Source organism: Rhizobium sp. NZLR11, from assembly GCF_019685115.1.
Classification (GTDB): domain Bacteria; phylum Pseudomonadota; class Alphaproteobacteria; order Rhizobiales; family Rhizobiaceae; genus Rhizobium.
The window spans coordinates 56518-114188 of sequence record NZ_JABDWD010000016.1; the positions used below are offsets into that span (position 1 = coordinate 56518).

Consider the following 57671-nt stretch of genomic DNA (forward strand, 5'->3'; position numbering starts at 1 on the left):
TTTGGCGGTGGCGTCTCGGGCCTCGGTGACGGCGCGGCTGTAGAACTGGCCGGCTCCGTGCGCCGAGCCGACATAGGCCCCGACGATGCGCTGGAGATGGATCTGCATCGCCTTCTCGCCGAGGCCGTCCGAGAGGCTGTCGGCGGTCTCAATGATCAGGCGCTCATGGAGCTCACGGATGCCGTCACTGTCGACCACCGCCGTTCCAAAACTCTCGGCAATCAGCATTGCCTGGACGGTGTCCGGGCATGTGAGCCTGACCATCTCGAGGGTCGCGCCCTTGCGGAGCGGCACGACGCGGGGGGAGGGTCGATTGGTTGCGGGCTTGGCCATGGGATCTTCCTTTCGTGGTTTCCACCAAAGCGGCTCCGGCCCCTGCCGGTCTGCCCTTCGATGCGATCGACAGGAACCGGCTGAGGACGGGCGCTTTCACAGGTCCGGGACGGCCGGACGAGCGAAACGGGTTTGCGGACAAGCGGGGTAAAGCCCTGCGAAGGACGCGGAGCCGTTTTGCGAGGGAGGCTGCACCGGCCGCTCCGCGGCGCCGCCAGCGACCTTGAAACGACCGGCCGCCGGTTCAGACCGCAGCGAAAACGAAGGGCAGACCGGCGGGGCGGGCTAAGGCTCCGAAACCCCGGAGGAGAGAGCCCCTCGCGACCGACAGCCCGCATCCCTTCCTCCAGCGCGGATCAGCCGCCACGAAAGCCCCCATACGGTCAGACTCACGCCGCCGCATTACCCGCATCATCGCCGAGCATCAGACGCATGGTAGTGATCGCCCGCTCCTGATGTTGGAGTTTGCGAGCTAGGGCAGCGATTTCCGTTCGCCGTTCGAAGCTGAGCCGCTCGACGTGATCCTGAAACAGCTGTTCGTCGGAGCGCGTCCACCGCGACCCGCCCCGGCGGTGCGAGCGGGCTTTCGCCTTCTCGGTGGCCGCTCTGCGTTCGGCCCGGCCCGTGATCTGCCGGTGAATGCGATCGAGATGGTGGCGGGTCTCTCGCCGCGCCGCCTCCATGCGGAACAGAAGAACGCAGGGACTAACCGGTTTCATGGACTGGTCACCCGCGCCTGCCAATTGATGAAAGACGACGGTCCGTCATAGGCAGCGTGGCGCGCCGGATCGATGACGAAGCCAAATCGGCCAACCTCGTACTCGTCTCTTGGCACGAGATAGCGGCGTTCTTCATCGGTTGCCCGCAGCCCGCCGATCGTGGCGATGACTTCGGTTATCCCGGCATGCTGCTCCGAGCGTAGCGCGGAGATGACGATCCAGTCCCGCCGGCATGCTCCCGCTCGAAGGCGCGGCGATCCTTCTCATGGGATTCACCGGGCGCAAGGGGCGACCGAAGATCGCTTCCCAGGCATCGGGCCACGAATCCCGGATGGTCCGATCGGCGCACTTGCGCTCGTATCCGGTAAAGAGATTCGGATAGGCGAGGGCAATCGCGGCCCACGCGGTATCTTCTTCGTACCAGCCGCCTGCGCAACGAAGCATCGGATGAATCTTGACGTTGCACTCGTTGCACAACTTGAACCCGCCATGCCCGGCCGTGGTGTGAGAGACGATACCCTCCGCGTAGACGGTGGCGCCCTGCGAAGGTCCCCACGGGGTGGAGCAGTTCATCCGAACCGTTGGCCGGGCGAGCGCCCGGAGCTCGCGGCTGTGTTCGGCCTGTTCGAACATCCGTGCTTGAAATTCCGCCTCATCCGCAACGGCGCCATGATGCGAATAGAAGTCGTCGCGTTTGAGTTCGGAAAGCGGCCGTGCCACACGCCAGGCGCTCACGAGAAAATGCTGGCCATCGCGTCCCGACACCATGGCGAAAACGAGATCGCCGACACGGGCGACAGGCAGGTCATCGGCGCTGCGGCTGAACTCCGGCCCTGGCAAATCACGGGCGGAAGCTGCTTTGGCTTGGAGAGCAGGCGTGTTCATGCCGCGACCCTCCCCTCGACGTGATCGGCCGCCACTTCATCGGCAGTGACCTCTTCCAGCACGGCATCGGGATAGCCATGCCGGGCCAACCATTCCTCCGCGGCTTGGCGATTAGCGGCGAGGTGGACGAGTTCGGCGTTGTCGCCGGCGCGGTCGAAGACCCTGACGTGGCCGAGCTGCGGGCGCTCGATCACCTTGAATGTCAGGCTGCTGTCGAGCGAGAACGTCCTGTGGATACGGATCGTGATGACGCCATTGCCGCCGAAATCGCCCTCATGCAGCGTGAAATCCGGCGACAGGTTGGCATTGCCGATGCCGCGCTTGCCCTGTTTGCGGATCAGCCTGCCCTTGCTGTTGCGGTTTTCCCAGGCGGCGAGCTTCTTCCTGTGGCGCTCGGGCGGGCGGGGCGTGCCGTCGGACCAGACGACAATCGAGCCGATCGGGGCGAGGTCATAAATCAAAGACGCAGACATCTTCGTTCTCCTATTTTGAGGTGTGGAAACAAAGCAGCCGCCGGTGATGGCCGGCGGCGGTATCGATCAGTATGACGTTGTGGGAGAGGGTTACTCGGCCGCAATTCCGTAAGCGGTATCGGGATCCTCAGTGCTGGTGTCAGCGTCGGCTTCATCCAGTTCTTCGAGCCCGGTGTCGGCTGCGTTGCCGCCGTCCTCGATGCTGCCCATCGGCCCGTCGGCGGGTGCATCGTCGTCCTCGCCCCCTTGCTCCATGTTCTTGGCCAGCCACTCGCCCAGCTTCACGTCATCGGGTGCGAAGAGGCCGGACGGATGCACGAAACGCTCTTCCTTGAAGTGCTCGACAAGGGCAGCCCGGGTGTCCCTGACGCGCGGGCGGGGAGCGACACTCCTACCGCCGCAGGACGCGTCCAGTGCCGGACGCGATAGGCACGCGAGGAATTGCTCCGTGCCCATGTTCGGAAGATAGGTGTCGGCGCCGATGGCATCCCCGGCGATCCGGGCGACAATACCACTGTCCGTGCGGTTGGTCCGCGCCGACAGTGCGTCGATCAGGGTCAACCTCGCCACGACACGAAGCGTGTCCGTGGCGAACTCCAGTTTGCCGCTTTCACCGATCAGCCGGACAGCGTGCCGGGCGAAACGCCTGGAGCCGTAGAGATGGCTGGAGGTTTCGGAGCCGGAGTCGACCGAGACGTTCTGCCCGGCGAATGCGAGGACGAGCAGCGCCATGAGGATATCGTCCTCGATCGGCGCTCGTGCCAATGCCTCGTGCAGAGCGTCTGTGCGGAAATCGCCGATCATGTCGAGGCCGTTTCGGGTCACGTCGGGACGGGTCTTGGCTGCAACATCGATGGCCTCGTTTCCGTCCTCACCGCCGGGCGCGGTCGGATCGGCCTTGCCGTTCGCCTTCTTCGCCTCCGGCATCCGGAAGTGGGCGGACTGCACCTTGCCCTCTCGATCGAGATACATGGCGGTGCAATCGCCCTTGCCGGGCTTGCCGTAGACACGCTCCGCCTTCGGCGGCAACTGCGGCTGGCCCCAATTGTTGAGCTCGACGATGGAACCCTTCTTCGGGAGATTGCTGCTCATCCATTCCTGCTGCGCACCGAGGAACGCTTCGACGTTCGTCGTGAAGCGATTGTCCTCGTCAGCCGGTCCGAACAGGTCTTCCGCCCATTCGATGCCATAGGCCTGGCGAAGATCGTCGCCAAAGCTCGCATCGCGCGCGAACATGCGGGTCTTGGTGAGGCCGGTGGCGATCGCCCACCAGTATGCCGTGTCACCCTTCTTCGGCTTGTGGGCCTTCCAGACTTCCTTCTGCTCGTCGAGCGACGCCGCGGAAATCGTGCGAAGCTGCTGCTCGTTTGGCATGTCGCCCCTGGCCATGTGATCGAGCATCGCCGGCAGCACATTGGCGAGCAGTCGAAGCTTCCGGATCTTTCTGACCGGCAACGCCAGCGCAATCGCGATCGCTTCCTCGGTCCAGCCGAGAGCAACGAGGCGCTCGATGCCGCGCCATTGGTCGACCGGATTGAGCGGTTCGCGCGCGATGTTTTCGATCATCGAACGCATCGCGCCATTGTCGTTGGCCGCCTCGACGACGATAACATCGATTTCCTCCATGCCGGCGGCGATCGCCATGCGGGTGCGCCGGTGACCGGCTTCGATGACATAGCCGTTGCCGCCGGCTTCGGCGAAAATGACGGGTGGCTGGATGATGCCGACGGCCTTGATGGTCGCAAGCAGCAGCGCGTCGGCCTGGGGCGTCGATTTCGACTGGCGGGTATTGTCGGGATTGTCCTTCAGCGCACGCGGATCGACCTTCATGAGTTGCATGGGAGTGTTCCTTTCCGGGGGATGCGGACCTGGCCCTCTGCCGGTCCTTCCAGTCTTCATTTTTTCCTGAAGACATCTTCCGGACCGCAAAGCGGCCCGACCGGCGCAACAGCGGTCGAGCAGCCCTGCCGCGAAGGACAAGCGGGGCTAACAGCCCTGCGAAGGACGAGTGGCCGGGATGCGGAGGCGGCGGTTGAGCGACAGCGGCGGCGGGAGGACCGATCTGCGACCGGTTCTCCTTCCCTTTCCCCTTCTCCCTTTCCCAACTTCTTCTGATAAGCGCTCTGCTACAGAGCTCGCAATCTGGTTGCAAGGGAACAAAAAAATGGGCCGTCGGAAAACCGAGGCCCACGAAGTGTGAAGGTCAAAAACCTCCAGAGGGGAACAGCTGTTGCGGCGGCACTGGGAGGAGACCGCCATGTGCACCAGCTGTGTGCACTATGATCATTTTTTGATCAGATGGAAAACATTTATTGTGCAATGCACCTATGCGCATGCGGCACTGCTTCCAAGATCAGGCTGATTGCCTGGCAGAGGTACCTGCCTCGCGCGCCTCGGCTGCGAGTTCCGCCTCAACGTCCCGGAGCTGGCGACGCTTTTCGCCCAGTTCCCCGGCAAACGCGAATTCGCCACCGTCACGGGTTTGGTATGACGCAAGACGTCTGCGCGCCTCCTCCAGCCGCTGGCGATAGCGTTCCCGCTCCCCGTCGAAGTCGTCGAGCGCGTGCTCAAGGCGGGAGACCGCGCCGAGCGGCGTCACCGTGACAGCGAGATCGATCTCGTAATCCGCGCCCGTGCGCTGAAGCAGGGTCGTGTAGCGATAGCCGTCAGACCTGCCGAACCGCTCGCCATCATAGACGAGATCGAAGCCACCAATGGAGGCGATGACGATCTCACCCTCCTGTTGAAGCTGGACGAGGGTAAGGATTTCCTTCATCAGCGCGCGGCCGGCTTCCTTTCGCTCATCGTATGAAACGCCCGTGACGGTCATCGTGAAGGCATCTCCCGCAGTCGGAACCAGCCGTCGGATATCCCTGCCGATCTCGTCGATACGCCGGGTCGATACCTCGATGTCGCGTTCGGCGTCCCGGACTTGCCGACGCACCGCGAACAGATCATCATCATGGGCGGCGCGTAACCGCTCGAGACGAGCGATATCGGCTTCGAGACCAGCCTTCTGCATCAGGCGCTCGTCGCCCGAGGCAATCGCCTTTGCCATGGCGAACTGGTTGGCCTGGCCTTCGCCGAGATCGTCCAGCCTGCGGATCGATGTATCGCCCGAAAGAGCGGCAGCGATGAAGCGGGCCTTGCGCTCGTTGTTCTGCCACATCGCAGCATCGAGTGACCCTTGCGTAGCATAGGCGAAGATATCGACGACATCGTGCTGATTGCCTTGGCGGACGATTCGACCCTCGCGCTGCTCGATCTGTGACGGCAGCCACGGCACATCGAGGTGATGCAGCGCCTTCAATCTGAGCTGGGCGTTAACGCCGGTGCCCATCATTTCCGAGGAGCCGATCAGGAAGCGAACCTTGCCCGATCGGACGTCACCGAACAGTCGCTGCTTTGCCTCGGTCTTCTTGAAGTCTTGAATACAGGCGATTTCCGATAGCGGGACACCGAGACGGACCAGTTCGTCGCGAATCCAGCGATAGGCGCTGAAGCCGCGCGTCTTCTCGACATTGATGGTGCCGAGATCGGAGAAGATCATCTGCGCGGCGCCCGGCAGTTCATAGGGCTTGCCGTCCGGGCGATGATAGGTGTTTTCGCCCGTTTCCTTCCAGATGTGAAAAGCGTTCTCGATGAGCAGATTGAGCTTGTTGTCCGGCTCGTCGTCGTTTGCCGGAATGACCAGCCGCGGGTCGATCGCCGCGTGGCGGCCGTCGGTGATGACGGATAACAGTATGTCGTCGCCGGGCTGGGCCGGGCCCTCGCGCATCTCGATCGCCTTGATGCGGCTGTCGAGGATCTGCTGATAAAGTTTGAAGGCCGGCGTCGGCCTGGCCGTGAGAATCTGCCGCCGGCCGGTCGAGAGTGCGGGGACCTTCACATATTGTTTCAGGTCCTCCGGCATCACCACGTCGGCGAAGGAGCGGAACATGGCGATCAGCTCGGGCACGTTGACGAAGCTCGCAAACCGGCTGACCGGCTTGTATTTACCGGACGGCTGGATTTCGAGTTCGGTCGTCGTGTCGCCGAAGGTCGAGGCCCAGGCGTCGAATTCGTGAAGCCCGCGTTCGCGGAGCGCCTCGTGGCCGAGCAGGCGCTGGATCGAGAACATCTCACCGAGCGTGTTGGTGATTGGCGTGCCGGAGGCCAGCACGAGCGCGCGGCCGGGATTTTTGGTCTCGATATAGCGGGATTTGACATAGAGGTCCCAGGCCCGCTGCGATCCGTTCGGGTCGATGCCTTTCAGCGTCGACATATTGGTCGCAAAAGAGAGTTTGCGGAATTCCTGCGCCTCGTCAACGATGATCTGATCAACGCCGATTTCCGAGATCGTGAGAAGGTCGTCCTTGCGCGTTGAGAGCGCTTCCAACCGCTCTTGCAAACCTTCCTTCAGGCGCTCGAGCCGCTTTCGCGACACCCGATTCTCGCTGTCCACCTTCGTGAGCAGATCCTCGTAGAGCTCGAGCTCGTCCTGGATCATCTGGCTCTCGAAAGCCGACGGCACGGCGATGAACCTGAAGGCAGAATGGGTAATGATGATTGCATCCCAGGCTGCCGTGGCGGCGCGCGACAGGAAACGTGCTCGTTTGTCCTTGGTGAAGTTTGTCTCGTCGGCGACGAGGATGCGGGCATTCGGATAGAGGGCGAGGAACTCGCGCGCTGCCTGTGCCAGGCAATGGCCAGGCACGACCAGCATCGCCTTGGCGATCAGGCCGAGACGGCGCTGCTCCATGATTGCGGCGGCCATCGTCATCGTCTTGCCGGCGCCGACGGCGTGAGCGAGGTAGGTCGAGCCGGAGGAGATTATCCTCCAGATACCACGCTTCTGGTGCCCATACAGAACAAAGGCGCCGGAGGCGCCGGGCAGTTTCAGATGCGAGCCGTCGAACTTCCGCGGCGCGATATCGTTGAACCGGTCATTGTAGGCTCGCGCCACCCGGTCGGTGCGGTCGGGGTCAGTCCAGACCCAGTTCTGAAAAGCTTCCTTGATCTTTTGTAGCTTGTCGCGGGCTGCTTCGGTATCGACGACGTTCAGAACGCGGCGTTCACCCCCAACATCCCTATACACGTCGAAGATCTGTGGAACCCGGCTGTTCAGCGCATCGGCCAGCAGTTCGCCGGCGTGACGGCGCGCCGTGCCCCATTCGGAGGTTCCCACGGCACTATATCCAAGCTGCCGTGCCTCGACGGTCCATGACCCGAGCTCCGGCATATGGTGGATCCTGATGTCCACATCCATCGTTTCCTTGACGAAGGCGACGACATCGGCAGCCGGAATCCAAGGTGCGCCGAGACGTGCGGTGATATCCGACGGCCGGAGGTCGGCAGGCTGGACGTCCTGCAGCGCTCGGACATTGCGCTCGTATATTGGATCGAGTGCAGCCGCCGCTTCGGCGACGGTGAGCTTCGTGCGGACCGGGCCTGAGAGATAGGCGTCAGAGGTCTGCCAGGAGCCATCGGCGGGATCGCGGAAGATGGCGTCACCGAGTTCGTCGATGACAGCGTTGGGGTCGCGATGCAGCAACTCGGCAATATGCTCGGGATCAACGCGGCCGCGTTCGTTGAGGACGACAGCCAGCGCATCGGCCGCACTGGTGATGACGGGTGGTGCCGGAGGCGAAATGACCCGCTCGGAGAAGATCGGACCGGGCTTTGCCGTGTCTGTTTCGAGGTCGTAGTCCTCGATCGAGGCCACCAGCCAGCAATCCGGGTCGTCCAGGAACGGCTGGAGATTGGACCGGCGATGGGTTTCACGGACTTCACCGCTTTCCTCATCCTCCGAGATCGAGACCGTTGTGTGGTTGATTGGCCCGAAGTCGCGCACGAAACTCGACCAGGCAATACGCAGCCGAACCTGCAGATCTCGCCACGGCTGGTCGCGTTCCTGCGCTTTGAGAACCTCGCGCACTGCGTCGCGGATCGGAATCAGCTTCTTGATGATCCGGACATGCTTTCCAGAAACGCCGTCGCCGGTGCGGCCCTTCCGAACCTGGATCGAGACGGGAGCGCCGTCGATCATTTGCATCAGGCCGTGGCGGTTATCGATGAAGAAGCTGCCCTCGCGGACCTTGTCGTTGCCGGAGCGGAGATCGACGATCTCGCCCAGCTCTTCTTCCAGATCGATGTCGATCTGCGACGGCTCGCCGTCATACCGATTCTCAGGCAGAAGAGCGATCACGGCCTTCAGTGCCGTTTCCAGGTCTTCACCGGCGCGTGGCCGGCACGTATAGGTCTCGCCGAACGGGCCAGACGTTAGGGCGTGCTCGCCGAGCACGAGATCCGGGTGCTCTGCGAACCAGCGGTTCACGCAGATTGCACCGTCGTCGGATGTGGCCGGGCGCACCTCCTCCAGATCGAGCCACGACAGATCGCCCTCCGGCTCGGCGATCCGGCGCTTGCGGAAGAACAGGATGTCCACCACTACGTCCGTGCCGGCATCTGCCTGGAAGCTGCCCTCGGGCAGGCGGACAGCGGCGATCAGATCGGCGGATCTGACGATATGCTCGCGGGCCGTCGCGTCCGCCTTGTCCATCGTGCCGGCGCTGGTCACGAACGCCGCGAGTGCACCAGGCTTCAAGAGATCGATCGACCGGGCGATGAAGTAGTCGTGCAGTTGGAGACCGAGCGGACGGTACTGCCGATCCGAGCGAACCGTTCGATCGGAGAAGGGCGGGTTGCCGATGGCGAGATCATAGATCGCATTGAGATCGGTGCGCGCAAAGTCGGCGTTGATGACGCGCGCCTTCGGCTGAAGCAGCCGGGCGATCCGTGCCGTGACCGGATCGAGTTCGATTCCGGTGACTCGAGCGTTATCCCTGAACGCGGTTGGCATCAGCGCCGGAAACAGGCCCGTGCCGATCCCCGGCTCCAGCACCCGGCCTCCACGCCAGCCGAGACGCTGAAGTCCCGCCCAGATCGCGCGGACGATGTATTCCGGCGTGAAGTGTGCATACTGAGTGCAGCGGGCGAGCGAGGCGTAGTCGGTCTCGGTGACGGCACTTTCGAGCGAACCGCCGAGATCGTCCCAGCCCTTGCGGAATGCAGTTTCGCCGGGCCGGCGAAAAATCCCATTCGCAAGATCCGAGGCGCCAAAACCGGTGAAGCGGATCAGCTTCGCCTGTTCGTCACGGGTGGCGGGTCGATCCTGTTTTTCGATTTCGGTGGCAGTCAGGATGGCCGCAAGATTTGCCTTCGCCCGCTCCTTCCAGGTCGCGGCCAAGCCGCGGTCGTCGCCGTCGTTGAGATAGAAGTTGGTTCGCTCGCCGTGTCTCCGCGTCGCCGGCCGCTTCGTAGCTGGCAGAGGCAATGCCGGCGTGGGGGAGGGCGGCGGTGGATCGGGATCGTCGTCATTGGCGGCGAAACCGCCAAACGCGGTGACACCCAGGCCGAAGCCGGACGACAATGCGCTGCTGCCTGATATATCGAGGGTGAAGGGATCGTGGGACATGAAAGCTCCTTTTCGAGGATGTGCGCCATCGCCCACGGGACAGGTCCCGTGGCTGCGAAGGCGGATGAAAATGAGTTGTGGGAATTGGACCTGGTTCGTCCGGCGGCAGCGATCGCGAGCTACGAGCGCGTGATTACGGAGAGCTGCGTTGTTTCCGTCGCAAACTCCGCCCGCAGATACGTGGCTTCCGGGTTTGTGGAAAGCATGGCTTCCAGGCTCTCAGCGTCGATGAAGACGATGCCGTCGTCTCCCCCGAAATACCGGCGCTTGTAGTGCCAATGGTCCGGATTGGTCTTCGGATCGCACTCGTCGGCATAGACCGCGAGTGCCCTTTGACCCTCTGCCAATTTTCCGTTGGAAAGCACATAGACGCCTTCATCGCCGACGATCCACAGGCCGTGCCGTTCGTCGTTGTCCGGGAGAAGTCCATAGTGAGGATTGCGGAAACCGCCATTGGCTGCCGCGTCGGTGCGTCCGCGCGCGATCACCGCACGGACATCGACCGCGCTAAAAGTGAACATGGCGTCCTCCTCACGCGGCGATCGGGGAGGGAAGGTGGCGAAGATGCACCGGCAGCTTCACAGCGATCTCCCCGTCGGTGAGTTCCTCGAGTAGCTTCAGGAAAGTGCCCTCGTTGCCGCCATAGAGCACGACGGTGCGCTTGCCGCGAGCGGACTGCGGCCACTTGTCTCCGGCATAGCCGCGGTAATCGTCGGCAGTCGTGCTCCAGATATGCTCGAGCCGCTCTTGCCGCGTCATGGCCCGGACCGGACGGCTTTCGCGCTCGATGATGGCGACGCGCATCGTTTCGACGGATGCCTTGTCGGAAAGATCGCAATAGCCATGGAAATACCGGATCGCCTCGTCGATCCTGAGCGCGAAGAACACTGATGTCACCGAGCCTGTCATGTATTCGCGCATCGCAAACATGGACCCTCGGATCCACAATGGCGGTAGGATCTCGAACATGTAATCATGCTCGGTCTCGCCGATCTCGAACCATTCGTCTGCGTAGAATGGCGCGGCATCACCATCCCAACGGTTTGGGCGCTGCGCGTGGCGATCGAACATGCGGAACATCTGCTGGCGGCTTGCGACGCCCTGAAAAACCTTGGCGATTGCGGGAGAGGGGATCATCTGCGGCTCCTTGCGCGTTTTCGGACCGAAGTGCGGCGCCGTCCTCTCGACCTCGCCATCCTCTTCAATCCTTCATGACCCCTTCCGAGCTGCCGGCATCGCGACCGGCCGGGTCAAGGGCCGGCTCCGCCGGGCGAAGCCTCCCTTGATGCGGGCGGTGCGAATGCGGCACGCCTCTTTCCTTTTCCCGTTTTTCCTTTTTCCCAATCTTCAGGGTCTCGTTCCAGTCCTCCTCGGGCGGGCGCAGCCGCGTCCAGTCGCACCCGGTATCCTCGGCGAGCGCCCGTAATCGCTCGGCAAACAGATCGCCTTGTGCATTGGCGTCCGTTGCGGCGACGAGTTGGGCGCCGGGCCGGAAGGTCAGTTCCCACAGCGCGGCTTGCGTGGCCGGCGACCATCCGCCGCCGGTGCTCAGATAGAGCGTGCCGTCGCGCAAACCCTCGATCGCCGCGAGACTCATGGCGTCAATCGCAGCTTCGGTGACGGCCAGGCGCCACGCAGTAGGCGGCCCGAGACGGAAAAGAACCTTGTTCCCTCCAGAGGCGAACCCTCGGTATTGCGGACCTCGCGCCTCCCAGCCAGTCACAACGCCGACACCGTCCGTATGAGCTGCCCACATGCTCCCGTATGGCCCTTCCCGCAGAAGGTCGCCTTTGATCGCCACGCGGAGCAACGGCACCGGCAGGCAACGATCGCCATGGAGATAATGCCATGTCGGTGATCCGTGCCATGGGCGCCGGCGCGCCTGCCAGCGCTCGGGAAGAGAGAGGTTGTATCCTCCTTCACGCCTCGCGGGCTGCCACTCCGGATCTGTGATCCTGACACCGACGAGATCCGCGACCCTTTCGGCGCCTTCGAGAAAACCGACATGGTCGAGATGCTCGACAAGCCCGAATACGTCGCCTTTCGCATCGCTGAGCGGATCGAACCATCCGCGCCCCTCATGCGTGACGATGATGATTTCACCGTCACGGCGAAACTTGATCGCCCGCCGGGTGCTTTCCTTGATGTCGATGGCGAAGCTCGCCCTTTCGAGAACGGCCGCGCAACTGACCCGTTCGCGCAGCGCTTCTATGTCTGTTCTCTTCATTTTATTTCCGATCGCCCGGCGATCGGCCCTCGTTGCCTTCTTTGCCCGTCGTTTCGCGGGCACCCTTCGGCCAGCCGCGAAGAGCAAAGGCGGCAAGGGCGCGGCTGACAAGTGTCGGATCATGCTATGCTCGACCGCGGCGAAGCCTCCCTTGCGGCTTGCAGTTCGCAAGCGGCACGCCAGAGGCAGGGGCAGGTTCAATGAGCCGGCCAGGGAAAGAATTCGTGAACGATCGCAAGATCGTTGTCGGGGTCGATTCCGTCAGAGGGTAGAACGCCGTACTCGCCATCGGCTTCGACGCGGGAGAGCTGGAAGGCGTTGGACCGTGCGAAGGAAAGATCGCGCGACTTTAAGGAGGTTCAATGGGAGCTGGCCAATTCCCGCTCAATGGCTCCTCAAAGGCAGGGGACGGACGCGATCAGCCCGACGCGGAGCGGCAGCGGCCACAACTTCCTAGCGGACCTTCAGCGGGTTGACGGTAGAATCCGGAGCTCGGCCAGGATCTATCACAAACACGCGGATCGGCCTGCTTTCGTGCCACCTCTCAGCGGCGTGCCGCACCGACCTCAGGAGCCAGTGTCTCCGTACTTTCAAAACCGATGGCGCGATCTTGCTGCGGGCTGACGTTGCCAAGACGACGCATTTAAAAGCAGCATGCAAAGCAAGGTGAAAGCGTCCGGCGCCAGCGACCGTGGCGATCAATCTGACCGCGTGATCTTCATTTTCTCGAGCGCCTGTTCCACTGAGTCGGCGTTGAGTGAAATAACCGCACGCTCCACGCACGCCTCAATTTCAGCGGTATCCTTTCCCTCGATCAACGCGATATCAGTCACCGCCCAGCCTCTAGATATCCAATGGAGGCAGGTTCGTTCAAGCGGCGAGAGTATCGCAATCTTCATGGCGTGCTGGTTCCACTCAGCCAAAGCCAGCAGGTTTCCGAGCGGAAAGCATCGACCATGAGATTGGAGAACCTGTGCAAATTTGATCCAAGATCACCATGATCGCTTGTCTCGAAACCCTTTGGCCTACCTGTCCAGCTCGACTTCAACTCAAACTTAGGGTCAACACCAAGAGATCTGCGTCGTCTTCAGGCACAAGCCGACCTTTGTGCTCAGCATGCTCATGGCGTTGGTGGGTCCCGCAAGCGGGAAGCGTATTTGTCAGAGCAAATCCAAGCGGCGACGGCGCGCGTGGCTGCCTTGGGAAGGCGGCCCGCGACCAAGTTGGGCTCGAGACCGTAGTTTGATGCGAGTGACAGCCGAATCGAAGCGACTGCAATTTCGCGCTTAGCTCGATTGAATATTTCAGGGATATGGCGGCGTGGTCGGACAAGCCTCGAGCGACTGTGACGACGAATTCGGAGTCCAGGGCGCGCAAACCGCATCGAAGGCAGCCAAGTCATTCGCTAAGCGACCGAGCAATCTGGCCGCAGCTTCTGAACTTCGTCGATCTCTCGGCGCATGTTCGTTTGCATGGTGGCGTGCATGATAGAATCCTGTCTTGTAAGAAGAGGGGTCAGTTTTCGAGAAAGGTGAGCTCGCTGACGAAACCTTCGGCATTGCCTCGGAAAAGAGAGCGGGTGAATAAGATCGCGCGGCCCGAAGCAAGATAGGCAACGCGTTTTGTCAAAAGCCCAGCCGTTCCGACCGCGACGCCAAGCGTTGTGGCGTCCGGATCTTCGATGTTAAGTGCGAAAGTGCGTTGGATCGCACGAACGGGTCTAAAGTTTGCGTCCGCGAGTGTGTTGCAGATGGAACAGGTAACGGTACGAGCGTCGGGCAGGAACTCGGAGGAAATGCATATGCGTTCAATCGCAATCGGCTGGCCCGCCGAGCTCCGCAAATGGGTGATGCGCACGACGCGACTGTCGCTTGACAGGCCGAGTGTCATCATCTCCTCTGGTGCGGGATGGGACGTGCTGCGCTCGATGCACTCGACTTTCTTGCCCGATCCAAGCCAGGAAATGCCACCTGTCAAAAGATACGCGCGTGACGGAGGCTGATCTGCGCGGACCACCGATCCGGCTACGAAGGTTCCTGAGCCGCGCCGGCGAACCAGAAATCCGTCTTGCACGAGATGGTCGATTGCTTTGCGGACCGTTACACGGCTAACGCGGACATGTTCAGCGAGGTCTCGTTCGGGATAAAGAACGTCGCCCACTTTGAGTTTACCCGACAGGATCGCCTTTTCAAGCGCCAGGCGAAGCCTTTGATAGAGCGGACCGGCGCCGTTGATGTCTGTGCCCCATCCTGGAAGCATAGCCGCAAGCGTGTCGCTCATTCGATCGCTTTCAGATGCCCGAAGCGCGACACAGCCAGGGCCACGGCCCCGCTCAGTGCATCGCCTTCGGGCGTTACCAGTAGACTTTGATGCCGTGCAGCGATCCAGGACGAATACAGCGGCCCCAATCCCCCGAGCAGGCAAATCTTCTGCGTTCCTCGAGCGACTAGACGATCAAGTGCTTCGTCAACTGAAACAGCGGCTTCTTGCAACAGGCGCGCGGCGACAGCATCGCCCTGTTTCATGTGCTCGAATACGCGCGGCGCATAGCGGCCGAAGGCGCCGGGCTTTGCATGCCGCGCAAACTCGACGATATTGCGCGGGTCATTTTTGAATTCCGCAAGGACGGAGGCGGTCATCGCGGACATGTCGTGGATGCCGTCATATGCGAGCAGCGTTTCTTGCAAAAGCGCATGTCCAATACGAGCACCGCTGCCGAGGTCGCCCACAGTAAAGCCCCATCCGCCGACGTAGGTCACCGTTTCGCAGTGGCGGGAAATGTAGATCGTGCCTGTTCCTAAAATGGCGACGGCTCCGTCTTTATCACCAAGCGCGCCTTGTAGCGCGATCAGCCCGTCTGACTCGATGTCCGCCTGGGCGAAGGGTAGCCTGTTTTTCACGTAGTGAACGGCCTCGCCGACATTATTGCCTGCGACCCCAAGTACTGCACGCGCCAAGGCGATGCTACGCGCATTGATGCCAGCTGCGTAGAAAGCCGCGCGGGTCGCACTGGCAATGTTGTCGACGGCCGTATCCGGATCGGAGAGAATGTTAGCTGGCCCGGCTTGAGCCCGCGCAAGGATACTCCCGTTCGCACCGGCGACTGCAGCTCGGCAGCTGGTGCCACCGCCGTCGATTCCGATTAGGTAGACAGTCATCCGCCCATTCCTTCAGGATGTCATCTGACACAACGTCGATCGCGTTCAGGCCGCACCAGCCGCGCGCACCGCCTTAGTACGTTCGTCGCACAAACATACTGGGCCGTCAATTCGAAATCGGCTAGGGAGAGTATGGGCGACCCAGCTGAAGCACCCGTAATGCCTTTCGACCTGAACCCTTTCCCCGTCGCGAGTAACCGTCATACAATTTGGGATATGCTCGTGCGCAAACACGTCGGCAGCTTCGTCGCCCAGGGTTGGAAGATCTTTGCTTCGTCGTTCAAGTTTGAAGGATTCTGCGGGTCGGCCTCGTGTCGAGGCAGGCGCTTCCAAAAACAGCATGGCACGGAAACTTTGATCTGGATCAACTCGCGGTCCCGGCGAAATTGGTAATCATCAAGCCGCGCCGGAGGAAATCGGGATAGCCGAACCCGCAATCGCGACGTAAGCGTCTGAGTATGCCCAGCATGCGCAGCCACATCCGGCACACGCGGATTTTGAAGGGATCAGGACATGGACGTTGCACGCAGTAAGGGTTCCGACGCCGGCACTCCCGTCGCTTGCGCTTCCTGCCAGGCGCGGCACGGCGTCGTCTGCGGCGTACTGTCGAGCGGTCAGTTAAAGGACCTCGGCCGCCACTCGCTGCGCCGCAAGGTCGATGCCGGCAGCGAGATCATCGCTCAAGGGTCGGAAAGCTCTTTCTATTCGAACATAATGCGCGGGGTGGTGAAACTCTGTAAGGTGATGCCGGACGGGCGCCAGCAGATCGTCGACCTGCAATTCGCCCCCGATTTCGTCGGCAGGCCCTTCGTGCGCGAAAGTACGCTGTCGGCTGAGGCTGCGACCGATGTCGAAATCTGCGTCTTCCCCCGCGACCTGCTCGACCGCATGATATCGGAGACGCCGGAACTGCGGCGCAGCCTGCACGATCAGGCGCTGAAGGAGCTGGACGCCGCGCGCGAATGGATGCTGACGCTCGGCCGGCGCACCGCCGAGGAGAAGGTCGCAAGCCTGCTCCACCTCATCGCCACCCACGCCGAACCGCAGACCGCCACGACCACCGCCTTCGACCTGCCGCTTTCCCGCGCCGAGATCGCCGATTTTCTCGGTCTGACCATTGAAACCGTCAGCCGCCAGATAACCAGGCTGCGCAAGAGCGGCGTCATTCGCATCGAGAAGTTTCGACATATCATCGTCCCCAACATGGATGAGCTGGAGCGGATGATCAGCGCATAGAACGGGATCAGCTGCCGAATTCGGGATCAGCGCGTGATTACGACGCGGTTGTTGGCGGGGCCAGCCTGTGGCGCCAGCAGCGCTCCTCATCACATCACCCACCCGGGACCCCGTCCCCATTCAAGCTCGAACGAGGCAGATACATGAACAAGATCAAGGTCGCCAATCCCGTCGCCGATCTCGACGGCGATGAAATGACGCGCATCATCTGGCAGCTCATCAAGGATAAGCTGATCCATCCGTATCTTGACCTCGACATCGACTATTTCGACCTCTCGGTCGAAAACCGCGACGCCACCAACGACCAGGTCACTGTCGACGCCGCCAACGCCATCAAGAAATACGGCGTCGGCATCAAGTGCGCGACGATCACGCCGGATGAAGCCCGCGTCAAGGAATTCAACCTCAAGGAAATGTGGAAGAGCCCGAACGGCACGATCCGCAACATCCTCGGCGGCGTCATCTTCCGCGAGCCGATCATCTGCAAGAACGTGCCGCGCCTCGTTCCCGGCTGGACCAAGCCGATCGTCGTCGGCCGCCACGCCTTCGGCGACCAGTACCGCGCCACCGATTTCAAGTTCCCCGGCAAGGGCAAGCTGACGATCAAGTTCGTCGGCGAAGACGGCACCGTCATCGAGAAGGAAGTCTTCAACGCACCGGGCGCCGGCGTTGCCATGGCGATGTACAACCTCGATGAATCGATCCGCGAATTTGCCCGCGCCTCGATGATGTATGGCCTGATGCGCAAGTGGCCGGTCTACCTGTCGACCAAGAACACCATCCTCAAGGCCTATGACGGCCGCTTCAAGGACATCTTCGAGGAAGTCTACGAGACCGAATTCAAGGATCAGTTCAAGGAAGCAAACATCACCTACGAACACCGTCTGATCGACGACATGGTCGCCTCGGCGCTCAAGTGGTCTGGCGGCTACGTCTGGGCCTGCAAGAACTATGACGGCGACGTCCAGTCCGATACCGTTGCCCAGGGCTTCGGCTCGCTCGGCCTGATGACCTCGGTTTTGCTCACGCCCGACGGCAAGACGGTCGAAGCCGAAGCCGCGCACGGCACGGTCACCCGCCACTACCGTCAGCATCAGAAGGGCCAGGAAACCTCGACGAACTCGATCGCCTCTATCTTCGCCTGGACGCGCGGCCTGGCGCATCGCGCCAAGCTCGACGACAATGCCGAGCTTGCCCGCTTCGCCGCAACGCTCGAAAAGGTCTGCGTCGACACCGTCGAATCCGGTTTCATGACCAAGGACCTGGCGCGGCTGATCGGCCCCGACCAGCCGTGGCTCTCGACCACCGCATTCCTCGACAAGATCGACCAGAACCTGCAGAAGGCCATGGCGTAAGCCGGTCTTTCCAAGATAACATCGAAGCGGCGGGGATTTCCCCGCCGCCAGATTGCTGCGAGTGTTCGACGCCCCGACGCTCAGCCCAGAACCGCCGCGGTTACAACGACAAATCGGTTGCCCGGGACATCTTCGATTACATCGTCGAACAGGCGATCGGCCACGGGCTGGTCGGCACGGTGGCGTTACACGGATTCGACCCATCTGAAGGCCAATGCCAACAAGGGCGAATACGATCTTGCAATGGTCGAGAAGTCGCGCGCCGACTACTTGGCCGATCTGGATGCGGCGATCGAGGCCGAACGCAAGCTGCACGGCCAGAAGCCCTTGAAGGACAAGGAACGCCGGCCGGAGGTGACGACGACTAAGGTTACGCGCAGCGTTCAGACAGCGGCTATATGGTGCGCGACGGCAGGCCGAAGGGCTTCTTCTCTCTCGATCATCGCACGATGGACGGCAAGCTCGCCATCATCACCGATACTTATGTCACGCCAGCCAATGTCCACGACTCGATCGTCTATCTCTCAAGGCTCGACCGGCAGCAGACCCGTTTCGGCTTCGATGTCGGCGCGGACGGGCTGGATGCCGGCTATGCTACGCCGGGCATCGCCAAGGGCCTGGAAGACCGGCAGATCCTTGGCGTCACAGGCTATCGCAATCCCACTCCGCCCAAGCCCGTCATGATGCGCAAGTCGACGTTCGTCTTCGAACCCGAGACCGATGGCTATCGCTGCCCCGAAGGCCATTTGCTGACCCATTCGACGACACCGACGAAGCCGACAGATTCTTTGGTCTAAACTGTCCATCCATCTGGACCGCGGAACGGTTCAAACGTCAACGCTGCTACCTCTGTCACGACGTAGTGAAGAATTGTCGAGGGCAGGCGCATTCGCCATCACTGCTTTTCCTCTCGCGCGCCTCGGCTACCATCTCCTCAAGCCTAACAGCAACACCGTGAGCGCGGCGATAATAGGCGGATTCTGGTATCCCATACCGGTCAATTGGCGTCTCGAAGTTGAGCGGAGTCTGATAAGGAGTTGAGGCGATCGCCGAGGCGATCGTGTGCCAATCTAATCGTCCGTCGAATGGCAAGAGATGGTCATCCACTGCTCCGAAATTGTCGTGAATGTGAGTAGCAATGACGCGATCCGCGAAACGCTCAAGGACGCTGAGCTTGCCTGGCTCGATCAGTTCCCAGTGGCCACAATCGAAGCAGACGCCGATGAACTCCTTGCCGTATCGAGCGAACAGCCGATCATAGAGGTTGAGGAAATTCTGGGCGTTGGCGCAGAGGAGAGTTTCCGCGGCAATCTGGACGCCCTTTTCGACGCAGTAAGGCCTGATTTCGTCGAGAGACTGGAAAAGGGGGTCGAAGAACGCTCGTTCGGCGGCTTCGCTGCCGAAGACGTTGTCGTTGATATCGATGTGCAGAACGATATTGGGGGACTGGAACGCGGCCGCCAGGTCGACACGGTTACGCAACAGCTCGACTCCGCTGCGGCGCTGCCATTCATGCGGCGACAGGAAGTCCTTGCGCGTCTCCATCGCGAAAGGGCCAGGGTTTTTGTAGCCGATCTCGGTGATAGGATTGCGGCCATTGCTGGCATGAACCGAGTGCACTTTCAGCCCAGCATCGGCCACGATCCTGCTTGTAAACTCGATCTCGGCGTCGGCCAGCCAGTACGAACTGCCGGAGTCGGGATTCCAGTTGATGTGTGTGAAGCCAGCTTCCTTAATGAGGGTGAGCGAGTTGCGAATGCCTTCGTCGTACCAACGCTCCTGGTGCGGCCAATGCCAGACGGTGATGCAGGTATCCAATGGATCAGTCTCCTGTTCTACAATGTTGTGGTTTCTGGACCTTTGCCAAGGCCGATCCGCTCGGCCAACAGAATGATCGCCATTGAAAACACCATGATCAGATTGACGTAGACGAGGTTGAGGGCCGCCTGCTCAGGATCGACAGACAGCGAGCTGTCTACGATTGCAATCGGCAGCGGCTTGTTATTGACGTTGTATAGAAAGGCCGACAAGGGGTATTCCGACAGGAGATCGTTGAAGGCCATCCCGGCGACGAGGATTACAGTCGGCGCCACTATCGGCAGAATGATGCGGCGATAGCGATAAAGACCGGTGGCGCCCATCGAGCGGGCGGCCTCGTTATAGGCCGGATCAATTCCTACGAAGGCGGCCCTCAGGAACCTCACCATCAGCGGCAAGGCGACGATGGCGTAGCCAATCGGCAGGAGCCAGTAGCCGCCGAGGAGGACTGCGTTTCCAACGAGCGGGTTTGGCGAGTCAAAGGTGACGATCAGCCCGACAGCGAGCAGAATACTAGGAACTACCCATGGCAGGAAGAAAGTGATGTCCAGAAGGCGCGTCAGCCAACTGCGGCGGCCAAGAATAACCGGGACGGCAAACAGTGTAACGCCGAGCGCCGCCGATACCGCGACAAGGCTCATCACTATGGAGTTGAAAAACGGAAGAAAGGCGCTGCCTTCGGTGAAGACGCGGGTATAGTTCTTCAGTGTCAGGCTGGATGGGATCACTTCGATGCCGATGCTCGCGGCAGGGGCGAAGGAGAAGAGTACGACAAGCGCGATCGGCACCGTATAGATAGCCACGAGAAGATAGGCAAACAAATGTAGCACTGCATTGCCGATGGGGCTGCAAATTTTGCGTAGCTGGATGGGCGCAGTCGCTTTCGCGCCGCCGACATAGGAGCCGCGCGCTTCGAAATATTGAGACAGCAGTATAAGCGCCATGAGACATAGTCCCATCATAAGCGCGAGTAAGGCGGCCATGTCGGGACGGCGCAGGCTGTTCAAGGTCAGCACCATCTGGCTCAGCATGTGGAAATCGCGACCGCCCAGCACCTGAGGGGCGGCGAAAGAGCTGATTGCGGTGTAAAGGGTGAGAAGGGTGACGGCGAGGAACGTCGGCATGATCGCGGGCAGTACCACACGCCACAGGATCGTATATTCCGAGGCACCCATACTGCGCGCAGCTTCGATTGTTGCGTAGTCGACGCGGCGCATCGCAGCGCGCAGAAAAAGATAGTAAAAGTTGGTCATCAGAAAGGTATGCGTGAAGAGCACGCCAAACCAGCCGATGAACCAGGCTTGCGGGAGGCTGGAGACGGCGGCCTTCACCAGATGTGTCACCGCACCGCTGGGACCATAGGTGAAGTTGTAGCCCGCCGCCGCAACGACACCGCCGAAGACCAGGGGCGTTGCATAGGCGATTTTCAAGAGTGCGCGACCGCGTACGTGAAAATATTCAAGGACGACGACCTGGAACATCCCCACAATGGTCACCGTAACCATGGTCGCTGACGTCATCCAAAGCGTGTTCCAAAGGGCAGCGCGCACTCTTCGTGATCTTGAAAGTTCGCTTGCGATCTGGCCGACCACCAGGCTGCCGTCCTTGAAAAAGGCCGCATGAAGTGACGCGACTAGCGGCAGGATCAGGAAGGTGATGACGATCCAGATCAGGGCCGCCACTCCGATCCAATAGACTACGCGCTCGACGGGCGCCGCGCGGTTCATCTGCCCGCTTCCTCGAAGATATGCGCCGAGCCCGGCCGGACCGTCCAGGACACGGTCTCACCGATTTCAGGTAACTCGTGCCCCATCCTGGCGGCCGAAATTAAGTGTCCGCCGGCATCCAGGTCGATGCGGCTGTGGGCGCCAAGAAATTCCACATGGCGGACGGTCGCCGGCAACCCGGCTTCTACCGCTTTCCCGACGAACACATCTTCGTGGCGGACAAAGATGCGCCCCCGAACGTCGCGGCCCAGAATTTGCGCGACAACCGGTGCGAGCAGTTCGTTGGCGGTGCCGATAAACTCGCAGATGAACGGCGTCGCGGGCTTTCGATAAAGAGTACGTCCGTCACCGATCTGTTCAACGCCACCGTTCGCCAGCACGACGATCGTGTCGGACATGGTGAGTGCATCTTCCTGATCATGCGTGACAAAGACCGCCGTGAAGCCAAATTCCTGCTGGAGCCTCTTGATCTCGCGGCGCATCGTCACTCGCACCTTGGCGTCGAGATTGGACAATGGTTCGTCGAACAAAAGCACCTTGGAGCCCGCGACGAGCGCGCGCGCAATCGCGACCCGCTGTTGTTGCCCACCTGACATGGTCGCGGGCTTCTTGTGCAGTTGCTCCGTAATCCCGGATGTTTCGGCGATCTGGGTGACACGCTTGACAATCTCGCCCTGCGGGATCTTCGCCACACGCAAAGCAAAGGCGATATTCTCGAAAGCCGTCATCGTTGGAAACAGCGCATAGTTCTGGAATACCATGCCGACTTTGCGCCGCTCCGGAGGCTCGATGGTAATATCTTTTCCTTCAAGAATAATCCGACCGCTCATGACCGGATGAAAGCCAGCCAGGGTCCTTAGGACGCTGGATTTGCCGCTGCCGGAAGCCCCGAGCAGAGCAACGAACTCGCCTTCTTGAATCTCAAGCGAGAGGTCGCTGATGACAACCTTGTCGCCATAGCCAATATGCAGTTTATCGATGATGAGGATCGGGGTCGGCATAAACATACTCCTGAGAAGCCTGGCGATCTGCGTCGCCCGGCCCTACATCCTCACCGGATTTCTAGCTCGATCTTCTGCAACCAGCCGTCCAGTTTGGGCGCGACGGCATCCCAATCGATCGGCTGCGCCTTGACTAGTTTCGCATTCGCCTGCACCTCTGGCGGTGATTTGGCCAACGCCGCCGGCAGCACCGGAACCTGACCGAATTTCTTGGCGTAGCCGGCCATGACATCGGCAGAGCCGAACCAGTCGACGAATGCCTTTGCCTGCTCCAGCTGATCGGTTCCCGCCATGATCGCCACGCCTTCAGAGATGACGGGCGTGCCACCTTCCGGGTCAATGACCTTGACTTGCATGCCGAGCTCCTTGGCGTCCTTGATTACGCCGCCGAACCAGTTCAGATTGATGATCGCACCGCCCGATTTGAAGGCTTCCTTGCGCGCATCGGCGTCATCGACAACGATCGCGTTCGCATAGAATGCGCCAAGAAAATCCCATCCAGCCTGAGTGACTTCGCCCTTGTCGTCGAGGAACCGGGCCAAGATGCCGGCAAGATAGACCCTTGTCGTCTGCCAGGCGGTGTTGCCGATGACGTATTTGCCTTTGTATTCGCCCCTTGTCAGGTCCAGCCAGCTTTTCGGCGCCCGCTCAGCGGCAAGCTTGTCAGACTCATAGGCGATGACGACCGGTGTGCTCCAGAATTTGTAGACAATGCCTTCCTTGTCCTTGTAGTGCGCAGGCAGGTCCGCCGCCCAGGCTGGTGTGTATGGCTGGAACAGGCCATTCTTTTTGAGCAGAGCCATAGACGCGTCGACCATGCCAAGTACGACGTCGGCCTGGGGGTTGTTCTTCTCGGCGACCAGCCGATCAAAAAGTTCTCCTCCGGGTGCGCGCAGAAACTGCACGTCGTGACCGGCGGCTTTAGCCTGGTCGATTATCCATTGAACGTTCTCTTCCCCCTGAGGTGAATAAACGACGAGACTCTTTGCCAAGGTCGGAGAGGCGATCGCGATCAGCACGGCGGCGAGGCTCAACAATCGTTTGATCTGGTGCATGGTGTTCTCCCATTTCATTTTGGCGGTCATTCCGATTTGGCTTTCTTAAAGGATCCTCATGACAGATTAATTACATTGCGTAATTTAATATATATTGCAATAGCTGTTTGGCTGCTGACAATTTGACACTCTTGGAACCAATGGACCTTTCACGGAACGAACGACGACTGGTCGAACTGATTTTCGTAGGCAAGCAGATTGCGCGGGTCGACCTGGCGGAACGGTCCGGCATGACAGGTGCTTCTGTCACTCGGCTGATAAGTCGCTTAATTGAGATCGGACTTCTGATCGAGGTGGTCGAGCGGACCGGCGCCCAAGGCCAGCCTCGGCGCTTGCTGAGCTTGCGGGCTGACCGATATCTTTCCGCGGGAATAACATTCTCGGTCTCCCGAATGGAGGTAGCAATTGCTGATCTAGCGGGTAAGATTCTTACCTCCCGATCTGTAGACATCGAGACCAGCACAGCTTTGTCTGTGGCAGAGGCGGCGCAGGCTGCTATCGCAGCGATGCTGACCGATCTTGGCACGCCTAAAGATCGCCTTCTCGGGGTCGGCTGCTCGGTGCCCGGCAATTTCGGCACGATGTCGCACATCCTCAAGGCCCACAGCTTCTTCCCGGCTTTCGATGATGGTGAGGCGGACCAAGCTTTTAAAGCGACTTTCGAAGCGCCCTATTACATCGAGAATGATGGAACAGCTGCATCGCTCGGAGAGTATGTGTTCGGCGGACGCATCCCGCAGCCTGATCCGATGTTCTTCATTCACATCGGACACGGTGTCGGGGGAGGGGCGGTTATCGACGGGCGGCCGTACCGCGGTGTCAATGGAAACGCCTGCCTGCCCGGAGTTCTCTACCCGTACGACCAGCCGCGCCCATCCGGCCAAGATCTTTTTGCCACCCTCAACAGTGCCGGCTTCGCCATCCACGACTTCATCGACCTCGATCGGTTGCCAGATAGCGCCGAAGCGGCGTTAGAAATCTGGATTGAACGCGCCGGAAAGCAGCTCAGCGAGACGGTGCGTGTAGCTACGGCGATGTTCGACCCCGCGCTGATTGTCCTTGGGGGACGGCTGCCAGAACTAGTGACAGACAGGCTGGTACGCGCAATTTCCAGTCAGCCAATCCTTGGCCCGTCGCGCGGCTTGGAGGCTGCCGCAGTTGAGGCCTCTCGACTTGGCCCTCGCGCCGGCGCGATCGGGGCGGCCTGCATTCCGTTCTTTGCCTCTCTCTTTTCCGCCGCCGTCGCAGACGATGGCAGTCCTTACCTTAACGGTCGCAAGCCCAAATCCCGACCTTAGAAAATTCGATAGCGCGCCTGAGTCTCTTTAAGAAGCCTACCGGACAGGCCTTGCCCGGCGCGAATCGACACAACAGGTCCGCAAGCCCCTTCGTTGCATATCGGTGTCGCTACAAAGCCTCAAATGACCAGCTTGAGGTGGCTGGATAAAACCAGACCGGCGGCGCCGCGCAGAGCCGTATGGCCTTCGCCGATACCATTCACCGTGATCGATATCTCCTGACCAGGTCTCTTCACCACTAGCTGCTCTACATGCTGCCTGATCAGCTCTGCTGCCTTCATTCCGCCTCCGGCGACGTCTCCATGAAGGACGTAGGAGTTGAGGGAGAGTGTTTGCTGCAGATTGACGATGCCGAAAGCCACGTTCCGTGTGTAACGGACGAGAAGCTCCTCTGCCGCATTCGAGCCTTCGTCTGCTTCCTTGACAAGCCTGGCACAGGTGATGCTCTTGGGATGCGGCAAGCCCATTCGGGCGGCTTCCTTTCGTAACCACGGAAGAGCAGCGATCGTCTCCCAGCAGCCGTGCTTTCCGCAGTTGCAAGGGGCACCATCGATCTGCACCACGGTGTGCCCGAGCTCGCCGCCGGATCCGGCGAGTCCACGATAGACCTTGCCGTCGATGAAGAAGGCGCCGCCGAGAACCTCGCCAGTATAGACTGCTGCGAAATTTTGTTGACCGCGACCGGGTCCGAACCATCTGTCCCCAACAAGCAAGGCACGGGGGTGGTGATCGATGGCAACCCGAAGAGAGAAGCGTTCTTGTAGTATTGCTACGAGGGGAAGTCCCGTTAGAACGGGAGCAAGATTGACGGTGAGAATGGTTCCATTGTCACTGTCGATCATTCCAGCAGAGGCCACGCCAATGCCAAACGGCGCCTGCTGGGCCTGAGACAGTGTGGCAGTAAGCGTCTCCGTCATGACCGCGATGAATGCTTCTGTGTCGCCATGCGTATCAAATTCAACTTTCGCAACGGCCTTGATCTCACCGGTTAACGCCACGAGGCATGTTTGTATCGTGCCGGGCAGAAGGAGGACTGCGCCAAGCATCGGTGCATCGGGGTTAAAATAAAGCGGACGAGCCGGCTTGCCGCCTTTGACGTCGGAAGGCGACGCATCTCCCTCAATAAGAAGCTGGTCTTCGATCATCGGCTGCACAATACCGGTTATCGTGGTCCGGTTGACACCTGCAAGTCGAGCGAGATCTGCCCGGCTTTTGGGTCCGTTGTCATATAAGGCTTGAAGGACGCGACCGCGGTTTATCGCTCCAAGCGCCGATTGGGAGACAAGTGTCACGTTACCGCCGTTCTCGCCGACGGCGACTTCTCTGCTGGCAGGGGTGCGCTGGCCCAACGAATAGGACGGCTGGCTCTCAAACTTCAATTCTCTTCTCCAATCTACCGGATCCTTTTAGCCCGTACATTATCGAACGGCCATACAACATAAGGCCCTTTCCGGTGATGCAAGCAGGACCTCGATGACAACCGCAGTACCGCGCCGGAATTTTCGCCGCGACAACTTCTTGACACTAACATAAGTTTGTGCGAGGTACAAACTAACTGCTTACAAAAAGCACATTAGGGGTAACAATCTCAGTATCGACAAGCGGAAGCCCAGGGGCTGCGCTGAAGGGCCGGGGTTGGGATACGAAGCAACTGAGGAGGCTGTTTATGACAATCGATATCGGAAATATGTCGCGACGTGACCTGCTGAAAAGCGCTTCCGTCGCAGCTCTTGTGGCTGGCGCGGGATCATTGGCCATTCCACGGAGGGGTGCCGCGCAGGATGCGAACACCGTGCGCGTCCTGTCCGTTGAAGACCCATTTTTTTTCTCAATGAAGGCGCTGGTGCCAGAATACGAGAAGGAAACCGGCATCAAAGTCGAACTGGAGAGTCTCTCCTATGACGCCCTTCAATCGCGCCTCGTGTCTGCCTTTGTCGCCAAGACCTCCGACGCCGATGTCATCGTCGTCGACCAGATGTGGCTCGGGCAATATCTCGACAACGGCTGGATCATCTCGCTGAACGATTTTATTGCCAAGGACAGCGAATTCGACCTATCCGACTTCATCCCCGAGGTCCTTTACTCCTCGAATATGTGGCGCGGCCAAGTTGGCACACTGCCGGTTGCCGCCTATGCGCAGGGGGTCATGTATCGCAAGGACGTCTTTGACGAACTCGGCATTACAGCGCCGCCGACCGAGACATCGGAAGACTGGACCTGGACGAAATACATCGACACACTGAAGTCGATGGAAGGCAAATCATTCGCCGGTAAGCCGCTCTTTCCAACCGTCGTTTGCGGTTCCCAGCCGTCGCCGATCGTCCACATGTTTACGCAGGTGTCGGCAAGCCACGGCGCGAATTGGTTCAAATCTTTCCCGGCCGCTCCGTGGGATTTCTCCCCGCAACTGACGAGCCCCGCCTGGATCAAGTCTGTCGAAGTCTATAGGCAGCTCTACAAGTTGTCTCCGCCTGAAGCGATCAACTATGTTTGGTTCGATGCCGGCACCCGTTTCGCCAAGGGCGATATCGGCATGTTCTACTGGTGGACCCCGTACTTCTATCTAATCAAGAACTCGGGCTACATGACCGGCAAAAAGTCGGACATCATGGATAAGTACGTAACGGCGGCCTTGCCGAAGGCCGAGGGCGTGCCTCAGACGGTTAGTCTCGGCGGCTGGAGCCTTGGCATTCCATCGAGTTCCGAAAGGCAAGAAGCAGGCTACGCCTTTATCAAATGGGCGACCTCGAAAGCCACGCAGAAGAAAATGGCCCTTTGGCCGGACCTCAACTACCAGTTCTCCGACTTTGCGCGCATTTCGCTCTATCAAGATGAGGAAGTCAAGGCGATCTATCCTTACCTCGATGTGCAGTATGCGATGATGAAGCAGGGCAACGGCAAGATCACACGCCCGCCTGTCCCTGGTTACACAGCCATCGAAAGCGTGTTGGGTCTCACATTGAACCAGCTTCTGACCGGTAGCGAAGAGCCGAAGACCGGCCTCGAGCGCGCCAACAGCCTGTTCGAGAGCATCCTGAAGGGCAATCTCATGATCCCTTATCAGAAGGATAGCTACACAGATACTCTTGATGGGGCCAAAGCCCTGATCGCCAAGAACTAATTAGAGTTCTCCTCGGGCCGGCGCGAGAGCGATCGCGCCGGCAGCCAAGTGAAGAAGAACTGGATCTGGCAATGCACACGACTACTGTTTGCTCTCCGCGAGCCCTCGGGCCCGCCCGGAAGAGCTTTATCCGACGAAACCTGCCCTACTTGCTGATTGCGCCTTCGGTGGTGATGCTGCTCGCTCTGATCGCCTACCCCTTGCTGTTTGCCCTAAGATCGAGCTTCTATTTCTGGAACCTGCAAATCGGCCCGGAGCCGCTCCAGTTCATTGGGTTCGAGAATTATGTGCAGGCCTTCAACGCTTTCGACTTTCGCGCCGCGCTCACCAATACCCTGATCCTGTCGATCCTTGGCACGGCACTTGAGTTCACGCTTGGCCTGGCGATCGCGCTCATTCTGCTCAAGGCACTGCCTGGCATGAACATCGTGCGGGCCTTGCTGATCCTGCCAACAACGATCGCGCCCATCGTCGTCGGCTTTTTGTTCCGCTACCTCTATGATCCCGGCGGTGGCCTGTTGAGTTGGGTGTTGCAGTCGCTCTGGCTCCCCGTTCCCGCAGAAGGAATTCTTGGCTCGCCATCGACAGCACTCGCGGCGATCCTCTTCGTCGACATCTGGCAGTGGACACCGTTCTTTGCAATCGTTCTCTATGCGAGCCTTTTGGCCGTGCCGGACGAGATTTTGGAGGCCGCACGCCTGGATCGCGCGTCTGCATGGACGATCCTGATGCGGATCAAGCTACCGCTGATCAAACGCACCGCAATCATTATCGTCATGCTGCGCTTCATGCAGATCTTCAACACCTTCGACACGGTGCTTGTGCTCACGCGCGGCGGACCGGGCACGTCTACACGCACCCTTGGATACTCACTCTACGAACAGGGCCTTGTGAACTTCAACATCGGACTGGTCAGTGCCATGACCTGGATCACCGTGCTGATCGTCAACGTCATCGTTGCACTGTACGTCTTCTTCGCGTTCCGAAACGAGGAGTGGTAAAATGTCGCGCCGACACACGAGCTTCAACACGGCACTCACCTACGCCGCCGGCCTCCTCTTCCTGGCAATCTTCGTCGGTCCGATCCTGTGGTTCATCGCCCTTGCGATCCGGCCGGCCGAGACGGCGTTCACCATGCCGCCGCAAATCACATTCGAGCCCAATCTCGACGCATTCCGGCACATCCTCGTCGATCCTGGCACCAACGCGCCGCAACTGGTCAACAGCCTCATCGTCGCGATCGGTGCTGTGCTACTCAATCTGCCTTTTTCGGTTCCCGCAGCCTACGCGTTGTCCCGTTTCAAGCTCCGCGGCAAGAAGAACATCATGTTGTGGTATCTCGGGCTGTTGATGGCCCCGCCGGTCGCGTTTCTGATCCCATATTTCATCCTCATCACGCGCATTGGCCTCCAGGGTTCCTACTTTTCGATGATCCTGGTCCTACAGACGCTGACGATCCCGTTTTCCGTCTGGTTGATGAAGAGCTTTATCGATGAGGTGCCAGTGGAACTGGAGGAAGCTGCCCGGGTGGACGGCGCCCGTTGGTACACGATCATGTTGCGGATCACGCTACCGATCGTTCGTCCTGGGATCATTGTTACCTCGATGTTCGCCTTCGTGTTCGCGTGGAACAACGCCGCTTTTCCGCTGGTGCTGAGCTCACGCTCGACCGCCACCCTTCCGATCGGAACACTTGGGTATTTCGCAACGAGCGGAGTGACCTGGAACTACATCGCCGCCGCCGCAGTGCTCGCGATGATACCTCCGATGATCATCTTCCTTGTTTTCGATCGATACGTCGTACGAGGCCTCACCTTTGGTTCGGTGAAGGGCTGAGCTTTCCTTTATGAATGGAGTAATGAAATGAATAGACTGCGAATGGGCGTCATCGGCGCCGGTCTCTGGGGCGGCAATCATGCCCATACCTTTAATGTCTTGCCGGAGACCGATCTGGTCGGCGTCTGCGATCTTGATGAGGGCCGGGCGCTGAAGATGAAGGAAAGCTACAGCGCAATGCAGGCCTTCACTGACTACCAGAAGCTGATCTCAAGCGATCAGATCGACGCCATCTCGGTCGCAACGCCTGACTTTACCCACACGCCGATCATTCTAGCGGCTCTGAAAGCCGATAAACACGTGTTGAGCGAAAAGCCGCTTGCGACGACGGTGCGTGAAGCCGAGGAAATCGCTGCGGCTGCCGCTAAGTCCAAGGGCAAGCTGATGATTGATTTCCACAACCGTGTGAATCCGATCCTCGCCCAGGTTCGTGACATGATCCAAAACGGTCAGATCGGCTTGGCCAAACACGGGACCGCGCGTCTTTCGAATACGACATTCGTTCCGCTCGAAATGCTGAGCTGGGCTGCAAAGTCTTCGGCACTCTGGTTCCTGGGCAGCCACCTCGTCGATGTCCTACGTTTCATTCTCGCAGACGAAGTCGTGCGTGTTTATTCGGTTTCCCGCTCGGGTACCCTATTTGCCGCCGGCGTGGATACGAAAGACTTCCATGTGTCGGTGCTTGAATTTTCCAAGGGCACGGTCGTGACCATGGAGAACAGCTGGATCCTGTCGCGTGACAATCCTTCGCTTGTTGATTTCAAGATCGAGTTCGTTGGTGAAAAGGGCCAGGTCCAGGCGGACCCCACCCATAATGGCGGCCTGCGCAAGATCGTCGACGGCGGACTGAAATACAATGACTACATCGGCATAACACCAACCGGCGCGACACGGATCGGCGGTTTTGTCTTGGAATCCATTGCCCGCTTTGTCGATAGCATTGTGCGAGACGCTCCGCTGCTGGCAGATGCGCAGGACGGTCTGGCAAACACAAAGATCCTGGCGGCGATCGAAGAATCCGTCGCGACCGGCAAGGCTGTGAACATCGGCTAAAGCCGGAACCAAAGGCGAGGGGCATGTCCGCACAAACGGTGCGGCTTGCCTCGCTTGAAAAATGCGGGAGTACATAAAAATGGCGTCCATGACCTTCGACGGGATCGGCAAGACCTTTCCGGACGGGACCGTTGCCGTTGCGAATGTAAGTTTTTCGGTCGCGGACGGAGAATTCGTCGTGTTGGTCGGCCCGTCGGGTTGTGGCAAGTCGACACTATTGCGGATGGCAGCGGGTCTTGAAGCGCTCAACAGCGGCCGGCTGCTCATGGATGACGCTGACGTGACGGAGACAGAACCCCAGGACCGGGATATTGCGATGGTTTTTCAGAACTACGCGCTTTACCCCCATATGACCGTTTACGACAACATGGCCTTCGGTCTGCAGCAGCGAAAAATGCCCAAGGACAAGATCGACAAGCTGGTTCGCGACGCAGCGGAAATGCTTGATCTTACCCGTTATTTAGAGCGCAAGCCCGGGGCATTGTCCGGCGGTCAGCGCCAACGCGTGGCGATGGGCCGGGCGATCGTTCGCCATCCCATGGCGTTCCTGATGGATGAGCCTCTTTCCAACCTGGATGCAAAACTCCGCGTGCAGATGCGCGGCGAACTGAAGCTCCTTAATCAGCGGCTCGGCGTCACAACCCTTTATGTGACCCACGATCAGGTCGAGGCTATGACCATGGGCGATCGTGTGGCTGTGCTGAAGCCGGTGTTTAATGGACAGGAGAGTAATCTTCAGCAGATCGATACGCCGCAGATGCTTTACGACAAGCCGTCCAATCTGTTCGTCGCGGGGTTCATCGGTTCGCCCGCCATGAATTTTGTTCGGGTCGAGCTGACGGCGGAAGGCGGGTCGCTAAAAGCTGCGGTAACTGGAACGAAAATATCCTTCTCGGTCCCAGCCCAGGGGGCACTGTCGGCCTTCGCCGGGCGACAAGTCATTGTTGGAATTCGCCCAGAGATGTTTAAGGTTTGTCCCGAGGCCGAGGCGTTGTTCAACGAGCAGATCCCGGTTGCCGAAGCGCTTGGAGCCGACACCTTCGTGTTCTTCGACATCGCGTCACCGTCGGTCAATATCAACGATGCTGAAGATACCGAAGACTTTCTCAATAAGGGTAAGAACCGGCTCGTGGCGCGTATACCACCGGCGCTGACGCCTCGACCCAATCAGGTGCTGCCATTGACTGTCGACCTGGAGAAATTGCACTGGTTCGATCCAGTAACCGGGACTGCGATCCGCGAGTGACAGAAAGTGCACTTACCATCGCCATCTGGGGTTTCAACTCTTTTCTCCTGCCCTCCCAGGCAACTTGGCTGTCGTCGATTACGAGGTCGGCGGCAGCCATTTTTTTAAAACCCGAGACATCAAACCATCAGAATCTGAACATCCATCTGCCGTAAGTGATCCCGAGCTTAGAGGAGTGGCCTGTGAAACACGTTTCCATTGTCGGTAAGTTCTTTATCATCATGGCCGTCTTTGGCGTCATGGCACTCAGTCTGACGTTCTATCAGAGCCGGCAAATGTTGAAAGTTAACGACAGCTGAATGACGCACGAGAAAACTTCGTCAGGTTCATGGATATGGCGATTGCCGCAGTTCCTGAGCAGAGCGAACTGCCGAAGTTGAAGGCGGATGGATTCTCCGTCCTGACCGATACGTGTGGTGCAGCCATCGCTGTTGGTCGCGGCGGAACTAGTGAAGCCGAGCTTGCCATGGTGCGCAACTCTATCTCACTCGTTGCCAACCCGCCTTTGCTGCCATCTCACCGAGATTCACATCCGTCACGGAAAAACTCGCTTCCGACGCAGATCAAAAGCGTGCTGGCGTTTCAAACGTTGTCCGTGACACGTCCGTGCTGAGTTTGGGAACAGCTATTGTGGCACTCTTCACTGTCTCGTGTTTCGGCTTTCTCGCAATTCGCGCCTGGTTGGTCAAACCGATCAAACAGATGGTTACGACGATGAAGGTCATAGCCGACGGCGATCTTACTTCGACAGTTGAGGGAACGATTCGCCGCGACGAGATCGGATCGATGGCCCGGGCAGTACAGATCTTCAAGGACAACGAGTTGAGGGCGCGCGATCTCGGAAAGGATGCAGAGACAAGTCGTGGCGCAAACGAGATTGAACGTGCGCGTCTCGCCGAGACCGATCGTCAGCGGGCGCGGGATATGGCGGAGCCAACGACCGGGCTTGCAGAGGGCCTAAGGCATCTCGCCGACGGGAACCTCGTGTTCAGCCTCGACGACAAGTTCGCCGAGGACTTCGAACCGTTGCGGGCGAACTTCAATGCTGCTGTTGCCCAGCTCGCCGAGAGCTTGAGAGCTGTGTCGAACGCAACCGAATCGATAGATGATGGCGCGCAGGAAATCAGTTTGAGCGCGCAGGACTTGTCACGCCGCACAGAGCACCAGGCTGCTTCACTGGAGCAAACCGCCGCCGCGCTGGATCAAATTACCCAGAACGTCGCCAGTTCCTCAAAGCGCACAGCGGAGGCGCGACATGTTGCGATCGAGGCAAACAAGTCGGCGCGCCACTCCGGGGGGTGGTCTCCAGCGCTGTCGCGGCAATGCAACGCATCGAACGGTCATCCTCGCAGATCTCCAGTATTGTCGGGGTCATCGACGAAATCGCGTTTCAGACCAATCTTCTGGCGCTCAACGCAGGCGTCGAGGCGGCACGATCCGGCGAGGCAGGAAAAGGTTTTGCAGTGGTTGCCCAGGAGGTGCGGGAGCTTGCTCAACGCTCTGCGCATGCAGCAAAAGAGATCAAGGATCTTATCCGGTTGATGAGGTCAGCAGTGGCGTCAAGCTGGTCCGCGATACCGGCGAGGCGCTCAAGATCATCGTGGACCAGATAGTGCTGATTAACACTCAGCTTGATGCCGTCACGGCCGCTTCCAACGAGCAGTCCGCAACCCTTTTTGAGGTCAACTGGACAGTCAATCGAATGGATCAGGTTACGCAGCAAAATGCAGCCATGGCCGAGGAATCCACGGCTGCAACCACGGCACTTGCCCTTGAGGCAAAACAGTTGCGCGGGATTGTGGCGGAGTTTCAGATTGAGAATGCACTCTCTGAGAAGCAGACCAGTCAAAGCAACCGTGAAACAGCGTCAATATCTTTGCCAGCACGCCGGATGCTGGCAAAGGTCGCGAACGAACTCGGCAAAGTGAGTGACGGTCGAGTTGCAGATAGATCCCGGCAATGACCGCGGACCTCCCGCAGGAACGTATTGCGGATGTCCTTAGATGACGAAATTCAGCAATTCAGAAAGAAGAAGACTGGCGGCACCGCGTAAAGCCGCCAGGCATTCGCTATCTCCGAAAGCAAGGGCAATTTCATCGCCCGGGCGACGGAATACCAATTCCCGGAAGCTTTCCTGGATTAAATGAAGCATGGGGTTTCCCCCTCGTACGATGTCGCCGTGAATAACGATAAAATTGGGCGCCATGAACTGCTGGAGGTTCGCCAGGCCGACCGAAATATTGAACGCGTAGTCGCGAAGTAATCCTCTTGCGCCTGGGACATTGTCGTTGGCCAGAGTCAACAATCGGCTCACATCCAACGAGCGAGGTTGTGGCAACCGCCTGACCTTGGCCTCGTCCGTTAACCACTTCGAGCTGGCGATTGTTTCCCAGCATCCGCGTCGGCCGCACTGGCATATCCGACCTTTGATGTCTACGGTCGTATGACCGATTTCACCGCCTGCACCTGCGGGTCCCCGATAGAGATGCCCATCAAGGTAGAGCGCCCCACCCAAAGTCTCGCCGATATGGACAGAGGCGAAGTTTCTCCGACCGCGGCCTTGTCCAAACCATCGGTCTCCAACCAGCAAGGCTCTGGTATCCTGATCGACACACACGGTAACTCCGAATCTTTTGTGCAACTCGGCTTCGAGCGGTAAGCCGTCCAGGAATGGCCCGAGACTGACGGTCACGATTGTGCCCGTCTCCGTATTGATCATTCCTGCCACTGCTACACCTATCCCTAAGATCGGGTTGCCGGATGTGATGGTTTCTTCGACACAGGTGCTTATGATACCGAATGCGTCGGAGGGCTGTGTTAGGTTCTTCGGAAAATTGGCGGCGTGCTGAGCATAGACCTCGCCCTCCAAAGAGACCAGACACGCACTCACGCGGTCGTGAAGCAGGAGCACCGCGCATATCGGCCTTGCATCCTTGGAAAACCACAACTTGGTAGCCGGCTTGCCGCCTGTTTCATTGGGAGGTATCACCTCTCCTTCCGCAAGAACGCCCTGATCGATCAGGGGCTGCACAATCCCTCCGATAGTTCCTCGAGTCACACCGGTAAGGCGTGCGAGATCCGCTCTGCTAGATGGTCCAATGTCGTACAAGGCTTGCAACAATCGGCCCCGATTCGCAGGGCCCAAGGTTCCTGTTGGAATCAATCTTTGAGCCAGTACAACACCCTTAGTGCTCTCATCATTATGGTGATCGTCAGGACTGCCCTCGCGTTCACCCAGTCGATGAGCTTCGTGTCTTCTTATCAAGGATTCCATAGCATCCAATCCTGTTGCCGAATTCCATTGCCACCAACGGCCAAGTACTAGCGGAGGGCAACCGTTCCTTCACCATTCGGTGGGCTCGGATTATGAGCTCGGGGCAATGTGCTGTTCGTCCATCGCCTCTTCACTAGGCACCCGGCGTTGCGGGAAACTTTGGCCGGTTCCCGTCCCAAGCCTCATTCAGTGATCCCAGTTGTCCGCCCAGCCGTTAAAAAACTGTTGAAATTTCCAACGTGCTCCGCGCGGAAGCTGACCAAAGTGACGCCCTAGGCGCCTATCCGCCAATATACAACAAATATTCAGAAAATACTTCTTTTAACTCGCTTGCTCCAAATCTACTTTAAAATATACTTTCTGATATACTCTATTTTAGCTATCATACGTGGGAAAGCAGTGCTAGCGTTTGTGTGGGCTGATCAGCATTCTAGTGAGCATGATTGGAGAACGTGATGAACGGATTCGGTGCACTACGACTCATAACTCGCAACACGACAGGTGCTTTCTCAGGCGAGAAGCTCGCCGTTTTCGGTGGGAAGCCTGTGGTCCCTCAGGGACGTGTTACACCTTGGCCCGCCGCGGAGAAGAGGCACTCGGATGCCCTGCGTGGAGTCGTGGATGGTGGAAAATATCACCGCGTTAATCATCCAATTGTGAGCGGTTTGGAGCAAAGCCTTGCAAGGTGGACTGGGAAGTGGCAAGTGCGCGCTGTCGGCAGCGGAACGGCGGCCATTCACATCGAACTCGACTACGTCAAAGAGCGAGGCGAGCAAGTTGTTACCGCGGCACTGAATTGGCCAGGAGCGGTAGGACCAATCAAAATCAGCGGTCTCCAACCCGTCTTCGTTGATGTCGACATGAACTTGGCCGGGATTGATCAGCGCGCGGCCGCTGAAAAGTTCGGCCCTAATGTAGCTGCAGTTTTAGTCACTCACCTTTTCGGAAACAATGTTCTCGTCCCCGACGCGAGGTCTGCAGCGCGAGCTCAAGGCATTGCTGTGATCGACGACATCTGCCAATCGATCGGCGCCGCGAAAGCAATCGTCGGCGGTGCGCATCTTGATGCAGACGCGCTCGCTCTATCCGGAAACGGCGCCAAGCACCTTGGGGCCGGCGAACTGGGATTTGTCATTACTGAGGACGCCAACTTGATTGCACATGTTGATCGCGTATCGCTGTCCAGCTCGTCTCGGAGTGGAGCGCGAATATTCTCGCCCTATTCCCAAGGGTACAACTACAGGCCGAACGTATTCTCGTCATCTATAGCGAACTTGCGAGTCACTGAGATTGATACGCAACTGCAAATCCGAAGAGAAAATAGCAAGCTTTTATGGGAGATGATCAGCGAGCTTGTGGGTATATTTCCTCTATTTAATCCATCTGACTGCGACCATTCGATGCTCAACTTTCCCCTCCGGATCGAACCTGCGGCACTTGGCTTCGCACCAGGCCCGGCTGCAAGGGATTTCGTGGTCAAATCGCTGCAGGCTGAAGGCGTGCCTATCTGTGTTTGGCTCACGAAGCCGGTATTCGAATATCTCCCAGACATTTGCGACAACTGGAAGTCCGCCGATTTTCCAAATACAGTGAAACTCTTGGATACGATGTTTTACGTCTCCGAGATTGCGCCGCCCAACGACGGCGAATTGATGCGGCTTTATGCAGAGGCGTTTCACAAGGTCTGGAATGCTCTTCATAAGCAAGGTCCGAAGATCGCCGCAGGAGCAATTTCCGGCTGAGCACCACGCGTCAATTTCCCAGTGCCGAAATGGTCAACATCCGATCGGATACAATCCTACCCTGCTCAATGCCTGGAAGATTGAAAGCTGGCACTGGGGCAAAACTCAGAGTCGTTCTATAATGAGGACTACTAATGTCTTTTTCAAAAAGTCCGAAACTACTGATCTTCGACTGCGATGGGGTTCTCGTCGATAGCGAGCTAATTGCAACTGCGGTTCACATCGAAGCTTTGGCGAAATGCGGCTACATCATATCGGCTGAAGAGTATAACGATCGCTTCATAGGAATGACTGACCAGCAAAGTTATTCCGTCATAGAATCCGAGGGCGACTTACGCCTACCGGAGGATCATCATGAATGTGTGATGGCCGAACTTGCAAAACGATATCCTCGCGATCTGCGTGCAACCAGCGGCGTTCGGCAAACCTTGGAGACCATTAATTTAAAGAAGTGCGTGGCGTCGAACAGCGATGCTGCAAAGCTTTCCTTGGCGCTTAAAGTCACGGACCTACATGATTACTTTTGGCCCCATGTCTTTAGCGCTTCGCAAGTTGCGCGTGGTAAGCCTGCGCCGGATCTGTTTCTGTTTGCAGCAGAGAATATGAACACACCGGCTAGCAGTTGTCTCGTTATCGAAGACAGCGTTGCTGGAACTCAGGCGGCGGTGGCAGCCGGGATGATGGTGATTGGCTTCGTAGGTGCTTCGCATTGCCTTCCTGGGCACGGAGACAAACTGATGGAGGCAGGTGCCACTAAGCTGTTTAGCCGCATGACCGCCTTGCCACAAATCTTAGCAGGTTTGTGATCACGCTGTTGCGTGCTGGCGACCCGTCTTGAATCGCGGCGTCACCGTGCAGGATATATCGTGAGGTCCGATAGCTGACTAGTGCAGGGGCTTCACCTCAAGTTGACCGATCGTCACTCGATTGCTCGGCCCGCCAAAAAATGGAGACACTATGACCGAGAAAGCAATGGTAGCTGGAACTCCGGTAACGATCGAGTACCTAGAAAGATTTCCGAATTTCATTTCCATTTGCGCAAGTTGGTCTTTCGGACAATGGGGTTGTCAATCAAATGGCTCGTACGAACAAACGCGAGACGAGTTTGAAGCGGCAACAAAAAGCTCGATGCCGCTAACACTAGTCGCCATCGAAAACGCGTTGCCGGTAGGAATGGTCACGTTGGCTGATCGTGATTTCGATGGAAAATCTCATCTATCCCCTTGGCTTAAGTCGCTTTTTGTCCATCCATTTCACCGCAAAAAAGGAATAGCCAGGTTGTTGATCGAGCGGCTCGAGCACGAAGCATCGTGCTTCGGTTGCAAGAGTCTTTATCTGACAACAGAGGACGCGCAACTTCTTTACGAGAAGAGCGGCTGGCGGGCAATTGATCACGTCCAAACATCGTATGGCGAAGCGGCGTTAATGAAGAAAGCCCTGCTTCCTCTCAACTGAGGCTACGCTAGGACGAAATAATTGCGCCGGAGCTCCAAGCTGCTTTCATGACAGCTCTCTCAACGCTTGAGCACGCGACGTCACGACGTGGCAACGCAGCGCCTTGGGTGGAAGCCGATTTATGGATCATCTTGATGTTGAAGAGCGTGTTATTGCCGGCACATCGCAGCGATAGTGGGCCGGCTAAAAACTTCCTCGCACTACGGGCACCCCCAGGATTTCGCTCCCCCAAGCCTTAGCCACTGCTGTGATGGGCTGTTGCAAAGGCCGCACGAACAAGCCGTACAAAGTAGCGAGCTACCCGAAATTCTCATCGAAAGGTTCTGAATCTTTATGGACACCAGCAACAATGTGGCATCAGTGCTTGTGAATTTTTGCTCCTCGCGTCTCGGTTACCTCGGCGGCCGACGTGATTTGCGTGCATCGCTCACTTTAACTTCTCTTCTTGCTTTCGGTATTCCATCCTACGCCGCAGCAGAGGCGCTACTTCCGGTAAAGCCTTCACCATATCTTGTAAGTGCGATTACGAGAAACATGTTCAAGCTGCCGAAACCCGATGACGACTTGGTCCTGCTATCTGCGCACCGCGGATCTTGGGAGATCTATCCTGAGAATTCAGCCTATGCCTTGCAAGACGCCTGGAATTCGCAGATTGAGAGCGTGGAGGTCGATGCCCGCTTCACCGCAGACAAAGAAGTCGTTCTATCTCACGACTACAGGATTGAGCGCGAGTCAACTGGAAGCGGCCTATTATATAATCAGAACTTGTCGCAGCTACGACAGGCCGATCTACGGGACCGACATGGCCGCGTTTTTACGGATTCACAAGGGCGAAAGGCGAAGTTCCTAACATTCTCCGCCGCGCTCGATCTACTCGCCGAATATGTTTCCGATGATGGTCATGGGTACGTGATGATCGTCGATATCAAGGCGGCAGTCGATGATCAGGACCCTACTGATCCCATCGAGCTCATGCAACGCTGCCTTGACATTCTCGCGAGCAAGGGAAATGCGAAACTCAGCAAAGCCGTTGTATTCAAGCTCAAAGCAAAGGATGCGGCGGATGTCGGCACGATTCTAAATCGGACAACCTACGACCCCAACCTCATTGGCGGGCTGATTGTCGTCGAAAACCCGGATGACGAGAATGTGAAGGATTCCAGCTATGATCCCCACGAGGATCCAATCTACGATCAATGGAATGTGGTGCCGTTCTCCATTCAGTTTGAAATGAACCAATTCTATAAAGGTGACGGTCTGCAGGCATATTTCGACTATATCGACCAGCTGCAGGGCTTCGCCACCTATCATGAAAGTAACTACTTTCCAGAGGGCGTCGCAAACAGCGCCGGAAAATGCTGCTTCGAGCACAACACGGATCCGAAATCGACCGCTCAGCGAGGGATCGTACCAGATTACCGAGGAGATCCTGAGATGGCGCTCGTCAATCGTACCAATCTTATCACCACTGATTGGCCCGACGTAGTCGGCGATATGCTGCGCCAGATACGGCGCCGCAACACCTCCGAACTCACTCGCTAGAGCAAGACCTCCGCTTTCAAAAAGGGAATGTTTTGATGAATAATGGAATAAAAATCTTCCTATTGTCTTCCGCGCTGGGCTGTCTTGTCGCTGGAGAAGGGCAAGGGGCATCATGTACCAATGAAGCCAATTGCCTTAGAAGCGCGTCGGAGAAAGTATCTCAGACGCTCACACCGAAGGTAGTGCCCATTTTCGGGGAATTTCCAAAGCTGTACATACACGACTCGGCGGCAGAAGCGGATTATCCGGTGCCCGAAGATACGAGGCAGGCATTTGACTTCTATACCAACAAGACTTCCTTCAACCTTCCACCGCGCACGTCAATCGAGACTAGTCGAAGCGCGTCGATCAGACCAGACACGGGGTTCACTGTCCTTTTGGTCGAAAAAACCCGTGAAAATACTGTTCCTAATGGCGGCAGCGCCTTATCGCTTCTAAGTTCTAATTCAAACGATGCTTACCTATCATTCGCATTGGGAGCTGCACCCAATCCGAATGGTCAGAAGTGGTCATTCGCGAAAAGCCTGCTTCAAAGCGACATGGCGTCTACTGCATGGTGGCAGAAGCCCTGGGACATGAACGTCGTGGGGCCAACAGGGGCATTCTCCGGCACTGAGTGGATTTACTATACCTTTACTCCAGACGGCAAAGTTCGCATGGACCGTTTTGCGCCATACACATATTTTCTAGCGTTTACAGCTTACCAGTGGGATGAGGCAGTGCTCGACAGTGGGTTCCCGCATTCTCCTTTCAGCTCTGGCACGCCAACCGATCGTCCGAAATCCGTCATTTTCGGATCGGTTGGCCCATGGGTTATTGGCGCTGCAGCAGTGCCCGGTCAGACATCGCCCATGATTGAGCCAATTGAGGCGTTACCGGGGTTTGAGGGAGTGACGGTCTTCGCGAACCCCTTGTCGATGAAAGAAGTCGTAGCGTATCAGAACTCCCTGAAGAGGAGCGACTTTCTCGACGTCAACATGCTGCCCTGCAACAGCGGCCAGTACCTTTCCGGCGAGATAAGGACTCCCTGCGGCACGGCTCGTCCTGGCAATCCTCCGTCGAATGTGAAATCGGTGGCTGGTGATGCGATCCGCACTAATATTGAACGCTTTGAATAACGAATGTTGGACGACTCTCATTTGTTCCAACGGCGATCAGACGGCATCAGTTTCAGCTACCGCGATGCCGCAATCCCGGTCGCTTGTGAACCGAATGTCTGACAAGATTGGGCAAAGATGGTGACCACTCAAGCGTGGAAATCGCCGCGCTAAGATATTCTAGAACTATAGCTGGATTAAGCCGTCTCAATTTCTGAGCATTGCAGCAGTGAGATTTTCTCCGGCGCGGCCCCAGGTGGCCGGCGTGCGATCCTCAAATAGTGTCGCCAGCGAGGCCCGTTTCGTGAAAGCCTTTTGAGTTCGCTCAGCGACTTGAGCGTAGGTCCTCGTCCGGCCCTTATTCATCTCTGGCCCAACCCTTGCTGTCGGCTGTCTTCGCGAGGAGGAATGCATAACACCTGCTGATCTCGTCGAGCTTTCTCACTAACTCGCCGTCCGATCCACCAAGCAAGGTTTGATAGCCCTCGCATCTTGTTGACCTCTGCCAATCATTCCCAATAAAGCGCGCGATCGCATTGCCGAGGGAAGAAACCCTTCGTTTAGGGCTGCCAAACGATACGGCTGCGCGCCTCAATCCGTCTAGGAAGCTTGCGTCATCGAGTCCGCTATAAGGTTTTCCTTCGGAATTCGTCGCATTGAGGAAGATCTGCTCGTCACCGACTACGCTATATCCGCCGCCCAAGCCATTTTTCGTTGCATCCGCTGCCTCGAAGAATCTCTGCGCCACGGTGGCGCTAAGGCTGCCCTGCGGAAACCGCACGATAACAAGGCCTGTCTTACCTGTCGTGTCGTCGAGGCGAGAGGTAAGAACGCGATATTGACGCAAGACGTAGCCTAGCGAGCTGGCAAGCCTATCCGCCGCGGCATCATCGAGATCACCCTCGGTCTGAAGCGATGCATTTGTTTTGAGGAGATACCCGCCCGGCGTAACCTCTGTCCTCAAGGTCGCAGCGTCGATCCCGTTGGCTGTTATGATCTTTGGCACAATGTCTTTTGAGACTTCGGCTGAAAACGTCGCTCGATCAACATAGCTGGCTTGGCCAAGCCGCGGCAAATGGAAACCTACGGAGGGCGTTGCCCGATAGGACACAAGCACCTTTCGCTCTGCCATCGCTGTATTCTGGGATGCTGAAGGGATGGCGGCAGCCTCTTTGATTTGGCAACATAATTAAAATGCTGGTAGGTGATGCCGACGTCGGCTTTTGGATTGCCCGCAGCAGCCGCAGATATGCGCGGCACTCGACAAAATTCTTCAGGCTCGTTGACTAGGATCATTCGTCGAGATGACAGTTTGAAATGTCACAAAGTTTTCGCAGGCCCCGGAAAACCTGTTAATCCACGTTCGTTCACCTCTTGTACAATCCTTGAGACGGCACCCTGTTCTAGATCAAGGTGGTTCATCAACGCGGACTCCACCAGGGTCGTCGCCGTGCCTAGTTCAGACATTGCGTCAATTAGCTTCTCGAGGCTTTCAACAAACGCGGGCCGAAGTTCCGACGCAGTTAGTTCCATTCGTAAAGGGTGAGTGCAAAAACAGAACCGGTGGACGATTTTGCAAGCCTCGCAATTCGATGCTTCTTGCGCGATTTTAGTGAATATCGCTTCTGCCCTTAAGGCAAGTTCGTCAGAGGACAATTTATCCGCCACGGTCCAGCTCTCTGGGACCTGCGGCCGCATTCGATTCAATGCCGAGATCAGGGTTTCTCGTCCGACAACATAAACATCTAACAGAGCTCTTTCCGACATCGGCCTGGTGAAAAAGCCTCTTTGAGGGATGTATTGAATCTTCCCTTCAGCTGCGAGCCGCTGAAGCGCTTCGCGAACTGGTGTTCGACCAAGATCGAGCTTCGACGCTAGATCCTGTTCCCTGAGATGTTGCTCCGGCACACGACCGTTACTGTGGAGAATTCTTCGAATAGCATCGTAGGCAATATCGGCCTTTGCAGGTTCTGGTTCAGTAGAAAAATTCGAGCCACCCCCACGACCTTGGGGCGCGTTCTTGCAACACCGCATTTGATAGTTTTCCTCTGTCGATATCCTTCAAGGACCCTACAGGAGCTTCTTGCTTTGAGACCGGACGGTCGCTTCGAATTGAAGGTCGAATTAGTCGACCCTTACAATACCGGCACCGCGTTTCACGCCCGAACCAGATTCGGGATCAACCACCTGTATTACAGCCGCGGCCGTAATTGGCAGCTATCGCATTCTGCCGCTAAGTTCAATGCCATAGGCACAAGGCTGCGTCGGGATGGCGCGCTGGTCCAATGTCTACCCCCGTCGTATTACGCGCAAGCGGCCGCCCTTTAAGCGAACCGTGTCTCCAAGGCCTGGAAGTGCCATCAATGTACTGACAGATTTCAAAATCAACATGTACATGATAGCTCTTCGGTGGACGTGTGTCGGCCTCACCGTCGATGAGTAATTTTGCCGATCGGTTACTCCTATCAATCAGCTGATTATAGGCTTCGGCGGATTTGATGTAGCCGCGGTTCGCAAGAGCCTCGACCTGTCCATCAGTAGCGATGGTTTCGCCGTTGTCAGAATCGCCTCCAGCGCAATCAAAGACACGTTCAGATTTTGAAAGAGACCATCTGATCTGATGCATTTGTTCCGGTTCGTGTTTGGTGGCGAGATGTGCTTTGGTTAGGCCCAGGCCTATCCTTGCCTCGTGTTCGGCAGGTGGTTGTTGCAATGTCGACAATTTTTCAAGGCTCAGCTCCATGCCGGTCACTACGGGACGGTTCCCCATTTCCGGGCTATCACACCTGACTTCGTTTGGATGCATTTTGTCACGTCGGTTCATCTAAGCCTCCCCTCGCTGACCGGGGTAGTCCCATGCCGCGTGTTGAGCAGGTCTAGACGGCGCTCCGCCATAGATCAATATTTAACAATAATATATTTTCTGATATATTTGGCAAATCGCCATAGCTTAGCTTTCTACTTTGGTGTTCGAGTACACAACTCGGCACGATATAGTATTGTGCAAGCGCGGTGAAGCGTTGCTTGAGTCCGCAAATGTTTGATCTGACAATCTCCCGTTGCCGATGGCCAAACCTCGAAGTGGTCATGTACAGCTATGACTCCCTCAAGCAGCACGAAAAGTTCCCCTTCTATCTGAAAACCCCGACATTTTGGTCGGATTGAGTATTTCGTCACCATCGGATCGATCGCCAATGAGTTGAATTTATTCGCAGAATCTCAGCCGCGACGGAAACACTTCCTTCGCTCTTGTATTGAAAGTCGAACACCAGATTCCTGACAGGATAACGCGTGGGAAGAACACCGGTTACGCCGAAGTCAGTTTACTCGGACCACCATTATATTCGGCCGGCAGAGAAAGCGTTCTCGGCAGGTCGGAAACGGACATCCTAGCTTCCCCTTGCGGTAGAACCGACTAGTTTCGCTGGACGAGCGACACACCGCAAAGCAAAAAACGAACGGCATTCTTATCGCGCCAATCAGCTCGTGTAAGCATCCGGTGACGGCCGCAGGTTAGGCTGCTTGAGCGTTCAGTCCGTGTGGCTGCCAATTCCACGGAAGCAATTGCTCCAGCTTACTGATTGGCGTGTCGGCGATTCGGGCCAGGACGTCAGCAAGCCAAAGCCTGCGGATCGATGTCGTTGAGCTTGGCACTCATGATCAGCGTCGCCATGAACCGAGCCGCTCTTTATCTTCCTGAGACCAGCGCCGCCGGCGCTCGACAGACGTGATCACTTCAATCTGATGCTTCGTCATAGGACTACTCCTAGTGTTTGCACTAGGACTTCCGATGTTCGTCTCAACCTCGCAAGACGGCCCTCACCGGACGCTTACGCGCTCGCTCCCGGAACATTCCTAGCGACACAGGCGGTCTCATAGCCACAAACGTGGCTGCCGTCGAAACAAGTTCGACCACAACCACGCTGCCTTGGGATGCGAAAGGTTTTCCCGAGAGTCCGGTTTTCCGGATGAGGTAGCAGGGTCAGCTACTATTCGTGCACATTCAACGAAAGTAATTGTCGCCGCGAGAATCGTTGGGCGCGCCCACGCTAGATTATTGCGCCGGCGGTTACGCACCTACAGAGGTGAACAGTTTCGCAGCAGATTCAGCAAAGGTACAGCCGATTAATATCCCACTCCCCCATGGCAGCCACGAGCCGACGCACATTCGCCAGCCCACCCAAAAAATTCCGTTCAGCTCAAAAAGCATGATGTCGCAGATGTAAAGCAATTCGTGAAAGAGCTGGTTCGTCGAGTCGTCCGATCAGCTGACTGTCGAGAGAAGTTCCATGGGCTTGAAGAAGCTTAGGAATAAATCAGCTTCCCCACGAGCGACCCGACCCAGGATGGAACAGTTCCGCATAAAAGACTATGTTAGCGCTGGCGAGCGCAATTTTAGCCACCATCCGATAGCTTCTTTTCGACATCCCTCTTCTTTTCAGCTGCTTCCTTCTCGATAGCTCGTTTTAGCTCTCCCTTCTTAATCGACACATCTAACGGCTTGATTGCCTCTACCGCCATATCCAGTAGAAGCAAGCGATCATCCTTTCGCCACTGACTCCAATGAACCCGTGTCAAAAAATGTGAAGCAAGATTGATACGCAGGAACGTTGCCGGGGGAAGCGCACGAATGGCATCGTAAAGCGCATCCTTTCCACGACCACTTTCGATGTCGGTTAACCACGCACTATGTAGAATTTTCTCCATAGGATGCTCGAACGAAGGTTTGGCAACGCTTTCTGCGAGAACTCGTTGACGTGCCTGCTCACAGAGATATTCCAAGGTTCGTCGCATCGGTTGCGACAGCATGTAATACTCGATCACATCGACCATTGTTTCGATGAACTTTTTGGCTTCCACTAAATCCTCAGGATGCTTGCCGTTCGACCGGAAAAAGTGCAGTACATTTTCGTCGGTCGCCAGCTCACGCTTCATCTTCGCAAAGTCGATAGCCGCATGAACGCTCGTCCAATGATGGGTCAAAGCGCTTCCGAGCCTAACGATGCTTTTTGTGATGTTCTGCTTTGTCTTACCCGTCAGGTGTTCGGCGCCAGAGCCTAATATGATAACGCCGACTGCCCAAACGCCGATCGCATGCTGTAGGTGATGGAGGTTTTGATGGTCTGGCGGATGGCTTTCGGCGAATTGTTCGTCTGGCTGCTCGGCTTCGAGCCGGCTCTCTTCAGCAACCTTTTCCTTCACATGATCGATCATATCGATCATCCGTTGCTTCGATTTGGTGTCGCCCCTGTTGTTTTTGATATCATCCTGGGCCTGCGCCACTTTTTTGTGCAACACTTGCAGTCTGTCTTGGGAACCTAGCATTACGGGATGAATGTTGCCCGAGATAAGAAGGTGTTCTTCGTCGGATTGGAGACCATATTGGGCAATGAGGTTGTCCGTAAGCGCGAGGTACTTGCCAACCAATACATCTGCCGCACCAATTTCACAGTATATATCGAACGAGTTGAAATCAAAATCAGTTGCATTGAAATCATAATATTTTTCAGCCAAAATATTATCCTGCGAAAGTTCACTGGCGAGCAGGTATTTCTCGACAAAAGGCAGAGAAAATCGGACATTATCCCCCGCGTCGAAATGAATTATACCTTTATCGACAAACGCCTGTATGAATTTGAGAGGATCAATTGCAAAATCATATAGTTTGGAGAAATCCTGCGTAAAGGCAACAAGTTCGGACTGTGAGAAAGACATTTTCTCGACGTTCAGCTGGACCACGAGTTTCCTCAGAAACCGAGAGCGTGTCGTTCGGCTAAGCGAAATGTCCGCTTTATCATCCGCCACAACAAACGTCAGGAAGCCGTCTACCGCGAGTTGGATAAGTTCCGACCTGCGATTAGCCTGTAACAAAGCCGCTAAAGTCTCTTTTGGTATACCGGCAAAATAGGTCGGGTGGGCCGCCAACTCGAACCTATTGAAAGTGCGATTTAAACGAAACGCCACGACCTCAGCTTCGGAGGACGACATTGAGAAATTTTTCTGGAGAAACAATGCTATGTCGTGAAAAGACACAGGGCATAAACGGCAAAGGTCGGCAGATTGCTCGTTCGCGAATTCGGTGATTTCAACGATCCTAGATTCGTTTTTGCAGATGTAGATGAACTTTGCCTCGGATCTTGCTTTGATCTCGCCCCGAATGAAATTCATTTTGATCCGTGACGAAAGTGGCAGCCCATCGATGACGTACACGACCTGAACGCCCGAGCCCTCATCAATTAACGGCACGGACGGCGACGACAGGCTCGCTAGAGAATTTCGAGGCGGCGCCATTGCATTGCCATCTATCACGATAGGGAGAATTTGTGCGTCTCCGACGCTGTTAGCCAATAGATGATCGGCAATTACCCACGGAATACTGTCATCGGGGTATGTTGCGGGCAACGTGATGACGACTGCTGACTTCGTCGCTAGCACCTCCAGAATATCACGGGGATGGCGGTCATCAATATCATCGATATCTCGATCAGACTCGGTCCTGCGCAGACGCGGCACCGGTAGTCGATAGCCTTTCTCCTGCAGCTGATACTCTGGGCAAAGCGCCTTGAGTTTTGTGCGAATTACGGATTCCGCTTCATTGAATATTTCTTGAAGGGAACGCTCGCCATTGACTGCGTTCGGTTCGGGTTGAACTAACTTGCCATTCGATTGGCGTTTCTTCTTCAGGTAATCCACAAATTCTTGGTTGCCAAGCTGTAGCCGTAGGAAGTGTGCAGCGTTGGCGGCAGCTGCCTTGCGAACGCCCTCCTCGCGACGAGGCTTCTAACTCGTTCTTAGTAGCATCAGCATGGTCAGAAATGCCACGGATCGTCAGAGCGCTAATCGCCTTAGCGGAAGCCTTCTCATAAACCGCACCACTCTCCGTCTCAACAGCTAAGACTTTGCGGTCAATTTTACGTAGCTTCTCGTTATATTCCTCGCTTTTCGTTACCGCCGCACAGGCAACTGTTCCCTCCAAGGCCTTAGGTTCGTGAAGGCTTTCCGCTCTTCCCTTCCTCCCGACCAATGGTCCTGGAACGAGCGTCTTTGCGAAATCGCCACGATCGGACCTCCAAGCTTTATAAAGAGGCCTCAATTCTCTCTTTAAACGCATGAAGTTCAGGCACGCGACTAGGGATCGATCCGTCCGATAATGGGTTGGCGAGAATTCGATATCGATACCGCCTTTATTGTCACTTGCTTTTGCATTGTCGAGAACGTCAAAAACCTGAGTGCTGTAACATACGTCTCCAAGCTGTAGATCGTCGCTCAACGAGCCAGCGATACCCAAACATACTGCCAGGCCAATATCGAACTCTTCCAAAACTGACGCTATTGCGTTGCCAGCGTGGGTTCGCCCCATACCCTCTTGCTTAATAACGATCATTGTAAGATCACTGTTTGCTAAGTTGATCGCCGATCGGAACAAAAACTCTGTTGAGAAGTCCTCGCCGAGATCGAACACCTCCAGAAACTCTTGGCACTCTTCCTCAAGAGGAATAACGACGGCCACATCAAAATAGCGTCGCTCAGTAGACATAATTTCCATTCTGATCATCTCAACCTTAAATCACACACACGGCACACTGATAACTACCCTTGATCGTCTTTCCATCCCTCAAGCAGACGTTTTGATCTATATTCACAGACATATCTTATGTTCGATGTTCACTGACGGTCTGGCGAGCGCAATTCCTGCTTTCGTGGAGGATGCCACGTTTCACCGCCGGCAGAACGCGTCAACGACTTCGCCAGGATATGACCCAGATTAAACAGGATCTGCTCTACTACTATGTTCGCTGCCGCCGCTGACGTGCATTTCGCCGTTGGCGATGTTGTCTGAGTTGGCTGTGATTTCTTCGAGTGGTTCAACGTTTTCGCCAATCATGACGGCGACGCTGCGGACGCCCCGCCGATTCGGCATCGGAGAGTTGTTCGCCCTCGCCATGGCATTCGGTTCGTTGCCCCACATAGAACGCCTTGCGCAGGTTACTGAGGTTTTTATTTCGTCAAGCTGGCGCGATTTCAGGATTAGAATCCATGATTGGAAGGATTAATAGCATCAAGTCGTTACCATTTATCCATAAAATCGATAGACTAACACAACAATTAAGGTGCTGCCGAAATGAAAATTCTGGGTCTATCGGGGAGTGTGAAACGACCGTCGCGAACTGCCTCCCTTGTGGAAGCGATCGTGTCGGAAGCCACATCGAAGCTGAGTCTCGATGGGCAAACCATAGAACTGGTTGACGCTGCCCCCATTCTCTTCAAGGCGCTTCGATCGGACCAGTTGGATGCCGAGGGGCGGGCGATTATCGACGCCGTCGAGGCGGCTGATGTCCTTGTTGTCGGGTCGCCGGTCTACCGGGCATCGTATACCGGCGCTCTCAAGCATCTCTTCGACCTTGTTGACTACCGCGCACTGACCGGAAAGCGGGTCATTCTGGCTGCCACAGGTGGAACACCGCTGCACGGTTTGATGACCGAACATCAGTTGCGCCCGCTATTCGGCTTCTTCAACGCCCTGACACTGCCGACGTCGATCTACGCTACCGAAACCGATTTCACGGATTATGAGATCGCCAGTCCTGTCGTTCAAGAGCGTATCGAGCGCGCCGTTTCAGAACTCGCTCAGGTGCTGCCGCTCTCTGAGCACACCGCTGCCGCGCGCGCTCATGCAAACCGCCGGGCGCTCGCCGACGCGTCAGCCTAGCCATTTCAAGAGGGAGAGTATCATGTCCTATGCCAGCAGAGAGCCGGTCAAATTCGCCTACTGGGTTCCCAATGTTTCGGGTGGCCTCGTCATTTCCAATATTGAGCAGCGGACGAGCTGGACGATCGAATATAACAGAAAGCTGGCGCAGATCGCCGAGGCTAGTGGCTTCGATTATGCGCTGAGCCAAATTCGTTTCACCGCCGGTTATGGCGCCGAATTCCAGCATGAATCCGTCTCCTTTAGCCATGCGCTGCTGGAATCGACGACAACGCTGAAGGTGATTGCCGCCATTCTGCCGGGACCATGGAATCCTACACTGGCGGCCAAGCAGATCGCCACCATCAATCACCTCACCAATGGTCGTGTCGCCGTCAATATCGTCAGTGGCTGGTTCCGAGGCGAGTTCCACGCAATTGGCGAGCACTGGCTTGACCATGACGAGCGCTACCGCCGCTCGGAGGAATTCATCCGCGCACTGCGCGGTATTTGGACCGAAGACAATTTCACGTTCCACGGCGATTTCTATCGCTTCAACAATTATTCGCTTAAGCCCAAGCCGATCGATCCACAGCCGGAAATCTTCCAGGGCGGCTCCTCTCGCGCTGCACGCGACATGGCATCGCGTGTTTCCGACTGGTACTTCACCAATGGCAACACGCCGGAGGAAATCGGCAAGCAGGTGGCTGACATCCAGGGCAAGGCGAAGGCTAACGGTCATTCCGTCCGCGTTGGTGTCAACGCTTTCGCCATCGTCCGCGAGACCGAGGTAGAGGCAAGGGCCGTGCTCGCCGAGATTATTGAGAAGGCCAATCCAGAGGCGGTCAATGCCTTCGGGCACGAAGTCAAGAACGCCGGGAAATCATCACCTGAAGGCGAGGGCAACTGGGCGAAATCCTCTTTCGAGGACCTGATCCAGTACAACGACGGCTTCCGCTCCAACCTGATAGGGACACCCCGCCAGGTCGCCGAGCGGGTCATCGACCTGAAGCGCGCCGGCGCGGACCTCATCCTTCTCGGTTTCCTGCATTTCCAGGAAGAGGTCGAGTATTTCGGCAAGCACGTCATCCCGTTGATTCGCGAGTTGGAAGAAGCCGAAACGGCGACGGCCGTCGCCGCCGAGTAATCGCAACACGTTGTCGGCCGGCCCGCAAAGCCGGCCGCATCAACGATGACAGGCCAAGAACCCGGTGGTTCGTGGTGGGATAGCGTGCGCCTATGAACTCGTGGGCTCGTGGCGCGCCGTCGAAAGCAGGGGCTGCACACTATGACATTTGCCTTCGGAGGCTTGGGAGCGGCGCCGTTTCCGCCGGACGTTCAGGAGCACTTGGCCGGCTTGGACAGAGGAACAGGCGCGGCCTGGGCGTCGCCCATTGAAGCCGGCGCAACGGACGGCATCATTCTGGAGCTGGCCCGCATCGATCTATCCTTCGGTGGCGTCGTCGCCCTGAAGGATATCGATCTGTCCGTTTGGCGTGGCGAAATCCTCGCCGTTATAGGGCCCAACGGTGCTGGCAAGAGCTCGATCATCAATGTGATCAGCGGCGTATACCGACCCGATCGCGGTTTTGTGTGGCTCTCCGGGCGCCGCCATGCCCAGGTCCCGACGCAGAAACTTGCCCGTCTCGGCATCGCTCGCACGTTCCAAAACCTGGCATTGTTCAAGGGTTTGAGCGTTCTCGACAATGTCGTGGTTGGACGAGCGCACAAGACGCGGTCTAGCTTCGTCGAACAGATCGTCGGCCTCGGTCGAGCCCGCACGGAACAGAGGGATGCCCGCAGTCGGGCTTTCGAGGTGCTCGAGTTCCTCCACCTTTCGCATATTGGCGATCGTCTGGTCGGTACACTGCCTTATGGTCTGCAAAAACGGGTGGAATTGGCGCGCGCTCTGGTGGCCGAGCCCGACATCCTGCTGCTCGATGAGCCGATGGCCGGAATGACGGCGACGGAAAAGAACGAGATGGCCGATTTCGTGCGCGCCGCACGTGACAGGTTCGGTACCACCGTCGTGCTGATCGAGCACGATATCGGCGTTGTCATGGGGTTGTCCGAACGCGTTGTCGTGCTCGACCACGGCCGCAAGATCGCCGATGGAACACCCAACGAAATCCAGCGCGACCAGCGCGTGATTGATGCCTATCTCGGTGTCGCTCTCGAAAATGAAGAGGGGGCGGGCATCTGATGGCTGATTTCGACTGGCTGTTCTTCATGGAGGTTCTCGTCGGCGGCCTTTTGTCCGGCGTCATGTATTCGCTGGTCGCGATCGGTTTCGTCCTGATCTACAAGACATCCGGCGTCCTCAATTTTGCGCAAGGGGCGATGCTCCTGTTCGCGGCGCTGACCTTCGTCAGCCTGACGGAACGCGGCATTTCCTTCCCGCTCGCATTCGCGATCACCTTCGCGATCATGGTCGTTATCGGGATAGCCGTCGAGCGCACCGTGTTGAGGCCGCTGACCAACAAACCGCCGATCACGCTCTTCATGGCGACGCTCGGCCTCTCCTATATTATCGAGGGCGCTGCCCAACTGATCTGGGGCACGCAGGTGCACGGTCTTGATCTTGGTATCGAGGATGTGCCGTTCGATGTCGGTGGTGTCTACATCAGTCAATTCGACATCTTCGCAGCCGTCGTTGCCGCCTCCATGGTGCTGCTGCTCTCTGTCTTCTTCCGTTACACCCGCATCGGGCTTGGTTTTCGCGCCGTGGCCGACGATCAGTTCGCGGCGCTCGCCGTTGGGTTGAGGCTGCCCTGGATCTGGGCGACCGTCTGGGCTGCTGCAGGTCTGGTGGCGCTGGTCGCCGGTCTTTTGTGGGGAGCGCGCGTCGAGGTGCAATTCTCCCTGTCGCTGATCGTCCTGAAGGCCTTGCCGGTTCTCGTCCTCGGTGGGTTCGACTCGATCCTCGGCGCGATCCTCGGCGGGTTGCTGATCGGCGCGTCCGAGAAGCTGGCTGAGGTCTATATCGGCGGATATTTCGGCGGCGGCATTGAGGGCTGGTTTGCCTATGTCATCGCGCTCGCCTTTCTTCTCGTGCGCCCTTCCGGCCTGTTCGGCCAGAAGCTTGTGGAAAGGGTCTGACCGATGTCCACGATCACCCATGATCTTTCGGTCTACAGTTTCCCGGCGCACTGGGCGACGCCATTGCGTTGGCTTGCCATTGCCTATGGTGTTGTGCCGCTTCTCGGGTCCGACTATCTCTTCGAGGCTATCCTGGTGCCGTTCCTGGCGCTCAGCCTCGCCGGCTTGGGGCTCAATATCCTCACGGGTTATGCAGGGCAGGTGTCACTGGGAAGTGCTGCCTTCATGGCTGTCGGTGCCTTCGCAGCGTTCAATCTCAATCTTCGCGTCGACGGTCTGCCATTGATCGTCAGCATGATTCTTGCTGGTCTTGCGGCGGCCGGCATCGGTCTGGTGTTCGGCCTTCCGAGCCTCCGCCTCAAGGGCTTTTACCTTGCAGTATCGACCCTCGCTGCGCAGTTTTTCGTGCAGTGGGCGCTGACCAAATTCAGCTGGTTCTCTAATGACTCCGCGTCCGGCGTGATCGATGCGCCGCAGCTTTCGGTCTCCGGATTTGTTTTCGATGACCCGGTCGGACGATACTATTTCGCGCTGACGGTGGTCGCCGTCCTCACTTTTCTGGCGTATCGGTTGGTGAATTCGCAGACCGGCCACAATTTCATCGCCGTGCGTGACAACGAGACAGCGGCGCGGATCATAGGCGTGCCGGTGATGAAGACCAAGCTTCTGGCCTTCGCAATCTCCTCCTTCATCATCGGCATCGCCGGCGTCCTGTGGGCCTTCGCCTATTTGCGCACGGTCGAGCCCGCCGGTTTCAATCTTGACCGGTCGTTCCAGGTCCTGTTCATCGTCATCATCGGGGGGCTTGCATCGATCCGCGGTGCTTTTTTCGGAGCGGCGCTGATCGTTGTGTTCCCCCTGGTCCTGTCGCGGCTTGGCTCTTTCCTGCTCGGAAATATCTTCAATTCGGGCGTGCTAGATATGAGCCAGCGCATCGTGCTCGGCGCGCTCATCATCCTCTTTCTGGTCCTCGAACCGGATGGGCTTGTCGCCCTTTGGGATCGGGTCCGAAAACGAATCCGTTCCGCCATCGTGCATTCCTGATCGAAACGGAGCCATCAAGGCTCTCGAAATGCCACCAGCCCTCATCAGATCAACCCGGACCGGCGCCTTGCCCCGGTCGATACCCGGAGTATGTCCAAAAATGACGATCCTTGCCAAATTCAAGATTGCGGCTCTTGCCGCCGGCCTCGCCTTCACGGTGGCCCTGCCGATGGCCCATGCGGACGAACAATATTTCCCGCTCCAGAGCTATCGCGTCGGCCCCTATGCTGCCGGCGGCACCGGCTTCTTCGGTGGTTTCATCGATTATCTGAACCTGATCAACACGCGCGACGGCGGCGTGGGTGGCGTCAAGCTAACATGGTCGGAAGCAGAGACGCAGTACGAGGTCGAGCGTGGCGTCGAGGCCTATGAGCGCCTGAAGAGCAACCCGAACGTCGCTGCCTGGAACCCGCTTTCCGTGGGCATTGCCTATGCGATGATCGATCGCGTCACCGCCGACAAGGTCCCGTTGATCACCATCAACCATGGCCGCACGGATTCGACCGACGGCCGCGTTTTCCCTTATGTCTTCCCGCTGCTGCTCAACCCGTACAGCGAAACTTCCGGCATCGTGAACTACATCGCCGGCAAGGAAGGCGGTATCGAAAACCTCAAGGGTAAGAAGATCGTCGTTCTCTATCATGGCTCGCCTTATGGCAAGGAAACGATCCCGATCTACGAACTGTTGGCGAAGAAATACGCCTTTGAACTACAGCAGATCGAGGTGCCGCATCCGGGGAACGAGCAGCAGTCGCAGTGGCTGACGATCCGCCGCGCCAAGCCAGACTTCGTCATCCTGCGTGGATGGGGCGTGATGAACCCGGTCGCGCTGAAGACCGCAGCCAAGGTTGGTTTCCCGGTAAATCATATAATCGGAAACGTCTGGTCCAATTCAGAAGAAGACGTCATCCCCGCTGGTGATGCTGCCAAGGGCTATACGGCAATCACCACGCAGGCATCTGGCACCGAATACCCGGTCGTTCGGGAGATCGTCAAAACACTCTACGACGCTGGCAAGGGGAACCTCGAAGACAAGAAGCGAATCGGCTCGGTCTACCATAACCTGGGTATCGTCAACGGCATCCTCAATGTCGAGGCGATCCGGATCGCTCAGGAGAAGTTCGGCAAGCGGACGCTGACTGGCGACGAGGTCCGCTGGGGCTTCGAACACCTTCAGCTCGATCCGGCGCGTGTCGAGGCGCTCGGCGCCAAGGGCCTGTTCCACTCGATCAATGTCACCTGGGATAACCATGAGGGCAACGGCTACGTGACTTTCCAACAGTGGGACGGGAAGAAGTGGAACGTGGTCTCTGACTGGATCGCGCCGGACTGGGCACTGTTGCGGCCCATCATCGAGAAGTCTTCCGAAGCCTACGCGGCCGAGAAGGGCATCAAGCTGCGCACGGCGGCAGACGCCGAGGCGGCGACCAACTGATCCCTTCAAGCCGCGCCTGATAACGGGCGAGGCTTGAAGAACCGGGCGCGAGGATGGTGCCTCCCTCTCCAACCTCGCGCCTTCTCTCAATCCGACCTTTTAAGGCAAGAGGAACACGATCATGGCTCTGGAAACTACCCTGCTTGCGGTCGATGGTCTGAAGGCGACGTACAATAACGCCATCACCGCGCTCGATGGCGTTGGTTTCCATCTGGCGCGTGGTGAAATTCTGGCGCTCCTTGGCGCCAACGGCGCGGGAAAGACGACGACGCTCAAGGCGTTGTCCAATCTGCTTCCAGCCGAACGTGGGCAAGTCGTTTCCGGCAGCATCCGCTTCGACGGGCTCGATGTCCTGCGCACAAGCCCTGCTGCACTGGTGCGTGCCGGTCTCGTGCAGGTGCTTGAGGGCCGCCATTGCTTCCGCAGCCTGACGGTCGAGGAAAACCTCGTCTCCGGCGGGCTTGGCCGCAGCGGCACGCGCGCTGAGATCGCCGAGGATATCGAGAAGATCTACGCGCATTTCCCCAGGTTGAAGGAAAAGCGTCGTGCACTTTCCGGCCTGACCTCGGGTGGCGAGCAGCAGATGACGGCGATCGGCCGGGCGCTCATGTCGCGGCCGCGCCTCCTGGTTCTCGACGAACCATCCATGGGACTGGCGCCGCTCATCGTCCAGGACATTTTCCGGAAGCTCCGCCACCTCAATCGCGAAGAAGGTCTTTCTATCCTTGTGGCGGAGCAGAATTCCGCCGTCGCTCTGAAATATGCGGATCGCGCCATCATTCTCGAAAACGGCGCCACGGTGCTGACCGGTGACGCACAGGATCTGCGAGGGCGCGACGACATCAAGTCTTTCTACCTCGGCCAGAGAGCCGTGGCTCCCTCCATCCCCGCCGTTGTCGGCTAACACGATCCAAGAGGAGAAACACCGTGACCCATCCTACCATAAATACCGAAAATGCCGCAAAGGCCGTGCCACCTGTTCCACGCCCGTCGCAGCCCGCCCACATTATCAAGACTGACGCCGAAGCGATTGCCATCGCCAAGACACTCGCGGCAGAGTTCGTCAAGGAATCGGCAGCACGCGATCGCGACCGCATCTGGCCGGTCAAGGAACTGGACGCGTTTTCGCAAAGCGGGCTTTGGTCTATCAACGTGCCGAAGGCCTTCGGCGGTCCCGAGGTCTCTTATGCGACGCTTGCGAAGGTCATCGAGATCATCTCGGCGGCCGATTCATCCATCGGACAAATCGCGCAAAACCACCTGGGTGTGGTCGCCGCCATCCGCACGGTGTCAGACGAAGACCAACAGAAGCTGCTCTTCGCGGAAGTGTTGAAAGGAACGCGCTTCGGCAATGCCTTCTCCGAATTTGGATCCAAGCGTGCGGTCGACTTCGAAACAAAATTCGTTGATGCCGGAGATCATGTCGTGGTCAACGGCCAGAAATTCTACTCGTCAGGAGCGCTGCTCGCGCATCTGGTGCCAATCGTGGCACTGGATGACGAGGGCAGGGCCTGGTACGCAATTGCCGAGCGCGGTGCCCCGGGTCTGACTGTCATCGACGACTGGTCCTCCTTTGGCCAGCGTACCACGCTGTCGGGCACGGTACTGCTTAACAACGTCAAAGTGTCGAAGACGCATCTCGTGCCTGGCTACAAAGGGTATGAAGTGCCGACTGCGGACGGAGCGATCTTCCAGATTATCCAAGTGGCTGTCGATACCGGCATCGCGCAGGCCGCGATTGACGAGACCGTCAGTTTTGTGCGCACCAAGAGCCGCGCCTGGGTGGATTCCGGCGTCGACAACGCTTGGGACGATCCGTACACAATCCAGGCGATCGGGGACTTGACGCTAAGGCTTCATGCGGCGCAGGCGCTGCTTGAAAAGGCAGGTTATGCCATTGACCGAGCGATCCTCGACCCGAACGCGGGAACCGTTGCGGAAGCCCAGATCGTTACCGCCGAAGCCAAGATCCTCTCCACTGAGATCGCGATCGCGGCCGCCAACAAGTTGTTCGAACTGGCAGGAACGCGCTCGACCCTTGCAGAGCACGGGCTTGATCGCCACTGGCGCAACGCCCGCACCCATACTCTGCACGACCCCGTCCGCTGGAAGTATGCCATTTTGGGTAAGTATTTCCTGAACGGCGAGAAGCCACCGCTCCACGCCTGGAGCTGAGGTTTTCGATCTGCAAAGCACCCTGAGTAAGGTGCTCTGCAGACTATGCCTGCAGCGCATACGAGGGAGGAAGCTTTCGCCTTCGTCAACGAGATGTCGCGGACATTGTTGCCACGGCTCGG

Annotated in this window: 43 protein-coding genes and 4 pseudogenes (1 of these 47 running past the window's edge); 23 read left to right on the forward strand and 24 right to left on the reverse strand. The window is 57.7% G+C overall.

What is annotated here, in order from left to right:
• From HJB83_RS24335 to HJB83_RS24390, 12 genes and pseudogenes are all read right to left on the reverse strand, one after another.
• Positions 1-333 carry the 5' portion of a hypothetical protein gene (locus HJB83_RS24335; protein WP_221140574.1) on the reverse strand. It extends 252 nt beyond the left edge of the window, so 333 of the gene's 585 nt are visible here — the first part of the coding sequence; it begins with the start codon at positions 331-333; its stop codon lies off the left edge, out of view.
• Between the two features lie 389 nt (positions 334-722).
• The gene (locus HJB83_RS24340) at positions 723-1052 is read right to left on the reverse strand and encodes a hypothetical protein (RefSeq protein ID WP_127431458.1); all 330 of its coding nucleotides are present in this window, start codon (positions 1050-1052) and stop codon (positions 723-725) included.
• A pseudogene (locus HJB83_RS24345) lies at positions 1049-1937 on the reverse strand (DUF7007 domain-containing protein). The gene HJB83_RS24340 and the pseudogene HJB83_RS24345 overlap by 4 nt, the downstream one beginning before the upstream one ends.
• The gene (locus HJB83_RS24350) at positions 1934-2410 is read right to left on the reverse strand and encodes a hypothetical protein (protein WP_020048110.1); all 477 of its coding nucleotides are present in this window, start codon (positions 2408-2410) and stop codon (positions 1934-1936) included. The pseudogene HJB83_RS24345 and the gene HJB83_RS24350 overlap by 4 nt, the downstream one beginning before the upstream one ends.
• A gap of 90 nt (positions 2411-2500) precedes the next feature.
• Positions 2501-4249 (reverse strand): ParB N-terminal domain-containing protein, encoded by a 1749-nt coding sequence (locus tag HJB83_RS24355; RefSeq protein WP_221140576.1) that lies wholly within the window; start codon positions 4247-4249, stop codon positions 2501-2503.
• A gap of 514 nt (positions 4250-4763) precedes the next feature.
• Positions 4764-9866: a DEAD/DEAH box helicase family protein gene (locus HJB83_RS24360; protein WP_221159686.1), complete on the reverse strand. Its 5103-nt coding sequence runs from the start codon at positions 9864-9866 to the stop codon at positions 4764-4766.
• A 119-nt stretch (positions 9867-9985) separates the two neighbouring features.
• Positions 9986-10387 carry a DUF3085 domain-containing protein gene (locus HJB83_RS24365; protein ID WP_127431455.1) on the reverse strand — a complete coding sequence of 134 codons (402 nt, stop codon included), beginning with the start codon at positions 10385-10387 and terminating at the stop codon, positions 9986-9988.
• 10 nt (positions 10388-10397) lie between these two features.
• Positions 10398-11003: a DUF1419 domain-containing protein gene (locus HJB83_RS24370; protein ID WP_127431454.1), complete on the reverse strand. Its 606-nt coding sequence runs from the start codon at positions 11001-11003 to the stop codon at positions 10398-10400.
• Between the two features lie 64 nt (positions 11004-11067).
• The gene (locus HJB83_RS24375) at positions 11068-12093 is read right to left on the reverse strand and encodes a DUF3991 and toprim domain-containing protein (RefSeq protein ID WP_221159687.1); all 1026 of its coding nucleotides are present in this window, start codon (positions 12091-12093) and stop codon (positions 11068-11070) included.
• 698 nt (positions 12094-12791) lie between these two features.
• On the reverse strand, positions 12792-12992 hold the full coding sequence (locus tag HJB83_RS24380; protein WP_168259706.1) for a hypothetical protein: 201 nt from the start codon (positions 12990-12992) through the stop codon (positions 12792-12794).
• Between the two features lie 616 nt (positions 12993-13608).
• A complete protein-coding gene (locus tag HJB83_RS24385) occupies positions 13609-14373 on the reverse strand; it encodes a GntR family transcriptional regulator (RefSeq protein ID WP_221140580.1) in 765 nt (254 codons plus the stop codon).
• Positions 14370-15251, reverse strand: coding sequence for an N-acetylglucosamine kinase (locus HJB83_RS24390; RefSeq protein ID WP_168259708.1), 882 nt, complete (start codon positions 15249-15251; stop codon positions 14370-14372). The genes HJB83_RS24385 and HJB83_RS24390 overlap by 4 nt, the downstream gene beginning before the upstream one ends.
• A gap of 513 nt (positions 15252-15764) precedes the next feature.
• Between HJB83_RS24390 and HJB83_RS24395 the strand changes: the two genes are divergently transcribed.
• From HJB83_RS24395 to HJB83_RS24405, 3 genes and pseudogenes are all read left to right on the forward strand, one after another.
• Positions 15765-16487 carry a Crp/Fnr family transcriptional regulator gene (locus HJB83_RS24395; protein WP_131702452.1) on the forward strand — a complete coding sequence of 241 codons (723 nt, stop codon included), beginning with the start codon at positions 15765-15767 and terminating at the stop codon, positions 16485-16487.
• A gap of 143 nt (positions 16488-16630) precedes the next feature.
• Complete coding sequence (locus HJB83_RS24400) at positions 16631-17842, forward strand: NADP-dependent isocitrate dehydrogenase (RefSeq protein WP_127431448.1); 1212 nt, start codon at positions 16631-16633, stop codon at positions 17840-17842.
• A gap of 61 nt (positions 17843-17903) precedes the next feature.
• Positions 17904-18609, forward strand: a pseudogene (locus tag HJB83_RS24405) (IS5/IS1182 family transposase); the annotation flags it as partial.
• Between the two features lie 85 nt (positions 18610-18694).
• On the opposite strand, the gene HJB83_RS24410 reads toward HJB83_RS24405, so the two are convergent.
• Genes HJB83_RS24410 through HJB83_RS24425 form a run of 4 tightly spaced genes read right to left on the reverse strand, consistent with a single transcriptional unit; the run spans position 18695 to position 23422 of the window.
• Entirely contained in the window at positions 18695-19660 is a 966-nt protein-coding gene (locus HJB83_RS24410) for a sugar phosphate isomerase/epimerase (protein ID WP_127431447.1), read from the reverse strand.
• 17 nt (positions 19661-19677) lie between these two features.
• Positions 19678-21387, reverse strand: a complete 1710-nt coding sequence (locus HJB83_RS24415; protein WP_168260003.1) for an iron ABC transporter permease — start codon at positions 21385-21387, stop codon at positions 19678-19680.
• Positions 21384-22388 carry an ABC transporter ATP-binding protein gene (locus tag HJB83_RS24420; protein WP_168260004.1) on the reverse strand — a complete coding sequence of 335 codons (1005 nt, stop codon included), beginning with the start codon at positions 22386-22388 and terminating at the stop codon, positions 21384-21386. Before HJB83_RS24420 ends, HJB83_RS24415 begins: the two co-directional genes overlap by 4 nt.
• Positions 22389-22438: 50 nt before the next feature.
• Entirely contained in the window at positions 22439-23422 is a 984-nt protein-coding gene (locus HJB83_RS24425) for an extracellular solute-binding protein (RefSeq protein WP_259671404.1), read from the reverse strand.
• A 161-nt stretch (positions 23423-23583) separates the two neighbouring features.
• On the opposite strand from HJB83_RS24425, the gene HJB83_RS24430 reads away from it, so the two are divergent.
• Positions 23584-24741 carry an ROK family transcriptional regulator gene (locus HJB83_RS24430; protein ID WP_168260006.1) on the forward strand — a complete coding sequence of 386 codons (1158 nt, stop codon included), beginning with the start codon at positions 23584-23586 and terminating at the stop codon, positions 24739-24741.
• A gap of 119 nt (positions 24742-24860) precedes the next feature.
• Here the strand turns inward: HJB83_RS24430 and HJB83_RS24435 are convergent, their stop codons facing one another.
• Positions 24861-26120, reverse strand: coding sequence for an ROK family transcriptional regulator (locus HJB83_RS24435; protein WP_221140585.1), 1260 nt, complete (start codon positions 26118-26120; stop codon positions 24861-24863).
• Positions 26121-26407: 287 nt separating this feature from the next.
• Here HJB83_RS24435 and HJB83_RS24440 point away from each other — a divergent pair, with 287 nt between their 5' ends.
• From HJB83_RS24440 to HJB83_RS24465, 6 genes and pseudogenes are all read left to right on the forward strand, one after another.
• On the forward strand, positions 26408-27862 hold the full coding sequence (locus HJB83_RS24440; RefSeq protein WP_221140586.1) for an ABC transporter substrate-binding protein: 1455 nt from the start codon (positions 26408-26410) through the stop codon (positions 27860-27862).
• A gap of 71 nt (positions 27863-27933) precedes the next feature.
• A complete protein-coding gene (locus tag HJB83_RS24445) occupies positions 27934-28863 on the forward strand; it encodes a carbohydrate ABC transporter permease (RefSeq protein ID WP_221140587.1) in 930 nt (309 codons plus the stop codon).
• Between the two features lies 1 nt (position 28864).
• Complete coding sequence (locus HJB83_RS24450) at positions 28865-29698, forward strand: carbohydrate ABC transporter permease (protein ID WP_221140588.1); 834 nt, start codon at positions 28865-28867, stop codon at positions 29696-29698.
• 27 nt (positions 29699-29725) lie between these two features.
• The gene (locus HJB83_RS24455; RefSeq protein WP_221140589.1) at positions 29726-30751 is read left to right on the forward strand and encodes a Gfo/Idh/MocA family protein; all 1026 of its coding nucleotides are present in this window, start codon (positions 29726-29728) and stop codon (positions 30749-30751) included.
• 79 nt (positions 30752-30830) lie between these two features.
• Complete coding sequence (locus HJB83_RS24460) at positions 30831-31997, forward strand: ABC transporter ATP-binding protein (RefSeq protein WP_221140590.1); 1167 nt, start codon at positions 30831-30833, stop codon at positions 31995-31997.
• Positions 31998-32179: 182 nt separating this feature from the next.
• Positions 32180-33960 (forward strand): annotated as a pseudogene (locus HJB83_RS24465) (methyl-accepting chemotaxis protein).
• A 36-nt stretch (positions 33961-33996) separates the two neighbouring features.
• Here HJB83_RS24465 and HJB83_RS24470 read toward each other — a convergent pair.
• Positions 33997-35271, reverse strand: a complete 1275-nt coding sequence (locus tag HJB83_RS24470) for an ROK family protein (RefSeq protein ID WP_221140591.1) — start codon at positions 35269-35271, stop codon at positions 33997-33999.
• 455 nt (positions 35272-35726) lie between these two features.
• On the opposite strand from HJB83_RS24470, the gene HJB83_RS24475 reads away from it, so the two are divergent.
• The 5 genes from HJB83_RS24475 (at position 35727) to HJB83_RS24495 (ending at position 41128) form a co-directional block, all read left to right on the forward strand.
• Positions 35727-37013 carry a DegT/DnrJ/EryC1/StrS family aminotransferase gene (locus HJB83_RS24475; protein WP_221140592.1) on the forward strand — a complete coding sequence of 429 codons (1287 nt, stop codon included), beginning with the start codon at positions 35727-35729 and terminating at the stop codon, positions 37011-37013.
• A gap of 134 nt (positions 37014-37147) precedes the next feature.
• On the forward strand, positions 37148-37819 hold the full coding sequence (locus tag HJB83_RS24480) for an HAD family phosphatase (protein WP_206990321.1): 672 nt from the start codon (positions 37148-37150) through the stop codon (positions 37817-37819).
• Positions 37820-37970: 151 nt separating this feature from the next.
• Positions 37971-38468: a GNAT family N-acetyltransferase gene (locus tag HJB83_RS24485; protein WP_246638997.1), complete on the forward strand. Its 498-nt coding sequence runs from the start codon at positions 37971-37973 to the stop codon at positions 38466-38468.
• Between the two features lie 333 nt (positions 38469-38801).
• Entirely contained in the window at positions 38802-40010 is a 1209-nt protein-coding gene (locus tag HJB83_RS24490; RefSeq protein ID WP_246638996.1) for a glycerophosphodiester phosphodiesterase family protein, read from the forward strand.
• 35 nt (positions 40011-40045) lie between these two features.
• On the forward strand, positions 40046-41128 hold the full coding sequence (locus tag HJB83_RS24495) for a hypothetical protein (protein ID WP_221140593.1): 1083 nt from the start codon (positions 40046-40048) through the stop codon (positions 41126-41128).
• A gap of 337 nt (positions 41129-41465) precedes the next feature.
• Here the strand turns inward: HJB83_RS24495 and HJB83_RS24500 are convergent, their stop codons facing one another.
• The 6 genes and pseudogenes from HJB83_RS24500 to HJB83_RS24525 all read right to left on the reverse strand — a co-directional run bounded on the left by HJB83_RS24500 (position 41466) and on the right by HJB83_RS24525 (position 48662).
• Positions 41466-42239, reverse strand: coding sequence for a hypothetical protein (locus HJB83_RS24500; RefSeq protein WP_246638995.1), 774 nt, complete (start codon positions 42237-42239; stop codon positions 41466-41468).
• Positions 42240-42427: 188 nt separating this feature from the next.
• Positions 42428-43141 carry a GntR family transcriptional regulator gene (locus HJB83_RS24505; protein WP_221140595.1) on the reverse strand — a complete coding sequence of 238 codons (714 nt, stop codon included), beginning with the start codon at positions 43139-43141 and terminating at the stop codon, positions 42428-42430.
• Between the two features lie 205 nt (positions 43142-43346).
• On the reverse strand, positions 43347-43931 hold the full coding sequence (locus HJB83_RS24510; protein ID WP_221140597.1) for a hypothetical protein: 585 nt from the start codon (positions 43929-43931) through the stop codon (positions 43347-43349).
• 689 nt (positions 43932-44620) lie between these two features.
• A pseudogene (locus HJB83_RS24515) lies at positions 44621-44789 on the reverse strand (transposase domain-containing protein); the annotation flags it as partial.
• A 713-nt stretch (positions 44790-45502) separates the two neighbouring features.
• On the reverse strand, positions 45503-47800 hold the full coding sequence (locus HJB83_RS24520; protein WP_221159688.1) for a hypothetical protein: 2298 nt from the start codon (positions 47798-47800) through the stop codon (positions 45503-45505).
• On the reverse strand, positions 47700-48662 hold the full coding sequence (locus HJB83_RS24525; RefSeq protein ID WP_221159689.1) for a hypothetical protein: 963 nt from the start codon (positions 48660-48662) through the stop codon (positions 47700-47702). Before HJB83_RS24525 ends, HJB83_RS24520 begins: the two co-directional genes overlap by 101 nt.
• A gap of 567 nt (positions 48663-49229) precedes the next feature.
• Here HJB83_RS24525 and msuE point away from each other — a divergent pair.
• The 8 genes from msuE to HJB83_RS24565 all read left to right on the forward strand — a co-directional run bounded on the left by msuE (position 49230) and on the right by HJB83_RS24565 (position 57549).
• Positions 49230-49817: an FMN reductase gene (msuE, locus tag HJB83_RS24530; protein WP_221140601.1), complete on the forward strand. Its 588-nt coding sequence runs from the start codon at positions 49230-49232 to the stop codon at positions 49815-49817.
• A gap of 22 nt (positions 49818-49839) precedes the next feature.
• The gene (gene sfnG, locus HJB83_RS24535; RefSeq protein ID WP_168257372.1) at positions 49840-50943 is read left to right on the forward strand and encodes a dimethylsulfone monooxygenase SfnG; all 1104 of its coding nucleotides are present in this window, start codon (positions 49840-49842) and stop codon (positions 50941-50943) included.
• 162 nt (positions 50944-51105) lie between these two features.
• Entirely contained in the window at positions 51106-51999 is an 894-nt protein-coding gene (locus tag HJB83_RS24540) for an ABC transporter ATP-binding protein (RefSeq protein WP_376775614.1), read from the forward strand.
• Entirely contained in the window at positions 51999-52895 is an 897-nt protein-coding gene (locus tag HJB83_RS24545) for a branched-chain amino acid ABC transporter permease (RefSeq protein WP_221140605.1), read from the forward strand. Before HJB83_RS24540 ends, HJB83_RS24545 begins: the two co-directional genes overlap by 1 nt.
• A gap of 3 nt (positions 52896-52898) precedes the next feature.
• Positions 52899-53939 carry a branched-chain amino acid ABC transporter permease gene (locus tag HJB83_RS24550; protein ID WP_221140607.1) on the forward strand — a complete coding sequence of 347 codons (1041 nt, stop codon included), beginning with the start codon at positions 52899-52901 and terminating at the stop codon, positions 53937-53939.
• A 100-nt stretch (positions 53940-54039) separates the two neighbouring features.
• A complete protein-coding gene (locus tag HJB83_RS24555) occupies positions 54040-55374 on the forward strand; it encodes an ABC transporter substrate-binding protein (RefSeq protein ID WP_168257376.1) in 1335 nt (444 codons plus the stop codon).
• A gap of 121 nt (positions 55375-55495) precedes the next feature.
• Positions 55496-56278 carry an ABC transporter ATP-binding protein gene (locus tag HJB83_RS24560; protein WP_168260017.1) on the forward strand — a complete coding sequence of 261 codons (783 nt, stop codon included), beginning with the start codon at positions 55496-55498 and terminating at the stop codon, positions 56276-56278.
• Positions 56279-56301: 23 nt separating this feature from the next.
• Entirely contained in the window at positions 56302-57549 is a 1248-nt protein-coding gene (locus HJB83_RS24565; RefSeq protein ID WP_127431425.1) for an SfnB family sulfur acquisition oxidoreductase, read from the forward strand.
• Positions 57550-57671: the final 122 nt, after the last annotated feature.

Coding starts and splice junctions, on each gene's coding strand:
- HJB83_RS24340 (WP_127431458.1), bottom strand. CDS start 1,052: ATGAAACCGGTTAGTCCCTGCGTTCTTCTGTTCCGCATGGAGGCGGCG.
- HJB83_RS24350 (WP_020048110.1), bottom strand. CDS start 2,410: ATGTCTGCGTCTTTGATTTATGACCTCGCCCCGATCGGCTCGATTGTC.
- HJB83_RS24355 (WP_221140576.1), bottom strand. CDS start 4,249: ATGCAACTCATGAAGGTCGATCCGCGTGCGCTGAAGGACAATCCCGAC.
- HJB83_RS24360 (WP_221159686.1), bottom strand. CDS start 9,866: ATGTCCCACGATCCCTTCACCCTCGATATATCAGGCAGCAGCGCATTG.
- HJB83_RS24365 (WP_127431455.1), bottom strand. CDS start 10,387: ATGTTCACTTTTAGCGCGGTCGATGTCCGTGCGGTGATCGCGCGCGGA.
- HJB83_RS24370 (WP_127431454.1), bottom strand. CDS start 11,003: ATGATCCCCTCTCCCGCAATCGCCAAGGTTTTTCAGGGCGTCGCAAGC.
- HJB83_RS24375 (WP_221159687.1), bottom strand. CDS start 12,093: ATGAAGAGAACAGACATAGAAGCGCTGCGCGAACGGGTCAGTTGCGCG.
- HJB83_RS24380 (WP_168259706.1), bottom strand. CDS start 12,992: ATGAAGATTGCGATACTCTCGCCGCTTGAACGAACCTGCCTCCATTGG.
- HJB83_RS24385 (WP_221140580.1), bottom strand. CDS start 14,373: ATGAGCGACACGCTTGCGGCTATGCTTCCAGGATGGGGCACAGACATC.
- HJB83_RS24390 (WP_168259708.1), bottom strand. CDS start 15,251: ATGACTGTCTACCTAATCGGAATCGACGGCGGTGGCACCAGCTGCCGA.
- HJB83_RS24395 (WP_131702452.1), top strand. CDS start 15,765: ATGGACGTTGCACGCAGTAAGGGTTCCGACGCCGGCACTCCCGTCGCT.
- HJB83_RS24400 (WP_127431448.1), top strand. CDS start 16,631: ATGAACAAGATCAAGGTCGCCAATCCCGTCGCCGATCTCGACGGCGAT.
- HJB83_RS24415 (WP_168260003.1), bottom strand. CDS start 21,387: ATGAACCGCGCGGCGCCCGTCGAGCGCGTAGTCTATTGGATCGGAGTG.
- HJB83_RS24420 (WP_168260004.1), bottom strand. CDS start 22,388: ATGCCGACCCCGATCCTCATCATCGATAAACTGCATATTGGCTATGGC.
- HJB83_RS24430 (WP_168260006.1), top strand. CDS start 23,584: ATGGACCTTTCACGGAACGAACGACGACTGGTCGAACTGATTTTCGTA.
- HJB83_RS24440 (WP_221140586.1), top strand. CDS start 26,408: ATGACAATCGATATCGGAAATATGTCGCGACGTGACCTGCTGAAAAGC.
- HJB83_RS24445 (WP_221140587.1), top strand. CDS start 27,934: ATGCACACGACTACTGTTTGCTCTCCGCGAGCCCTCGGGCCCGCCCGG.
- HJB83_RS24450 (WP_221140588.1), top strand. CDS start 28,865: ATGTCGCGCCGACACACGAGCTTCAACACGGCACTCACCTACGCCGCC.
- HJB83_RS24455 (WP_221140589.1), top strand. CDS start 29,726: ATGAATAGACTGCGAATGGGCGTCATCGGCGCCGGTCTCTGGGGCGGC.
- HJB83_RS24460 (WP_221140590.1), top strand. CDS start 30,831: ATGGCGTCCATGACCTTCGACGGGATCGGCAAGACCTTTCCGGACGGG.
- HJB83_RS24470 (WP_221140591.1), bottom strand. CDS start 35,271: ATGGAATCCTTGATAAGAAGACACGAAGCTCATCGACTGGGTGAACGC.
- HJB83_RS24475 (WP_221140592.1), top strand. CDS start 35,727: ATGAACGGATTCGGTGCACTACGACTCATAACTCGCAACACGACAGGT.
- HJB83_RS24480 (WP_206990321.1), top strand. CDS start 37,148: ATGTCTTTTTCAAAAAGTCCGAAACTACTGATCTTCGACTGCGATGGG.
- HJB83_RS24485 (WP_246638997.1), top strand. CDS start 37,971: ATGACCGAGAAAGCAATGGTAGCTGGAACTCCGGTAACGATCGAGTAC.
- HJB83_RS24490 (WP_246638996.1), top strand. CDS start 38,802: ATGGACACCAGCAACAATGTGGCATCAGTGCTTGTGAATTTTTGCTCC.
- HJB83_RS24495 (WP_221140593.1), top strand. CDS start 40,046: ATGAATAATGGAATAAAAATCTTCCTATTGTCTTCCGCGCTGGGCTGT.
- HJB83_RS24500 (WP_246638995.1), bottom strand. CDS start 42,239: ATGGCAGAGCGAAAGGTGCTTGTGTCCTATCGGGCAACGCCCTCCGTA.
- HJB83_RS24505 (WP_221140595.1), bottom strand. CDS start 43,141: ATGCGGTGTTGCAAGAACGCGCCCCAAGGTCGTGGGGGTGGCTCGAAT.
- HJB83_RS24510 (WP_221140597.1), bottom strand. CDS start 43,931: ATGAACCGACGTGACAAAATGCATCCAAACGAAGTCAGGTGTGATAGC.
- HJB83_RS24525 (WP_221159689.1), bottom strand. CDS start 48,662: ATGATCAGAATGGAAATTATGTCTACTGAGCGACGCTATTTTGATGTG.
- msuE (WP_221140601.1), top strand. CDS start 49,230: ATGAAAATTCTGGGTCTATCGGGGAGTGTGAAACGACCGTCGCGAACT.
- sfnG (WP_168257372.1), top strand. CDS start 49,840: ATGTCCTATGCCAGCAGAGAGCCGGTCAAATTCGCCTACTGGGTTCCC.
- HJB83_RS24545 (WP_221140605.1), top strand. CDS start 51,999: ATGGCTGATTTCGACTGGCTGTTCTTCATGGAGGTTCTCGTCGGCGGC.
- HJB83_RS24550 (WP_221140607.1), top strand. CDS start 52,899: ATGTCCACGATCACCCATGATCTTTCGGTCTACAGTTTCCCGGCGCAC.
- HJB83_RS24555 (WP_168257376.1), top strand. CDS start 54,040: ATGACGATCCTTGCCAAATTCAAGATTGCGGCTCTTGCCGCCGGCCTC.
- HJB83_RS24560 (WP_168260017.1), top strand. CDS start 55,496: ATGGCTCTGGAAACTACCCTGCTTGCGGTCGATGGTCTGAAGGCGACG.